The organism is Mesorhizobium sp. WSM4849 (assembly GCF_055811385.1).
In genome coordinates this window covers 1-53,591 of sequence record NZ_JBVVPW010000004.1, presented here as the reverse complement: position 1 = coordinate 53,591, position 53,591 = coordinate 1, and the positions used below count along the sequence as shown (strand labels likewise).

67 protein-coding genes (1 of these 67 running past the window's edge) are annotated in these 53,591 nt (G+C 62.6%); 36 read left to right on the top strand and 31 right to left on the bottom strand.

Annotated features, from left to right (window positions below):
- Positions 1–268, top strand: the 3' portion of a protein-coding gene (locus AC0L3L_RS05355; RefSeq protein ID WP_473636817.1) for a hypothetical protein. It extends 140 nt beyond the left edge of the window; only the last 268 of its 408 coding nucleotides appear in the window; its start codon lies off the left edge, out of view; the stop codon is at positions 266–268.
- A 147-nt stretch (positions 269–415) separates the two neighbouring features.
- On the opposite strand, the gene AC0L3L_RS05350 is transcribed toward AC0L3L_RS05355, so the two are convergent.
- The 4 genes from AC0L3L_RS05350 to AC0L3L_RS05335 form a co-directional block, all read right to left on the bottom strand.
- Entirely contained in the window at positions 416–1,288 is an 873-nt protein-coding gene (locus tag AC0L3L_RS05350; protein WP_473636816.1) for an MBL fold metallo-hydrolase, read from the bottom strand.
- Positions 1,289–1,438: 150 nt separating this feature from the next.
- The gene (locus tag AC0L3L_RS05345) at positions 1,439–2,098 is read right to left on the bottom strand and encodes a peroxiredoxin (RefSeq protein ID WP_473636815.1); all 660 of its coding nucleotides are present in this window, start codon (positions 2,096–2,098) and stop codon (positions 1,439–1,441) included.
- A 175-nt stretch (positions 2,099–2,273) separates the two neighbouring features.
- Complete coding sequence (locus tag AC0L3L_RS05340) at positions 2,274–2,639, bottom strand: cell division protein ZapA (protein ID WP_473636814.1); 366 nt, start codon at positions 2,637–2,639, stop codon at positions 2,274–2,276.
- A gap of 11 nt (positions 2,640–2,650) precedes the next feature.
- Positions 2,651–2,923: a DUF4164 domain-containing protein gene (locus tag AC0L3L_RS05335; protein ID WP_023797069.1), complete on the bottom strand. Its 273-nt coding sequence runs from the start codon at positions 2,921–2,923 to the stop codon at positions 2,651–2,653.
- A gap of 306 nt (positions 2,924–3,229) precedes the next feature.
- Here AC0L3L_RS05335 and tkt point away from each other — a divergent pair, with 306 nt between their 5' ends.
- From tkt to AC0L3L_RS05300, 7 genes are all read left to right on the top strand, one after another.
- Complete coding sequence (gene tkt, locus AC0L3L_RS05330; protein WP_473636813.1) at positions 3,230–5,221, top strand: transketolase; 1,992 nt, start codon at positions 3,230–3,232, stop codon at positions 5,219–5,221.
- A gap of 154 nt (positions 5,222–5,375) precedes the next feature.
- Positions 5,376–6,386, top strand: a complete 1,011-nt coding sequence (gene gap, locus AC0L3L_RS05325; RefSeq protein WP_473525617.1) for a type I glyceraldehyde-3-phosphate dehydrogenase — start codon at positions 5,376–5,378, stop codon at positions 6,384–6,386.
- 253 nt (positions 6,387–6,639) lie between these two features.
- Positions 6,640–8,529, top strand: a complete 1,890-nt coding sequence (locus AC0L3L_RS05320; RefSeq protein ID WP_473636812.1) for a potassium/proton antiporter — start codon at positions 6,640–6,642, stop codon at positions 8,527–8,529.
- Between the two features lie 109 nt (positions 8,530–8,638).
- Positions 8,639–9,835 carry a phosphoglycerate kinase gene (locus tag AC0L3L_RS05315; protein ID WP_473636811.1) on the top strand — a complete coding sequence of 399 codons (1,197 nt, stop codon included), beginning with the start codon at positions 8,639–8,641 and terminating at the stop codon, positions 9,833–9,835.
- A 129-nt stretch (positions 9,836–9,964) separates the two neighbouring features.
- The gene (locus tag AC0L3L_RS05310; protein ID WP_473636810.1) at positions 9,965–10,990 is read left to right on the top strand and encodes a class I fructose-bisphosphate aldolase; all 1,026 of its coding nucleotides are present in this window, start codon (positions 9,965–9,967) and stop codon (positions 10,988–10,990) included.
- Between the two features lie 129 nt (positions 10,991–11,119).
- Positions 11,120–11,860 (top strand): DUF899 domain-containing protein, encoded by a 741-nt coding sequence (locus AC0L3L_RS05305; RefSeq protein WP_473636809.1) that lies wholly within the window; start codon positions 11,120–11,122, stop codon positions 11,858–11,860.
- 99 nt (positions 11,861–11,959) lie between these two features.
- Positions 11,960–12,691, top strand: coding sequence for an SGNH/GDSL hydrolase family protein (locus tag AC0L3L_RS05300; protein ID WP_123150201.1), 732 nt, complete (start codon positions 11,960–11,962; stop codon positions 12,689–12,691).
- A 116-nt stretch (positions 12,692–12,807) separates the two neighbouring features.
- On the opposite strand, the gene AC0L3L_RS05295 is transcribed toward AC0L3L_RS05300, so the two are convergent.
- Positions 12,808–12,990 (bottom strand): hypothetical protein, encoded by a 183-nt coding sequence (locus tag AC0L3L_RS05295; RefSeq protein ID WP_165848714.1) that lies wholly within the window; start codon positions 12,988–12,990, stop codon positions 12,808–12,810.
- 45 nt (positions 12,991–13,035) lie between these two features.
- Positions 13,036–13,989 (bottom strand): ring-cleaving dioxygenase, encoded by a 954-nt coding sequence (locus tag AC0L3L_RS05290; RefSeq protein WP_473636808.1) that lies wholly within the window; start codon positions 13,987–13,989, stop codon positions 13,036–13,038.
- A 266-nt stretch (positions 13,990–14,255) separates the two neighbouring features.
- On the opposite strand from AC0L3L_RS05290, the gene AC0L3L_RS05285 reads away from it, so the two are divergent.
- From AC0L3L_RS05285 to AC0L3L_RS05265, 5 genes are all read left to right on the top strand, one after another.
- The gene (locus AC0L3L_RS05285) at positions 14,256–14,423 is read left to right on the top strand and encodes a hypothetical protein (RefSeq protein ID WP_095495301.1); all 168 of its coding nucleotides are present in this window, start codon (positions 14,256–14,258) and stop codon (positions 14,421–14,423) included.
- 84 nt (positions 14,424–14,507) lie between these two features.
- Entirely contained in the window at positions 14,508–15,110 is a 603-nt protein-coding gene (locus tag AC0L3L_RS05280; RefSeq protein WP_473486950.1) for a DJ-1/PfpI family protein, read from the top strand.
- A gap of 53 nt (positions 15,111–15,163) precedes the next feature.
- Complete coding sequence (locus AC0L3L_RS05275) at positions 15,164–15,529, top strand: VOC family protein (protein ID WP_123150198.1); 366 nt, start codon at positions 15,164–15,166, stop codon at positions 15,527–15,529.
- A 7-nt stretch (positions 15,530–15,536) separates the two neighbouring features.
- Positions 15,537–15,947 carry a hypothetical protein gene (locus AC0L3L_RS05270; RefSeq protein WP_473636807.1) on the top strand — a complete coding sequence of 137 codons (411 nt, stop codon included), beginning with the start codon at positions 15,537–15,539 and terminating at the stop codon, positions 15,945–15,947.
- A gap of 18 nt (positions 15,948–15,965) precedes the next feature.
- Positions 15,966–16,685 (top strand): helix-turn-helix transcriptional regulator, encoded by a 720-nt coding sequence (locus tag AC0L3L_RS05265; RefSeq protein ID WP_095487267.1) that lies wholly within the window; start codon positions 15,966–15,968, stop codon positions 16,683–16,685.
- A gap of 159 nt (positions 16,686–16,844) precedes the next feature.
- On the opposite strand, the gene AC0L3L_RS05260 is transcribed toward AC0L3L_RS05265, so the two are convergent.
- Positions 16,845–17,540 carry a DUF1013 domain-containing protein gene (locus tag AC0L3L_RS05260; RefSeq protein WP_473636806.1) on the bottom strand — a complete coding sequence of 232 codons (696 nt, stop codon included), beginning with the start codon at positions 17,538–17,540 and terminating at the stop codon, positions 16,845–16,847.
- Between the two features lie 439 nt (positions 17,541–17,979).
- Between AC0L3L_RS05260 and AC0L3L_RS05255 the strand changes: the two genes are divergently transcribed.
- Positions 17,980–18,528, top strand: a complete 549-nt coding sequence (locus AC0L3L_RS05255) for a LysE family transporter (protein WP_473636805.1) — start codon at positions 17,980–17,982, stop codon at positions 18,526–18,528.
- Between the two features lie 189 nt (positions 18,529–18,717).
- Here the strand turns inward: AC0L3L_RS05255 and AC0L3L_RS05250 are convergent, their stop codons facing one another.
- Both AC0L3L_RS05250 and AC0L3L_RS05245 read right to left on the bottom strand, forming a co-directional pair.
- On the bottom strand, positions 18,718–18,858 hold the full coding sequence (locus tag AC0L3L_RS05250) for a DUF1127 domain-containing protein (RefSeq protein WP_065011316.1): 141 nt from the start codon (positions 18,856–18,858) through the stop codon (positions 18,718–18,720).
- A gap of 132 nt (positions 18,859–18,990) precedes the next feature.
- The gene (locus tag AC0L3L_RS05245; RefSeq protein ID WP_473525625.1) at positions 18,991–20,004 is read right to left on the bottom strand and encodes an NAD(P)H-quinone oxidoreductase; all 1,014 of its coding nucleotides are present in this window, start codon (positions 20,002–20,004) and stop codon (positions 18,991–18,993) included.
- 187 nt (positions 20,005–20,191) lie between these two features.
- Between AC0L3L_RS05245 and AC0L3L_RS05240 the strand changes: the two genes are divergently transcribed.
- The 3 genes from AC0L3L_RS05240 to AC0L3L_RS05230 all read left to right on the top strand — a co-directional run bounded on the left by AC0L3L_RS05240 (position 20,192) and on the right by AC0L3L_RS05230 (position 22,040).
- Positions 20,192–20,386 (top strand): DUF1192 domain-containing protein, encoded by a 195-nt coding sequence (locus AC0L3L_RS05240; RefSeq protein ID WP_202365646.1) that lies wholly within the window; start codon positions 20,192–20,194, stop codon positions 20,384–20,386.
- A gap of 87 nt (positions 20,387–20,473) precedes the next feature.
- Positions 20,474–21,721, top strand: a complete 1,248-nt coding sequence (locus AC0L3L_RS05235; RefSeq protein ID WP_473636973.1) for an MFS transporter — start codon at positions 20,474–20,476, stop codon at positions 21,719–21,721.
- A gap of 31 nt (positions 21,722–21,752) precedes the next feature.
- On the top strand, positions 21,753–22,040 hold the full coding sequence (locus AC0L3L_RS05230; RefSeq protein WP_029348743.1) for an ArsR/SmtB family transcription factor: 288 nt from the start codon (positions 21,753–21,755) through the stop codon (positions 22,038–22,040).
- Between the two features lie 360 nt (positions 22,041–22,400).
- Here AC0L3L_RS05230 and AC0L3L_RS05225 read toward each other — a convergent pair whose 3' ends face one another.
- From AC0L3L_RS05225 to AC0L3L_RS05195, 7 genes are all read right to left on the bottom strand, one after another.
- On the bottom strand, positions 22,401–22,559 hold the full coding sequence (locus AC0L3L_RS05225; protein WP_473636804.1) for a nuclear transport factor 2 family protein: 159 nt from the start codon (positions 22,557–22,559) through the stop codon (positions 22,401–22,403).
- 75 nt (positions 22,560–22,634) lie between these two features.
- Complete coding sequence (locus AC0L3L_RS05220) at positions 22,635–23,243, bottom strand: glutathione S-transferase family protein (RefSeq protein ID WP_473636803.1); 609 nt, start codon at positions 23,241–23,243, stop codon at positions 22,635–22,637.
- Positions 23,244–23,287: 44 nt separating this feature from the next.
- Positions 23,288–23,530 (bottom strand): SRPBCC domain-containing protein, encoded by a 243-nt coding sequence (locus AC0L3L_RS05215; protein WP_473636802.1) that lies wholly within the window; start codon positions 23,528–23,530, stop codon positions 23,288–23,290.
- Positions 23,527–23,742 carry an SRPBCC domain-containing protein gene (locus tag AC0L3L_RS05210; RefSeq protein ID WP_473636801.1) on the bottom strand — a complete coding sequence of 72 codons (216 nt, stop codon included), beginning with the start codon at positions 23,740–23,742 and terminating at the stop codon, positions 23,527–23,529. Before AC0L3L_RS05210 ends, AC0L3L_RS05215 begins: the two co-directional genes overlap by 4 nt.
- Positions 23,743–23,752: 10 nt before the next feature.
- On the bottom strand, positions 23,753–24,097 hold the full coding sequence (locus AC0L3L_RS05205; protein WP_473636800.1) for an ArsR/SmtB family transcription factor: 345 nt from the start codon (positions 24,095–24,097) through the stop codon (positions 23,753–23,755).
- 5 nt (positions 24,098–24,102) lie between these two features.
- Positions 24,103–24,759: a glutathione S-transferase family protein gene (locus AC0L3L_RS05200; protein WP_473636799.1), complete on the bottom strand. Its 657-nt coding sequence runs from the start codon at positions 24,757–24,759 to the stop codon at positions 24,103–24,105.
- A 63-nt stretch (positions 24,760–24,822) separates the two neighbouring features.
- Positions 24,823–25,704: an alpha/beta fold hydrolase gene (locus tag AC0L3L_RS05195; protein ID WP_473636798.1), complete on the bottom strand. Its 882-nt coding sequence runs from the start codon at positions 25,702–25,704 to the stop codon at positions 24,823–24,825.
- Positions 25,705–25,801: 97 nt separating this feature from the next.
- Here AC0L3L_RS05195 and AC0L3L_RS05190 point away from each other — a divergent pair, with 97 nt between their 5' ends.
- Together AC0L3L_RS05190 and AC0L3L_RS05185 are read left to right on the top strand one after the other, a co-directional pair.
- Entirely contained in the window at positions 25,802–26,329 is a 528-nt protein-coding gene (locus AC0L3L_RS05190; protein ID WP_473636797.1) for a winged helix-turn-helix transcriptional regulator, read from the top strand.
- A gap of 80 nt (positions 26,330–26,409) precedes the next feature.
- Positions 26,410–26,640 (top strand): hypothetical protein, encoded by a 231-nt coding sequence (locus AC0L3L_RS05185; RefSeq protein ID WP_095495316.1) that lies wholly within the window; start codon positions 26,410–26,412, stop codon positions 26,638–26,640.
- A 133-nt stretch (positions 26,641–26,773) separates the two neighbouring features.
- Here AC0L3L_RS05185 and AC0L3L_RS05180 read toward each other — a convergent pair whose 3' ends face one another.
- From AC0L3L_RS05180 to AC0L3L_RS05170, 3 genes are all read right to left on the bottom strand, one after another.
- Complete coding sequence (locus tag AC0L3L_RS05180; protein ID WP_095495317.1) at positions 26,774–27,175, bottom strand: hypothetical protein; 402 nt, start codon at positions 27,173–27,175, stop codon at positions 26,774–26,776.
- A 244-nt stretch (positions 27,176–27,419) separates the two neighbouring features.
- Positions 27,420–27,602 carry a 50S ribosomal protein L32 gene (gene rpmF, locus AC0L3L_RS05175; RefSeq protein ID WP_029348751.1) on the bottom strand — a complete coding sequence of 61 codons (183 nt, stop codon included), beginning with the start codon at positions 27,600–27,602 and terminating at the stop codon, positions 27,420–27,422.
- Positions 27,603–27,740: 138 nt separating this feature from the next.
- Positions 27,741–28,511, bottom strand: coding sequence for a biosynthetic peptidoglycan transglycosylase (locus AC0L3L_RS05170; RefSeq protein ID WP_473636796.1), 771 nt, complete (start codon positions 28,509–28,511; stop codon positions 27,741–27,743).
- A gap of 79 nt (positions 28,512–28,590) precedes the next feature.
- Here AC0L3L_RS05170 and AC0L3L_RS05165 point away from each other — a divergent pair, with 79 nt between their 5' ends.
- The gene (locus AC0L3L_RS05165) at positions 28,591–29,508 is read left to right on the top strand and encodes a polyprenyl synthetase family protein (RefSeq protein WP_473486967.1); all 918 of its coding nucleotides are present in this window, start codon (positions 28,591–28,593) and stop codon (positions 29,506–29,508) included.
- A 27-nt stretch (positions 29,509–29,535) separates the two neighbouring features.
- On the opposite strand, the gene AC0L3L_RS05160 is transcribed toward AC0L3L_RS05165, so the two are convergent.
- The 6 genes from AC0L3L_RS05160 to AC0L3L_RS05135 form a co-directional block, all read right to left on the bottom strand.
- Entirely contained in the window at positions 29,536–30,444 is a 909-nt protein-coding gene (locus tag AC0L3L_RS05160; protein ID WP_473525634.1) for a LysR family transcriptional regulator, read from the bottom strand.
- A 273-nt stretch (positions 30,445–30,717) separates the two neighbouring features.
- Positions 30,718–31,104 (bottom strand): hypothetical protein, encoded by a 387-nt coding sequence (locus AC0L3L_RS05155; protein ID WP_473636795.1) that lies wholly within the window; start codon positions 31,102–31,104, stop codon positions 30,718–30,720.
- Between the two features lie 6 nt (positions 31,105–31,110).
- Positions 31,111–31,257, bottom strand: coding sequence for a hypothetical protein (locus AC0L3L_RS05150; RefSeq protein WP_473636794.1), 147 nt, complete (start codon positions 31,255–31,257; stop codon positions 31,111–31,113).
- Positions 31,258–31,531: 274 nt separating this feature from the next.
- The gene (locus AC0L3L_RS05145; RefSeq protein WP_473525636.1) at positions 31,532–32,404 is read right to left on the bottom strand and encodes a lytic transglycosylase domain-containing protein; all 873 of its coding nucleotides are present in this window, start codon (positions 32,402–32,404) and stop codon (positions 31,532–31,534) included.
- Positions 32,405–32,408: 4 nt separating this feature from the next.
- Positions 32,409–33,662, bottom strand: a complete 1,254-nt coding sequence (ispG, locus tag AC0L3L_RS05140) for a flavodoxin-dependent (E)-4-hydroxy-3-methylbut-2-enyl-diphosphate synthase (RefSeq protein ID WP_473486971.1) — start codon at positions 33,660–33,662, stop codon at positions 32,409–32,411.
- Positions 33,663–34,079: 417 nt separating this feature from the next.
- On the bottom strand, positions 34,080–34,259 hold the full coding sequence (locus tag AC0L3L_RS05135; protein ID WP_095495322.1) for a YdcH family protein: 180 nt from the start codon (positions 34,257–34,259) through the stop codon (positions 34,080–34,082).
- A 240-nt stretch (positions 34,260–34,499) separates the two neighbouring features.
- Between AC0L3L_RS05135 and AC0L3L_RS05130 the strand changes: the two genes are divergently transcribed.
- Entirely contained in the window at positions 34,500–34,703 is a 204-nt protein-coding gene (locus AC0L3L_RS05130; RefSeq protein ID WP_077380473.1) for a YdcH family protein, read from the top strand.
- A gap of 31 nt (positions 34,704–34,734) precedes the next feature.
- On the opposite strand, the gene AC0L3L_RS05125 is transcribed toward AC0L3L_RS05130, so the two are convergent.
- A complete protein-coding gene (locus tag AC0L3L_RS05125; protein ID WP_473636793.1) occupies positions 34,735–35,538 on the bottom strand; it encodes an IclR family transcriptional regulator in 804 nt (267 codons plus the stop codon).
- 123 nt (positions 35,539–35,661) lie between these two features.
- Between AC0L3L_RS05125 and AC0L3L_RS05120 the strand changes: the two genes are divergently transcribed.
- The 11 genes from AC0L3L_RS05120 (at position 35,662) to AC0L3L_RS05070 (ending at position 44,415) form a co-directional block, all read left to right on the top strand.
- Positions 35,662–36,543 carry a transporter substrate-binding domain-containing protein gene (locus tag AC0L3L_RS05120; protein ID WP_473525638.1) on the top strand — a complete coding sequence of 294 codons (882 nt, stop codon included), beginning with the start codon at positions 35,662–35,664 and terminating at the stop codon, positions 36,541–36,543.
- 70 nt (positions 36,544–36,613) lie between these two features.
- Entirely contained in the window at positions 36,614–37,279 is a 666-nt protein-coding gene (locus tag AC0L3L_RS05115; protein WP_123150181.1) for an amino acid ABC transporter permease, read from the top strand.
- A 1-nt stretch (position 37,280) separates the two neighbouring features.
- Positions 37,281–37,931, top strand: coding sequence for an amino acid ABC transporter permease (locus AC0L3L_RS05110; RefSeq protein ID WP_473525639.1), 651 nt, complete (start codon positions 37,281–37,283; stop codon positions 37,929–37,931).
- 4 nt (positions 37,932–37,935) lie between these two features.
- Positions 37,936–38,730 (top strand): amino acid ABC transporter ATP-binding protein, encoded by a 795-nt coding sequence (locus AC0L3L_RS05105; protein ID WP_473525640.1) that lies wholly within the window; start codon positions 37,936–37,938, stop codon positions 38,728–38,730.
- Between the two features lie 36 nt (positions 38,731–38,766).
- Positions 38,767–39,228, top strand: a complete 462-nt coding sequence (locus AC0L3L_RS05100; RefSeq protein ID WP_123150178.1) for a RidA family protein — start codon at positions 38,767–38,769, stop codon at positions 39,226–39,228.
- Positions 39,229–39,252: 24 nt separating this feature from the next.
- Entirely contained in the window at positions 39,253–40,458 is a 1,206-nt protein-coding gene (locus tag AC0L3L_RS05095) for an aminotransferase class V-fold PLP-dependent enzyme (protein WP_473525641.1), read from the top strand.
- Positions 40,459–40,561: 103 nt separating this feature from the next.
- A complete protein-coding gene (gene purE, locus AC0L3L_RS05090; protein WP_123150292.1) occupies positions 40,562–41,059 on the top strand; it encodes a 5-(carboxyamino)imidazole ribonucleotide mutase in 498 nt (165 codons plus the stop codon).
- The gene (locus tag AC0L3L_RS05085) at positions 41,056–42,132 is read left to right on the top strand and encodes a 5-(carboxyamino)imidazole ribonucleotide synthase (RefSeq protein ID WP_473636792.1); all 1,077 of its coding nucleotides are present in this window, start codon (positions 41,056–41,058) and stop codon (positions 42,130–42,132) included. Before purE ends, AC0L3L_RS05085 begins: the two co-directional genes overlap by 4 nt.
- A 200-nt stretch (positions 42,133–42,332) precedes the next feature.
- Entirely contained in the window at positions 42,333–42,458 is a 126-nt protein-coding gene (ykgO, locus tag AC0L3L_RS05080) for a type B 50S ribosomal protein L36 (RefSeq protein ID WP_006327841.1), read from the top strand.
- A gap of 217 nt (positions 42,459–42,675) precedes the next feature.
- The gene (locus tag AC0L3L_RS05075; RefSeq protein ID WP_473486981.1) at positions 42,676–43,260 is read left to right on the top strand and encodes a tetratricopeptide repeat protein; all 585 of its coding nucleotides are present in this window, start codon (positions 42,676–42,678) and stop codon (positions 43,258–43,260) included.
- 87 nt (positions 43,261–43,347) lie between these two features.
- Positions 43,348–44,415 carry an alpha/beta fold hydrolase gene (locus AC0L3L_RS05070; RefSeq protein WP_473525643.1) on the top strand — a complete coding sequence of 356 codons (1,068 nt, stop codon included), beginning with the start codon at positions 43,348–43,350 and terminating at the stop codon, positions 44,413–44,415.
- Positions 44,416–44,653: 238 nt separating this feature from the next.
- Here the strand turns inward: AC0L3L_RS05070 and pyk are convergent, their stop codons facing one another.
- Together pyk and AC0L3L_RS05060 are read right to left on the bottom strand one after the other, a co-directional pair.
- A complete protein-coding gene (pyk, locus tag AC0L3L_RS05065) occupies positions 44,654–46,090 on the bottom strand; it encodes a pyruvate kinase (protein ID WP_473636791.1) in 1,437 nt (478 codons plus the stop codon).
- On the bottom strand, positions 46,087–46,533 hold the full coding sequence (locus AC0L3L_RS05060) for a DUF1036 domain-containing protein (RefSeq protein ID WP_292187291.1): 447 nt from the start codon (positions 46,531–46,533) through the stop codon (positions 46,087–46,089). Before AC0L3L_RS05060 ends, pyk begins: the two co-directional genes overlap by 4 nt.
- 287 nt (positions 46,534–46,820) lie before the next feature.
- On the opposite strand from AC0L3L_RS05060, the gene AC0L3L_RS05055 reads away from it, so the two are divergent.
- The 3 genes from AC0L3L_RS05055 (at position 46,821) to AC0L3L_RS05045 (ending at position 49,333) form a co-directional block, all read left to right on the top strand.
- Complete coding sequence (locus AC0L3L_RS05055; RefSeq protein ID WP_473486984.1) at positions 46,821–47,618, top strand: N-formylglutamate amidohydrolase; 798 nt, start codon at positions 46,821–46,823, stop codon at positions 47,616–47,618.
- A gap of 10 nt (positions 47,619–47,628) precedes the next feature.
- Entirely contained in the window at positions 47,629–47,937 is a 309-nt protein-coding gene (locus AC0L3L_RS05050) for a DUF1244 domain-containing protein (RefSeq protein ID WP_192360898.1), read from the top strand.
- A 199-nt stretch (positions 47,938–48,136) separates the two neighbouring features.
- Positions 48,137–49,333, top strand: a complete 1,197-nt coding sequence (locus AC0L3L_RS05045) for an MFS transporter (RefSeq protein WP_473636790.1) — start codon at positions 48,137–48,139, stop codon at positions 49,331–49,333.
- Here AC0L3L_RS05045 and AC0L3L_RS05040 read toward each other — a convergent pair.
- Complete coding sequence (locus AC0L3L_RS05040) at positions 49,291–50,202, bottom strand: LysR family transcriptional regulator (RefSeq protein WP_473636789.1); 912 nt, start codon at positions 50,200–50,202, stop codon at positions 49,291–49,293. The genes AC0L3L_RS05045 and AC0L3L_RS05040 overlap by 43 nt on opposite strands.
- Before the next feature lie 94 nt (positions 50,203–50,296).
- On the opposite strand from AC0L3L_RS05040, the gene AC0L3L_RS05035 reads away from it, so the two are divergent.
- Positions 50,297–51,256 (top strand): NAD-dependent epimerase/dehydratase family protein, encoded by a 960-nt coding sequence (locus AC0L3L_RS05035; RefSeq protein WP_473636788.1) that lies wholly within the window; start codon positions 50,297–50,299, stop codon positions 51,254–51,256.
- 138 nt (positions 51,257–51,394) lie between these two features.
- On the opposite strand, the gene AC0L3L_RS05030 is transcribed toward AC0L3L_RS05035, so the two are convergent.
- Positions 51,395–51,553: a DUF3309 family protein gene (locus AC0L3L_RS05030; protein WP_036267059.1), complete on the bottom strand. Its 159-nt coding sequence runs from the start codon at positions 51,551–51,553 to the stop codon at positions 51,395–51,397.
- A gap of 119 nt (positions 51,554–51,672) precedes the next feature.
- Positions 51,673–53,591 (bottom strand): efflux RND transporter permease subunit (locus AC0L3L_RS05025; protein ID WP_473636787.1); only part of this gene is annotated, 1,919 nt, incomplete at its 5' end.

Sequence of the window (53,591 nt, the reverse complement as noted above, 5' to 3'; positions counted from 1 at the left end):
CACGACTTTGCGCATCTTCGATCCTGGGATCGATGGCTGGCACATCATATGGAACGACCCGCTCAACCGAGATCACTCGCGCCAGATCGGGCGGGCCGAGGGTAAGGACATTGTCCAACTCGGCACTGACTCGCGCGGTCTGAAAACTCGATGGCGTTTCACTGAGATCACTGCCAACAGCTTCCATTGGATCGGCGAGGAAAGATCGTCCGAGAGCGACCCTTGGCAAATCACGTATGAACATTTAGTCCGCCGAACAAAACCCTGAAGCTAGACTAGCTGGCGTCTGCGCTGCCCCTCATCCGGCTGCCGCCACCTTCTCCCCGTATAGTGACCGTATAGTGACGGGGAGAACAGGCAGATCGCACCGCGCGCTGACTTCCCGGAATGCGTAGTGCCGTCTGCCAACGACTCGTCAAAGGCAATCCAACGGAAACTTCAGATACCGCCGGCCGTTGGATTCCGGTTCCGGCAACCGCCCGCCATTCATGTTGACCTGCAGTGCGTGCAGGATCAGCCTAGGCATCGGCAGCGTCCTGTCGCGCGCCTCGCGCAATGCCACGAAATCGGCCTCTGTCCTGCAGGCGGCAGCATGGGTGTTCTTGGATTTCTGTTCCGCGACCGTGCTCTCCCACAAGGGTTCGCGTCCTCCCGTCTGGTAGTCATGACCGACGAACAGACGTGTCTCGTCCGGCAGCGCGAGGATATCCTGGATCGAGCGCCAGAGTTGCGCGGCACTGCCGCCGGGAAAGTCCGCTCTCGCCGTGCCGCTGTCCGGCATGAACAGCGTATCATGGATGAAAGCGGCGTCGCCGATCACATAGGTGATCGAGGCCAGCGTGTGGCCTGGCGAAAAAAGCACCTTTGCCGGAATGCCGCCGACCGAAAAGGTCTCGCCATCGGCAAACAGCCTGTTCCACTGGGACCCATCGGCAGGAAAATCCGGCCAGTTGTAGATCGCTTTCCACAATTTCTGGACGTCGATGATCTTGTCGCCGATCGCCGTAGGCGCTCGTGTCTTCTCCTTGAGATAATGCGCCGCCGAGAAATGGTCCGCATGCGGGTGCGTGTCGAGGATCCACTCGACCTCCAGCCCGTTCTCCCTGACGAAATCGAGCAGGGCGTCGGCATTCTTCGTCGCTGTTGCGCCGGACTTCTCGTCGAAATCGAGGACCGGATCGATGATTGCGCATCGTCGCGTCTGCGGGTCGGCGACGACATACTGGATGGACCCGCTCGGCTTGTCGTAAAAGCCTGCCACTTGCAGCTTGGCCGATGTCGCGTCCAATCTCGGCTCCCTCAACTCCCACCCGGCAGGAATGGTTTTCCCTGCCGGTGTAAAAGAAGAGCATGGTCATTCGCCAACGCCACGCCGTCAAGCACCGCATGCTTCGCCGAGGCAAAACGGCCGAAAATCCTTCCGTACCGCGCTAGCCGCTCAGGCGGAGGGCTGCTTGGTCTTCCGGAGATACGGCAGGATCGTCTCGTAGGCGCCGAAACGCTTGATCGCGTCCTCGTTGGAAACAGCGGCGGTGATGATGACGTCTTCGCCCTGCTTCCAGTTCGCTGGCGTCGCCACCTGGTGCTTGGCGGTCAACTGTATGGAATCGATCGCGCGCAGGATCTCATCGAAGTTGCGGCCGGTCGTCATCGGATAGGTGAGGACCAGCTTGATCTTCTTGTCGGGGCCGATGACGTAAACTGAACGCACCGTCGCGTTGTCGGCAGGCGTGCGCCCTTCCGAGGTTTCGCCGGCACCCGCCGGCAGCATTTCGTAAAGCTTGGCGACCTTGAGGTCCTTGTCGCCGATCAGCGGGTAGTTCACCGATTGGCCGGTCGCCTTCTTGATATCATCCTGCCATTTGCCATGGCTTTCGACCGGATCGACGGAAATGCCGATGATCTTGACGTTGCGCTTCTTGAACTCGCCTTCCAGCCCGGCCATCGTGCCGAGCTCGGTCGTGCAGACCGGCGTGAAATTCTTCGGATGGCTGAAAAGCACCGCCCAGCCGTCACCGATCCATTCGTGGAAGTTGATCGTACCTTGCGTGGTTTCGGCCGTGAAATCCGGCGCGGTATCGTTGATACGGAGGCTCATGACGTGTCCCTACCCTGTGAGTGCAGATTGCAGCCGGCATTGACCGGCGCTGCTTTTGCCTTTCTACCACTCCGGCGTCATCCTTCAAACGCCTGTTGCGCCGGCATCAAGGCCGGCTGCGAAAATATTTTCATTGCTTCTCGGCAAAGGCAGCAGGAATTTCCGCTGCGCTGGCTCAGGCCTTGTTCACCGCCAGCGTCGTCGCCAGATCTTCCATGCGCTGGGCGAGCGCGCCAAGCGCTTGGGTCAGCGCGGTATCGTTCTTATCGGCCTTGGTCAGCGCGTCGTCACGCGTCTTGCGCAGCGTCAGCACTTCGCTTTCCATGCCCTTGACGCGTTTTTGCAATTCCGAAAGCTCGTCCATGACCATGATGCCGGCCATCACCGTCAGCCGCTGGTCGCCGATCTCGCCGAACGAATCCTTCAGATGCGAGACATAGCGGTCGAAGCGCTCGGCAAGGTCGATCAGATGTTCTTCCTGGCCCTCGTCGCAAGCCATGCGATACTGCTTGCCGTCGATGGAAACCGTGACTTGTGCCATTGGGCCAGCCCCTATCTGTCCAACACGGCGCGGATGGTTTCCATGGCGGTCACCAGCCGACGCGACACTTCCTTGTTGGCGTCTTCCAGCCGTTCGGCGCGCGCTTCGGAATTGTCGAGTTCCTGCGCCAGCCGCGAGCGGTCGGCGTTCATGCGCTGCACCTCCGCCTCGGCTTCCGTATAGTCACGCTCATGCTCGAGCTTGGCCGCGACGGCATTTTCCAGCCCTTCGATGGCCTTACCCAGTCTGGCGATGACTTCCTTGAGTGTCGTTTCCCCGGTCATGGCTTTCGTCCTGCGCCCTGCCCATCACCGAATCATCCACGTTCAGAACGCGTTATGTCTGAAACATTACCCGCCGTGTGAAGCCAACGTCAACAAAGCTCTCGCGACTGTCCCCTGCTAACGCTAATGTAGAGCCTCCAAGACCCTTCTGGCGCCATCACAAGACCGGCAAAAGCGCCGGGTTATTGACTAACAAGATCGGCAAAAGCGCGCCGGTTTGTTGACTAAAAAGCCGCGCCTGCTATGTGTCGCGCACCCCCTTTCCCGGGCTCTCCCAAGGCCCCGAACCCCCACACTGGAGGAAGCATGACCTCGCGTGAACGACATGACCGGATGGCCAATGCGATCCGTTTTCTTTCCATGGACGCCGTCGAGAAGGCCCAGTCCGGCCACCCCGGCCTGCCCATGGGCTGCGCCGACATCGCCACCGTGCTGTTCACGCGTTTCCTGAAATACGATCCGAAGAGCCCGCATTGGCCCGATCGCGACCGTTTCATCCTGTCGGCCGGCCACGGTTCGATGCTGCTCTATTCGCTGCTTTATCTGACCGGCTACGAGGACATCACCCTCGACCAGATCAAGCATTTTCGGCAAGTGGGGTCGAGGACGGCAGGCCATCCCGAATTTGGCCATGCCGCCGGCATCGAGACGACGACCGGCCCGCTCGGCCAGGGCCTCGCCAATTCGGTCGGCTTCGCACTCGGCGAGCGCATCATGAATGCCGCCTTCGGCAACGACCTCGTCGACCACTACACCTATGTACTGGCCGGCGACGGCTGCCTGATGGAGGGTGTTTCCCAGGAGGCCATCGCACTTGCCGGGCATCTCAAGCTGAACAAGCTGATCGTCTTTTGGGACAACAACAACATCTCGATCGACGGCCCGGTGTCGCTGGCCGACAACACCGATCAGGTCGCTCGCTTCCAGGCATCCGGCTGGAACGCCAGCCACATTGACGGGCAGGATCCGGAGGCGATCGCCTATGCCATCGAGGCGGCCCGCCATTCCGACAAGCCGACGATGATCGCCTGCAAGACGACGATCGGCTTCGGCGCGCCGACCAAGGCCGGCACCAACAAGTCACACGGTTCGCCGCTCGGCGCTGAGGAAATCGCCGGCGCGAGAAAATTCTTCGGTTGGGATTATCCGCCTTTCGAGCTTCCTGCCGATATCCTCGATGCCTGGCGCGACGCCGGCAAGACGGGCATCAAGGCACGCACCGACTGGGAAGGCCGCCTTGCCAAGGCCGACGCCCAATTGCGCAGCGAATTCGAGCGTCGCATCAGTGGCGCGCTGCCGGCGAATTTCGACGCCGTCATCACTGATTACAAGAAGAAGCTCGCCGCTGACAAACCGAAGGTCGCCACCCGCAAATCGTCGGAAATGGCGCTCGAAATCATCAACGGCGCGGTGCCGGAAACCATCGGCGGCTCGGCCGACCTGACCGGCTCCAACAACACCAAGACGAGCCAGACCAAGAACATCACTGCCGACGACTATGGCCAGCGCTACGTTCACTACGGCGTCCGCGAGCACGGCATGGCTGCCGCGCTCAACGGACTGACGCTGCACGGTGGCATCATCGCCTATGGCGGCACGTTCATGTGCTTTTCCGACTACGCCCGTCCGTCGATGCGGCTTGCTTCGCTGATGGGCATCCGCTCGATCTTCGTCATGACCCATGATTCGATCGGTCTCGGCGAAGACGGCCCGACCCATCAGCCGGTCGAGCATCTGGCCGCACTGCGCGCCATTCCGAACCACAATGTCTTCCGCCCGGCGGACGCGGTCGAGACCGCCGAATGCTGGCAACTGGCCATCGAACAGGAAAAGACGCCTTCGACGCTGGCGCTGACCCGGCAGAACCTGCCGGCGGTGCGCAACGACTTCGTTGCGGAAAACCTCAGCCGCCAGGGCGCCTATGAGCTGGCCGCCGCCAGTGGCGATGCGGCGGTGACGATCTTCGCTTCGGGTTCCGAGGTCGAGATTGCGCTGGCGGCGCGCGAGGCATTGGAGAAGCACGACCATCCGACCCGCGTCGTCTCTGTCCCCTGCTTCGAATTGTTCGACAAGCAGAGCGCCGACTATCGCAACAAGACGATCGGCAACGCGCCGATCAAGATCGCCATCGAAGCCGGCATCCGTCAGGGCTGGGATCATTTCATCGGCACCGACGGCATCTTCATCGGCATGACCGGCTTCGGCGCGTCTGGCACGATCGAACAGCTCTATCCGCATTTCGGCATCACCGCGGAAGCGACGGTGAAGGCGGCCGAAGCCCGCCTGCACGGCGAGTAAAGCCAGACACCCGCGAGACCGCGCATAGCGGTTTTGCGGGCAGCCTCCGTCTGGTGGACTTAAATCCAACTCATCGACGGCTGGATTCTTTGACAGCCCGCCGTTATGAAGCTGCGGACTTGATCTTCGGCCTCCAACTCCCAGGGAGAGAAAAATGACCGTCAGAGTTGCCATCAATGGATTCGGCCGCATCGGCCGCAACATCCTGCGCGCCATCCACGAATCCGGCCGCAAGGACATCGACGTCGTCGCCGTCAACGACCTCGGCCCGGTCGAGACCAACGCGCATCTGCTGCGCTTCGACAGCGTGCATGGCCGCTTCCCGCATGAAGTGACGGTTGACGGTGACCAGATCACCGTCGGCACCGAAAAATTCAAGGTCACCGCGATCAAGGACCCGACGCAGTTGCCGTGGAAGGAGCTCGGCATCGACATCGCGCTCGAATGCACCGGCATCTTCACCGCCCGCGACAAGGCCGCGGCGCATCTGACCGCCGGCGCCAAGCGCGTCCTCGTCTCGGCGCCTGCGGAGGGCGCGGACCTCACCGTCGTCTATGGCATCAACCATGACAAGCTGACCAAGGACCACATCGTCATCTCGAACGCCTCCTGCACCACCAACTGCCTGGCGCCGCTGGCAGCCGTGCTGCATGAGGCCGTCGGCATCGAGAAGGGCATGATGACGACGATCCACTCCTACACCGGCGACCAGCCGACGCTGGACACCATGCATAAGGATCTCTACCGCGCCCGCGCCGCGGCCCTGTCGCAGATCCCGACCTCGACCGGCGCGGCCAAGGCGATCGGCCTGGTGCTGCCCGACCTCAAGGGCAAGCTCGACGGCATCTCTATCCGCGTACCGACGCCGAACGTCTCGGTCGTCGATTTCAAGTTCATCGCCAAGCGGCCGACGACCGTACAGGAGATCAACGAGGCAGTGATCGCCGCCTCCAACGGCAAGCTGAAAGGCATTCTCGCCGTCACCCGTCATCCGAACGTGTCGATCGACTTCAACCACGATCCGCATTCCTCGATCATGGCGCTCGACCAGACCAAGGTCATGGACGGCAACTTCGTTTCGGTGCTGTCCTGGTACGACAATGAATGGGGTTTTTCCAACCGCATGGCCGACACCGCCGTCGCGTTCGGCAAGACCATCGCCTGATCGCAGAACCATCTTATTGCGACTTGAAACGCCCGGCTCTGTCCGGGCGTTTTTCATGAGAGCGCCCAGCGCCCTTTTGGATGCGCAAACGGCGCTCTGACGGTTTGATTGGCAAGACCGCGCCTTGAGCGCCAAAACACTCAAAAATCAGCGGCATAGGGCAAAAAACCACCCTCCCGCCTTGCACCGGTCATGTCTTCGCCTCACTCTGCCGTAAAGCGAGAGGAACACGAATTCGAGGGGCAATTGGCGGATGGAGCATGCGATCTATCTCGTGACGCTGGTCGGCGCCGCACTGGTCGTTGCCGCCGCGTTTTCGAGCCTGATCGCCTTCCGCTTCGGCGCCCCTCTCTTGCTGCTGTTTCTCTGCATTGGCCTAGCCACGGGAACCGACGGCCTCGGCATCCAGTTCGACAATGCGCGGCTGGCTTATTTTGCCGGCTCGCTGGCCCTGGCGGTCATCCTGTTCGATTCCGGTTTCGGCACGCCGCTCAACGCTTTGCGGCAGGCGGCCGGACCGGCACTGTCGCTGGCGACTATCGGCGTCCTTTTGACCACTGGCCTGTTCGGCGTCGTCGCCCACTATCTGCTCGATCTCAGCTGGCTGGAATCCTTCCTGCTCGGGGCCGCTGTCGCGTCGACCGACGCGGCAGCCGTGTTCTTCCTGTTGCGCGCCGGCGAGATCAATTTGCGCGAACGCACGCGTTCCACGCTCGAGGTGGAATCCGGCACCAATGATCCGATCGCCATCTTCCTGACCATCAGCCTGGTCGAGATCATCGCCGCCAACGCCAATCCCGAGGCCAGGGTGCTGGTTACCGACCTCGTACTCGGCTTCCTTCTCAACATGGGGCTTGGCGCCATTGTCGGCATTTTCGGCGGCCTCGCCATCGTGCGGCTTGTCGACCGGCTCAATCTCGACCACGGGCTGCTGCCGATCTTCGTGCTGACGCTGTCGCTGATGGTGTTCGCCGCTGCCGGCGCCATTGGCGGCTCCGGGTTTCTGGCGGTCTATCTTGCCGGCCTCATTGCCGGCAATTCCGACATCCGCGCCGTCACCATCCTCAAGCGCTTCCAGGACGGCATGTCGTGGCTGGCACAGATCATCATGTTCCTGATCCTTGGCCTGTTCGCGACGCCCTCGCAATTTCCGGCGATCCTGCTGCCGGCGGTGCTGCTGGGCCTGTTCCTGATATTCGTGGCACGGCCGATCGCCGTCTGGCTTTGCCTGACGCCGTTCCGTCTGCCGCGCCCGGAAGTCGCCTTCGTCTCATGGGTGGGCCTGCGTGGCGCCGTGTCGATCCTGCTCGCCATCACGCCGCTGCTTGGCGGCCTTGAGAACGGCCGCCTCATCTTCAACACCGCCTTCATCGTCGTGCTGGTGTCGCTGGTCATCCAGGGATGGACTGTCGGACCGCTGGCGCGCCGCCTCGGCCTGATCGTGCCGGCCCGCCTGGGTCCGTTGGACAAGGTCGAACTCGAATTGCCGGGCTCCGCCCATCACGAACTGCTCGCCTACCGCGTAGCACCTGGCAGCCCGGTGGCGCGCGGTGAGCGCATTCCGCGCTGGGCGCGGCCGTCGCTGGTGCTGCGTGATGGACGCTCGATGCGCTTCCAGGACATGGGCAGGCTCGCCGCCGGCGACCATGTCTACATCTTCGTGCCGGATCGCTATCCAGCCCTGCTCGACAAGCTGTTCGCCAGCCGCGCCGTGGTCGATCCCGAGGATGCGGACTTCTTCGGCGCCTTCGCCGTCGATCCGGCGCGCTCCGCCGCGGAACTGGAAGCCGCTTACGCGCCGGGCCTGACCGAGGAGGAACGCAAGCTGACCGTCGGCGACCTTGTGACGGAGCGGCTCGGCGGCCATGCCGAATATGCCGACCGCGTGCTGATTGGTCCGATCGAGCTGATCGTCCGCGACGTCGACGACAAGGGCAAGATTACTGGTCTCGGTCTTTCCCTCGAGCCGACCGCGCCGGTGGCACGGGTGCCGGTGTTCCTGAGTGCCGGCGAAATCGCCGACCGCATCGTTGCCTTTGTGCGCAATTGGCGCAAGCGGATCAAAAAGCGGAATGCCGAGGCGCCGGCGGACGCGGAACCCGCTCCACAGCCGGTGGTGGAAAAGGCAACCGACGGGGGCTGACGGCTTCCGACACAAGCCGTGGTCATATTTTCCGCGTAGCACCATTGCAGGTCTTGCATCGTCGTTGATGCGGGTTAAGGTCCCGGCGTTTTTTGCGAAAGGGAACAGCATGGCCGGCTTTAAGACACTGGACGACATTGGCAATATCGATGGCAGGCGGGTGCTGGTGCGCGTCGACCTCAACGTTCCTGTCGCCGACGGCAAGGTCACCGACGCCACCCGCATCGAGCGCATCGCGCCGACCATCGCCGAGCTTTCCGGCAAGGGCGCCAAGGTCATCCTGCTTGCCCATTTCGGCCGGCCCAAGGATGGACCGTCGCCCGAATTCTCGCTTGAGCCGATCGCCAAGGCGACCGCGGAGGTGCTCGGCCGCCCTGTCGGCTTCGCGGCCGATTGCATCGGCGACGCAGCGGCGAGCGCCGTCGCCGCCATGAACAACGGCGACGTGCTGCTGCTCGAGAACACCCGCTTCTACAAGGGCGAGGAGAAGAACGACCCGGACTTCACCGAAAAGCTCGCCGCCAATGGCGACTTCTTCGTCAACGATGCCTTTTCCGCTGCCCACCGCGCCCATTCGTCGACGGAAGGGCTTGCGCACCTGCTGCCGGCTTTCGCCGGCCGTACCATGCAGGCCGAACTCGACGCCCTGGAAAAGGGCCTCGGCAATCCCGCGCGCCCTGTCGTCGCCATCGTTGGCGGCGCCAAAGTCTCGAGCAAGATCGACCTGCTGATGAATCTGGTGAAGAAGGTCGACGCGCTGGTCATCGGCGGCGGGATGGCCAACACCTTCCTGGCCGCGCGGGGGACCGATGTCGGAAAGTCGCTGTGCGAGCACGACCTCGCCAACACCGCCAAGCAGATCATGATCGAGGCGGCCGAAGCCGGCTGCGCCGTCATCCTGCCGATCGACGGTGTCGTCGCCAGGGAATTCAAGGCGGGCGCCGCCAGCGAAACCGTCGCCATATCAGAGGTGCCGGCCGACGCCATGATCCTCGATGTCGGCGAAAAGACGGTGAAGACCGTTGCCGACTGGATCGACCGCGCTGCGACGCTAGTCTGGAATGGTCCGCTCGGCGCCTTCGAGATCGAGCCGTTCGACCGGGCGACGGTGGCGGCAGCCAAGCACGCCGCGGCCCGCACCAAGGCCGGCAAATTGATCTCGGTCGCCGGCGGCGGCGACACGGTGGCAGCACTCAACCATGCCGGCGTGGCCGACGACTTCACCTACGTCTCGACCGCCGGCGGCGCCTTTCTGGAATGGATGGAGGGCAAGCCGCTGCCCGGTGTCGATGTGCTGAAGCGCTGAGGCGAGAGGCGAACGAGGGCGTTTGCGCGTTTCAATCGATTCGAGTTTTCCACTCGGAATGGTTCGACTTGAACCTGCCTTGCACTAGTGGTCTGCTAGTTTGGAACAACTGTTTCAGGAGGATGCACAATGAGCGAACGTCTCGAGGACATTGCCGCCGCGATGGTGGCCGACGGCAAGGGTCTTTTGGCCGCCGACGAAAGCTCCGGCACCATCAAGAAGCGCTTCGACGTGATCGGCGTCGAATCGACCGCCGACAGCCGCCGCGACTATCGCGAGATGATGTTCCGCGCCAAGGAGGCGATGACCAGATACATTTCCGGCGTCATCCTCTATGACGAGACCATCCGCCAGAAGGCCACGGACGGCACGCCGCTCGTCGACATCATCAAGGCGACTGGTGCCATCCCAGGCATCAAGGTCGATGCCGGCGCCAAGCCTCTGGCTGGGTACCCCGGCGATACGATCACCGAAGGCCTCGACGGCTTGCGCGAGCGGCTCGCCGACTATTACAAGCTAGGCGCCCGTTTCGCCAAATGGCGTGCGGTGATCGACATCGACGTCGCCAAAGGCGTGCCTTCCGCCACGTCGATCGGCTCGAACGCCCATGCGCTCGCCCGCTATGCGGCGCTTTGCCAGGAGGCCGGCATCGTGCCGATCGTCGAGCCGGAGGTGCTGATGGACGGCGCCCATGACATCGGCACCTGCTACGAGATCAGCAAGGCAACGCTGACAAAACTCTACACCGAGCTCTACGCGGCCCGCGTCGTCCTCGAAGGCACTATCCTGAAGCCGAACATGGTTCTCGCCGGCAAGAAGTCGGGCAAGACCAGCAGCCCCGAGGAAGTCGCCGAAAAGACCATAAAACTGTTCCGCGAAACGGTGCCAGCCGCGATTGGGGGCATCGCCTTTCTCTCCGGCGGGCAATCGGACGAGGAGGCGACCGCCAACCTCAATGCCATCAACGCCATCGGCCCGCATCCATGGAAGCTGACTTTCTCCTACGGCCGAGCCTTGCAGGCGGCGCCACAGAAGGCGTGGAGCGGCAAGGCGGCCAACGTCGTCGCTGCCCAGGCCGCCTTCGCCCACCGCGCCCACATGAACCATCTGGCCGCGCTTGGAAAATGGCAGCCGGAACTGGAACAGGCCGCCTGACCGGATTTTTTCTACCTCAGCCGAACCCGGGCCATCTGCCCGGGTTCCATATGCTCTCAAAAAAACGCGGCGGCCGTGTCGGCTCGCGTTGAGCCCAAACGTCCTTAGGGCTCAAAGAGGAGCGGGCTGATGCCAAACAACAAGATCGTTTCACGGGAAGACTGGTTCCAGGCACACAAGGCGCATCTGGCGCGCGAGAAGGAATTGACGCGATTTCGCGACCGCATCGCTGCCGAACGGCGGGAATTACCTTGGTTTAAGATCCGGAAGGACTATGTCTTCGAGACCGAACAAGGGCCGAAGAAACTGGCCGAACTATTCGCCGGCGCAAGCCAGCTGATCGTCTACCACTTCATGTTCGGGCCGGGCGCCGACTACCGTTGCGAAGGGTGTTCCTTCCTCGCCGACCACATCGACGGCGCCAATCAGCACCTCAAGCACCACGATGTGTCGCTGGTCGTGATCTCGCGGGCGCCGTTGGCCGAGTTCCTGCCCTACAAACAGCGCATGGGCTGGAAATTCGACTGGGTGTCGTCCTACGCCTCGGACTTCAACTTCGACATGCAGGTTTCCTTCACCGACGAGCAAATCGCATCCGGCGACACGATCTACAATTTCGAGCAGCGGGCGCTGAAATCGAAGGACCTTCCCGGCACCAGCGTGTTCTACAGGGATGAGAACGGCGACATCTTCCTGACCTTCATGTCGCGCTCCAGGGGCGGCGATCCGCTGATCGGCGCTTATCACTACCTCGACCTGACGCCGAAGGGCCGCAACGAGACCGGTCCCTATCACAGCCTGATGGACTGGGTGCGGCTGCACGACGAATATGCAGACAGGTCCGAAATGCAGGACGCCTGTTGTCATTGACGACCGGCAGCCGACGCAAGGTCTTTCGCCTTTGGCCCGATATGCGCTAAGTGCTGCTCGCTATGCCCTTAAACGGACTTGCCCCATTAACGGTTTGCGATGCAGCGCTTTCTAGCCCTCCTCACCTGGCTCGCCTTTCCGGTCTATGTCTGGCAGGGGCTCGGCGTGCGCCGCCGCACCACCCGCATGCTGCCGGCGCAAGGTCCGGTCATGCACGAGATATCAGGCCAGGCGCCGGCGGTCTCGCTTCTGATGCTTGGCGATTCTTCCGCCGCTTCGGTCGGCATCGGCAATTCCGAGTACGGGCTGGCCGCGCAACTGGCCGAGCTGATCTCGAAACGCACTGGCCGTGCGGTGCGCTGGCGGGCAGCCGGCTTCAACTCGGCGACCTCAGGCCAGATCCGCGACCATGTGCTGCCCAATCTGTCGGCCGATCCTTGGACGCATATCGTGCTCGCCATCGGCACCAACGACACCAAGAACTTTCACTCGGTGCCACGCTTCAAGAGCGATTTTGGCGGCCTGCTCTACGCGCTGCGCGCCAAATGGCCGGAGGCGCGCGTGGTGTGGTCGCCGGTGCTGGAATTCACCCGGGCACCGGCAATGCCGCCGCTGCTCGGAAAAATCCTGGAGATCCGCGCCGCCGAGATGAACCGGATGGGCGAGCGCCTCTGCCTCGAACGCGGCGCGGTGCCGGCGCCGCGCCTGCCGATCACTGATGCCGAAGCCGGTTTTGCCTCCGACGGATTTCATGCCTCGGAAGCCGGCTACCGAGCCTGGGCGGAACATCTCGTCGACTTGGTGCTGGCCAAGGAACCACGCCTCGCATAGCGGGCCGCCAGCCCTAATGCATGTCGCGCAAAAGTGTGCAGCGGTTTTGCGAAAACGACATGCATAAAACAACAACCTAAAGCGCGTCGCGTGAGGTCGGTCGAACGCGACGCGCTTTAGGTCCAATGCCCCAGCGCCGCTGTTATCGAAATCGCCGCCATCGCCAATACCGCCAACTTCCAGAAATCGCTGCGCCGCTTCAGCCCCGGCCAGCCGAGCGGCTTGATCAGCTGGATGACCATCATGGCAATGATAACGAGCGCGAGGAGTTTCGACATGCCGCCTTTGACCAGCATCACGGTCGGCTGTCAAAGCGCTCCTTTCGCTCGCTCACGAAAGCGTTGCTATGCCAGCGGCTTGAGGCCGGCCTCGATCGCAGCCCGGTTCGGTTCGAGGAACGGCGGCAAGGCCAGCCTTTCGCCCAGCGTTTCCAGCGGCTCGTCGGCCGTGAACCCGGGGCCGTCGGTGGCGATTTCGAACAATATGCCGTTTGGCTCGCGGAAATAGAGCGAGCGGAAGTAGTATCGTTCGACCTCGCCGCTCGACGGTAGGCGGAATTCGGCCAGCCGTGCGGTCCATTGATGCAAGGTCTCCTGGTCCCGCGCCCTGAATGCGACGTGGTGGACCGCACCGGCGCCTTGCCGTGCCGGCGCAAAGCCCGGCTGCACCGCGACATGAAGCTCCGCCGCCGGCCCGCCTTCTCCCATTTCGAAGACATGAACCTGACCCTCGCCGTCTGGCGAGGCATGGTCCCGCGCCTTGCGCATGTTCATCACCCTGGTCAGCACCGCTTCAGTGTTGGTGATATCGGGAACGCTGATGATGATAGGACCAAGCCCGCGTATCTGGTGCTCGACTGGGACCGGGCTTTGAGACCAGGCATGGCTGTCGCCCTTGCCGCCATCACTGACGAGGCGCAGGCGCTGGCCCTCGGGATCCTCAAAATCCAGCGACGGGTAACCGCCAATGTCGTCAATTTCTCCTGTCGCGACGGTCTCGCCGGACAAGTGTTCCTTCCACCAGGCAAGGCTTTCAGGGCTGGCGACCCTTAGGCTGGTCCGGACAATGCTGTTGGTGCCGCGCCGCTCGCGTCCGACCGGCCAGTCGAAGAAGGTGATGTCGGTACCGGGCGTCGCCTCCGCGTCGGCGTAGAAAAGGTGATAGGCTGACGTGTCGTCCTGATTGACCGTCTTCTTGACTAGCCGCAGCCCCAAAGTGCCAGTGTAGAAACGAAGGTTTCCCGGCGCGTTCGCGGTGATAGCGGTTAGATGGTGGGTTCCCGTCAGTTGCAGGCCCATGGTCGTCTCCCTGATCTCTGGAAAATTTTTCTCCTTCAATATCAGAACGCCGTCCCTATCGCAGAAGGATTGCGAATTCCGACAGTCCGTCGCTGCAAGCTGAACGACTTAACCCGCAGAGCGACGAAAAAGCCTGCTTCTCTCGCGCAGGCGGGATCGGAATCGACAAAACCTGGCACGCTCGCCAAAGACCTCTCAGCCTCCTGACAGACTGCTGTCAGGAGGGGTGTGCGATAGTGTCTCCATCGAAAGAGAGGAGACCAGCCATGAACGGTTTTACCATTCTGCGCAGTGTGCAGCACTATGTCGGCAAGATTCGGACGATGCGCAACGAGATCCGCACCCGGCGTTTCATGAATGGGTTGCCGCAGAGCATCCGCAAGGACATCGGTTGGCCGGATAATTACGAAGGCCGCCACGGCCGCGGCAATTGAGGTGCTTTTTTCGCGGCAACGGTTGGATGCCGACGCTGCAGCGCCCAGATAATAGGTCCGGCGCGCCGAAAGACGGAGCAGGAAATGTCCGAACAGAAGACCATCGGCGTCTTTTTCATCGATCGCTTCGCCGACTGGGAATACGGCTTGCTGGCGGCTTCGGCGGTCGAGTGGTTCGGTGCACGCGCGGTGTCGCTGACCCCGAACGGCAAGCCGGTGACCTCGGCATGCGGATTTGTGCTGACGCCCGACCGCTCCGCGGAGGTTGATGAAAACACCGATCTCGACGCCGTCGCGGTCATCGGCTCCGATCAGTGGGTCGATGCACCGCCTGATATCTCCGGACTGCTGACGGCAATTGCGGCGCGCCGTGGCGTGGTCGGCGGCATCTGCGCAGGCACGCTGGCACTGGCGCGCGCCGGCCTGTTCGAGAAGGCCAAACACACCAGCAATGGTCGTGACTGGATCAATGAAAAGGAACCGGGTTACCCCGGCGCCCAGAACTATCAGGACGTGCCCTATGCCGTCGCCGACGGTCGCATCGTGTCCGCGCCGGGTTCGGCGCCCGGCACTTTCGCTCTTGCCTATTTGAAGACGCTCTACCCCCAGAGAAGCGGCGACTTGGCGCAGATGCGCGCGCTGTTCGCCAAGGAGTATGCCGAAGGGGAATATGCTGAAGCCTCCTGACAGTATGGTGTCAGGAGCGGCGTGCAATAGTGCGACAGAATCAGGAGACAGACATGGCCTTCATCCCTGCAAAAGCGTCGGCATGGTTCGAGATTCCCGTCACCGACATGGATCGGGCGCGCGCCTTTTATGGGTCGGTGCTTCAGAACGATCTCATCCTGGAGGAGAGCGGCCCGAACCCGCTGGCCATGTTCGCAGCGCAGGACCGAATGGCATCCGGGCACGTCTACCCCGGAAAACCCGCAGCACCGGGAACCGGCCCGACCATCCATCTGTCGGTTGCCGCACCAATCGAGGACGCCATGGAACGGGTGAGGCAGAACGGCGGTCAGGTCGTCTCGCCGGCGATCTCCATTCCGGCCGGCACATTCGCCTATTGCCTCGACCCGGACGGCAACAGCTTTGGGCTCTTCGTCTAGGTGGCGCATGGTAAAGAGCTGGAGCGACAGGCTGAATACGCCGGGCACCAACGGCATAAAGCCGTCGCCGCGCACTGTTGGCGACGTCATCGAGGGCCGGCCGATGCTGGTGCCGGCGGCACGGCAGGTCGATGATTTCATCCGCTCCATCCCAAAGGGCGTGGACATGGACGTCCGCGCATTGCGCACCGCGCTCGCCACCGAGCACGGTGCCGAAGTGACATGTCCAGTCACTATCGGCTATCATCTGCGCACTGTCGCCGAGGCCGCCAACGAGGATCTGGAGCGCGGCATGACGCTGAGCGAGATCGCGCCGTTCTGGCGGGTGCTGGATGCAAAGACGCCGACAACAGGGAAATTGTCCTTCGGTGCGGCATTTGTCGCCGCGCAGCGCAAGCGCGAAGGGCTGGAATCATAAACACCGAGGGACCATACGATGCGCCGCGCCGACAGGCTCTTCCAGATCGTGCAGCATCTGCGCGGTGGCCGTTTGGTCACCGCCCAGAAGCTGGGCACGTGGCTCGAGGTTTCCGAGCGAACCATCTATCGCGACATCGCCGACCTGCAGTCGACTGGTGTGCCGATCGACGGCGAGGCCGGCGTCGGCTACATGATGAGGGAGGGGTTCGACCTTCCGCCGCTGATGTTCACGCGTGACGAGATCGTGGCGCTGGTCGCCGGCGCCCGCATGGTGCGCGCGTTTGGCGGCGCTGCGATGGCGCGGGCCGCCGACGAGGCGCTGGTCAAGATCGGCGCCGTGCTGCCCGATGCCGAAAAGGACCGCATCGCCCGCACGGAGATCCACACGCCGATGTGGGTGGTGAGCGACGCCGCCCGCGAAGCAATCGACCTGATCGAGCGCGCGGTGGAAAAACGCCAGGTGCTGACCATCGACTACTCCGACGAAGCAGGTCGCAGCACTGCGCGCGACATCAGGCCGTTGGGCCTGTGGTTCTGGGGCAAGGTGTGGACGCTGGTCGCCTGGTGCGAGATGCGCGACGATTTTCGCGCTTTCCGCATCGACCGCATCGCTTCGGTGGTCATCGCCGGCCGCGTCTTCAAGCCGGAGCGCGGCAAGCAGCTTGCCGATTTCTACCGTGCGGTGGAGCGCAGCGAGGACTACGGCATGGCGCCGGACCGGGCCGCACGAACTTGACGCTCTTACCTTCTCCCCTTGTGGGAGAAGGTGGATTGGCGCGCAGCGCCAAGACGGTTGAGGGGTGGTAGCTTGAGCGCTGTTGGTGCCAAGCTGGAACACCCTCATCCGCCCCTTCGGGGCACCTTCTCCCACAAGGGGAGAAGACAGGCGCCTCATCTATTTCTCGTCGTCCGCGTCCTCGTCCTTCGACTTCAACGCCGAAAGCTTGGCGAAGACGGCGTTGGCGTCGAGCTCCGCATCCTCGTCCTTCGGCTTCTCAGGCGCCGGCACCAGCCGCTCGGTCAATGCCGCCGGCAGCAGGGTGTCGCCAGCTGGTTGTGCCTGTTCGCGGCCACGCGAGGCGCGATTGACTTCCATGTCGAGGTCGATCTGCGAGGCGAGACCCAGCGTCACCGGATCCATCGGCTGCAGATTGGCCGAGTTCCAGTGCTTTCTGTCGCGGATCTGATCGATCGTCGACTTGGTTGTGCCGACGAGGCGCGCGATCTGCGCGTCCTTCAGCTCGGGATGGTTGCGCACCAGCCAGAGGATGGCGTTGGGCCGGTCCTGGCGCTTCGACAGCGGAGTGTAGCGCGGACCCTTGCGCTTGGATTCCGGCACCCGCACTTTGGGGTCCGAAAGCTTCAGCCGATGGTTCGGGTCCTTCTCGGCGCGTGCGATCTCGTCGCGGGTCAGCTGGCCGGTCATGATCGGGTCCATGCCCTTAATGCCTTGCGCCGACTCGCCATCGGCGATCGCCTTGACCTCGAGCGGATGCAGCCCGCAGAACTGCGCGATCTGCTCGAAGGACAGCGCGGTGTTGTCGACCAGCCAGACGGCGGTCGCCTTGGGCATCAGCAGCGTATTGGCCATTATGAGATATCCTTCTCGTTCGCCCGCGTTCCCGCACGGGCGGTGGTTTTAGAGCCACCAAAATGGGAAATTCGCTGCGTATATAACGACTCCGTTGCCGTTTCGCAACGGTTTTGGAAGCTACCGACACTGTTTTGGAAGCTACTCGCGAGATTGGCTGGAGAGATCTAAACCTTTCAAATCAGCCCTTTTGGCTTCAGCACCACGCTTTCGGTGAGCCGCTCAGCGGGCGCGGCCGATAATCCGGCAAAAAGAGGTCCTCATGTCGGCATTTGCCGACTGTTAGAAGGGACATGTTTCATACACATTTCGCCCTCGGTGGCAGCGGCTGCCTTCAGGAGAGCAGGCCGCCGCCGATGTGGGCTGATCGATGTTGGAAACCGGGCACGCTGTCGCGGCGGGGTTGTTTCCGTTCGCCATTTCCTATGCGCTGTTGGCAATGCTGCCGGGCGCCAATTTTGCTGTCGTCGCGCAGACCGGGCTAACCGCTTCGCGTGCCACAGCGCTTTCGGCAGCCGCTGGTATCGCCCTTGGCGCGAGTTCGTTGGCGGCGATCGTCGCGACGGGAGCCGGCGCGCTGCCGCCGGGGGGCATCGCACACCAGATGGCCGCCAGCCTATACGGCGCAGTGCTGGTCTTCATCGGCTGGAATTCGATGCGGCGGGCGCTGTCTATCAAGACCGGCATCAACGAGCCGAAGCCGGTTCCAATCGCTCGATACTTCCGGCTGGGCTTTGTCACGGCAGTGGCAAATCCTGCCACCGCGCTGTTTTTCGCATTCTCCACGCTGAATTTAAATGCTCGTGGGGCAACTCACCTGTCCGCGGTCGCACTGGTGTTTGCTATTGCGATCGCCTGGTTTGGTCTTCTCGGCCTTTCCATTTCCCAACCGGCCACACGACGATTTTACAGTCATTTCCGAAAGCATGCGGACATCGTGCTGGGAGGAGCCCTGGTGGCGCTCGGTTTTGCCGCACTTTGCTATTGAGACACACGCAACCGCCGCTGCTTGACGGACCTCAAAACGACAAAACCCGCCGGACAGGGTCCAGCGGGCTCGGAACCGGCGACGGGAAACCCGTCTGCTGCGGCTCTGGCTTCTAAAGCAGGATCTCGGACCGAAGCACCACTTCGCGAAAAAGCGGCTTGATGCTTTCGGGCGAGATCACGCTCGAGATCAAAGCGCCTTGCGGGCGATCCTCTCGATGTCACCACGGTTGATGCCGAGGTCGTTGAGCTGACGGGCGTTCAGGCGGTTCAGTTCGCGCACGGTTTCATTGTACATGCGCCAATTACGGAAAGCACGGATCGGGTTCATGGTAGTCCTCCATCGTTTCGATGCCGCTCAAATAGGCATCGTTGATGAAAAGTTGAACAGACGCTTTTGCATGGCCGCAATGCGTTTGTTGCATTGCACAATTATGGTTTTGTTCAGCTTGTTTACCGACCGTCAGCCGACATCGAGCACGATTTTGCCGATATGGTCGCCGTCCTCCATTCGCTCATGCGCCCGCCACGCTTCCTTGAGCGGGAAGATCATGTCCATGACGGGTGCTACCTTGCGGGTGCCAAGCAGCGGCCACACCTGCGCCTCCAGTGCTGCGGCGACTGCCGCCTTGAATTCGACGGTGCGCGGCCGCAGCATCGAGCCGGTGTGGGTGAGCCGCTTGGCCATCATCTTCGAGAAATCGGCGCTTGCCACCGCCCCGCTCTGCGTGGCGATCTGGACGATGCGGCCTTCCACAGCCGCGGCCTCGTAGTTTCGCGCCACATAGTCGCCGCCGACCATGTCGAGGATGACGTTGGCGCCCTTGCCGCCGGTCGCGTCCTTGACCGCCGCGACGAATTCCTCCTCGCGGTAGTTGATCGCCCGGTCGGCGCCAAGCTTCAGGCAGGCGTCGCACTTCTCCTGGCTGCCGGCGGTGGTGATGACATAGGCGCCGAAGGCCGAGGCGAGCTGGATCGCCGTGGTGCCGATCCCGGACGAGCCGCCATGGACGAGCAGCGTCTCGCCGCTCTTCAGGCCGCCGCGCTCGAAGACATTATGCCAGACGGTGAAGTAGTTTTCCGGTACCGCCGCCGCTTCTGTGTGGGTAAAGCCGGCGGGCAGCGGCAGCACGCTGCCGGCATGGACCTTGACGTATTCGGCATAGCCACCGCCGGGCGTCAGCGCGCAGACCCGGTCGCCGACACGCCAGCGCGATATCTCGTCGCCAAGGGCTGCAACTTCGCCGGACGCTTCGAGACCCGGCAGATCCGACGCACCGGGCGGCGGTGGATAGACGCCCTTGCGCTGCTGCACATCCGGCCGGTTGACACCGGCAGCGCGCACCCGGATCAGGATTTCGCCGGGACCGGGCACGGGCACGTCGCGCGTTTCCGGTTTCAGCACTCGCGGTCCGCCGGGTTCCGAGATCGCAATGGCCGTCATCTTCGCCGGAATCTTGTTCTGTCCACTCGCCATGAATTTTCCCGTCTCGCTTCGCCAGTTTCTTGCCAGCTGCCGGTTTTCTTGCCGACTATTTGCATCCATGCCCCTGCCCTATGTATGCTGATTGCCAAATCAGGCAAATGGCCACTGCAGCGTCGGGCGTTCGATTGGACGCGCAATGGTAGCAGTTTATTTTTTTGCGCATGAGCGAGGAGCGACTATGGCGATCTTCGACGACGAACCCAAAAAGAAAGCCCGCCCGCATGAGATCGGGCAGGATCTGTCGCTGCTTTCCGTCGACGAACTGTCCGAGCGGATCGGCATCTTGCGCGACGAGATCGCCCGGCTCGAAGCCGAGCTCAAGACCAAGAGCACCACCAAATCAGCGGCCGAGGCGCTGTTCCGCCGCGAATAGTTTCCAGAGCCGAATCGCCCGCCGCCGAAAAGCTCGAATGCGGCTGTCTTCAGATCCTCCCGAGATTCCAGCCGGATCAGCTAAATGATGTTTGCAAGCTACCGACCGATCCTCTCGCTGCTTCGCGGCACCGCTTTCCTGCTGGCGGCGACCGGGCTGCACGGGCTGCTGTTGCCGCTGCGCGGCCAGTTGGAAGGTTTCTCGACCGCGTCGCTCGGCCTGATGGGCACGGCCTGGGCCGGCGGCTTCGTCACCGGCTGCTTCTTTGCGCCGCGCCTCGTGCGCCGCGCCGGTCACGTACGCGCTTTCGGCGCCTTTGCGGCATCGGGAGCCATAGTCGCGCTGCTCACCGGCCTGATCATCGACGAATATGTCTGGATCCTGCTGCGCGCCTTCACCGGCTTCACCATGGCCGGCGCCTTCATGGTCATCGAAAGCTGGCTGAACGAGAAGTCCACCAATGAGAACCGCGGCACCGTCTTCGGCCTTTACATGATGGTCACCTATGCCTCGATCATGGGCGGCCAGATGATCGTTGCCGGCGGCGACGTGAAGTCGGCCTCGCTGTTCATGATCACCGGTATCCTGTTCTGCCTGTCGCTCATTCCGACCGCAGTGTCGACGGCTTCGCACCCCAAGCCGCTGCAGGACGTCTCGCTCGACGTCAAGGGGCTCTATGTCAATTCGCCGGTGTCGGCGATCGCCTGCGTTCTGATCGGCATCGCTAACGGCGCCTGGGGCACGCTTGGTGCCGTCTATGGCGCCCGTATCGGCATTTCCACGGCCGAGATCGCGCTGATGATGAGCCTGGTAGTCGTCGCCGGCGCCGCCATGCAACTTCCGGCCGGACGTCTCTCCGACAAGACCGACCGCCGCTTTGTGCTGGCGGGCCTGGCCTTCGGCGCGGCGCTGTTCGCCGTCGCGGTCTTCCTGTTCGAGCCGCGCTCCGGCGTCTTCGTCATCATCTGCACCGCCGCCTACGGCGCTTTTGCTTATACGCTGTATTCGATCGCCGTTGCCCATGCCAACGACCACGCCCGGGCGGAGGATTTCGTCAAGGTGTCGGGCGGCCTGCTGCTGCTCTATGGTTTCGGCACGATGGTCGGGCCGCTGCTGGCCGCCGGCCTGATGGGCTGGATGCGGCCGGAAGGCCTGTTCCTTGCGACGGCCTTCGCGCATCTTTGCCTGGCGGGCTATACGCTGCTGCGCATCAGCCGGCGCGCGCCGGTGCCGATCGAAAACCGCGACGCCTTCAAGACGCAACCGGCCGAGCGCTCGATCACGCCGGAAGCATTGCGGCTCGATCCGCGCAGAAAGCCTGAAACCAACGGTTGAGATTTAGAAAACTTTGCCCCACAAATAAGGCATGATGTTTTCTGACGCCTTCATGGCGATTGCCGATCCCAACCGGCGCCATCTTTTGGAAGAGCTCCGGCGCGGCCCGAAGACCGTCAACGAACTGGCCGCCGGGTTGCCAGTCTCGCGCCCGGCTGTTTCGCAGCATCTAAAGGTGCTGCTCGATGCCGGACTGGTCAACGCCAAGCCGGAAGGGACAAGGCGCGTCTATACGGTCAGCAATGCCGGCTTCCTGAAGCTCAACATCTGGCTCGACCAGTTCTGGGATGCAGAGCAGCTTGGCTCGCCCGGAAACTGAGATGCGCCGTCGCGTCTTTGCCAGTAGCGCACCAGGCGCGTCGAGCAGCTCGCCCGGGCCATGCTTTGCTTGCGGGTGCCGAGATCATCGTGGCTGTCGAGAAAGGCACACTGCTCCATCATACCTCCTCGGCAGGCCGATGAGCTAGGTCAATGGTTGTTGCGGGACGAAAACGCCGTCCTTGTAAGTAGCGCCGAAATAGACCTCAGCGCTGTGCAGCCTACCGTCCTGGAACGAATGCAATTCGGTGTTGCGGAAGACCTTGCCGTCGAGCGTTTCGCAGCGATAGAGAACGAAAGCACCGTTGCCGTCCTCGCAAATCCTCTCGACGGCGATCGACTTGAACAGCGTGCTGTTCGGTCAGCAGCGCGCGAAGTAGGTCGTGCGGTCGATGGCGTCGTCGTAGGGGCTGGTGAAGGTGAAATCGTCTGTCAGCACCGCCTCGATGACGCTGCGGTCGTTGGCTTGGTAGGCGGCGAAGTAACTGCGGATCAGATCCGATCTGCTTTTGACAGGCATGGCGAAAGCTCCTTAGGATTCAGGTGCTTGGCGTTGAGCCGCATATCGTCCCATTGAAACAGGTCGGGCATCGGCCTAAGCGTTCCAGCTTGGACGTTTCTGAACACGGTCGAGCCAATGATGGACATTGACGAGCGAGTCCGGGATGTCGGCTCCGAAGAAGGCGCCAAGCCACGCTGCGACGGCGGCGGTGATGTCGGCGACGGAGTACTGGTCGCCGGCGATGAACCGGCGGCCATCGGCGATCTCGCGGTCAAGCCACGCCCACTTTGCCGGAACGGCTTCGCGCTGCGTTTCGGCGAAAGCCGGGAACTGCACGAGCCGCTCCGCAAACATGGGATCGGAATGCTGGGCAATGCTGCCAATCGTTCCGAAGATCTCGATCTCGGCGCGGCGGTTCCACATCTCAACCTGGCCTTGGCTGACCGCGTCTGAGCCGAACAGTGCCGGCGTTGGATGAAGCGCCTCCAGATAGCGGCAGATGGCGATGCTTTCGGTGATCACCGTCCCGTCATCGAGCACGAGCACGGGAATCTGGCCTAGTGAGTTGAGCTCAAGGAATTGCGGCGCCTTGTGCTCGCCTTTTGTCAGGTCGACTTCAACCCGCGGAACGTCGATGCCTTTCTCAGCCATGAAGATGCGAACGCGGTAGGAATTCGGGCCAATGCCGCAATAGAGTTTCATACTGTCCTCCCGATTCTGCTGGTCTTTGGCTCAGGCTGCGGCGCTCACGCGCATTCCACCCGCAGGTTGTCGAGCATCTGGCTCCAGCCAGCCTGATGGTTTTCGGGCTGATCATGGCCGTCAAGAAAGGCGCCTTGCTCGGTCATCACCAGCCGGCAGCCTGTGCCTTCTGGACTGAATTCAACCGCCAGCAGGCCGACAAAAAATCGCTGGCCGCTGCTGGTCATGCCACCAGCCGAGACGATACACTGGTCGCGCACGATGTCGAGGTAGCGCGTCTCGTTCACATAACTCTCGCCACCCTTGGGTCCGAAACGGCTGAGCGCAATGCCGTCCACCTGGAACTCGAAGCAGTCAATGCTGCTTTCCCACCCCTCGCCGGGCGAGCCCAGCGCTGCAATGCGGCGGGATCGGACCAGGCGGCGAACACCCGCGCCGGCGAAGCGTCGTAGCTGCGTTCGAGCATTATGGTCGAATGGACGACGGAGCGTTCACTCATGTTGGCCTCCTCAGTTTCCTTCAGTTTCGTCCTTGGTTTCCGCGAGAAAGGCGCCGAGTCGATCGAGCCGCTGTTCCCAGGCCAGGCGCCGTTCGTTGATCCAGTGTTCGGCGGTCCTCAGCGCCTTCGGCTCGATCTGGCAGGTGCGCACCCGGCCGAGCTTTTCGGTGCAGACGAGACCGCTCGCCTCGAGCACGTTCAGGTGCTGGACGACCGCCGACAGCGACATCGCCAGCGGCTCGGCCAACTGGCTTACCGAGGCGGGGCCGCACGACAGCCGCTCCACCATGTGCCGCCGCGCCGGGTCGGCGAGTGCCTGGAACATCAGGTCGAGTTGGGCGGTATCCTGCAGCATCGGGCTTAGCCGTTGTTGTAGGGGAAGAGCTTGAAATAGGGCTGCGCTTCCTCGATCACGCGGGCGACAGACGGGCGTTGCAGCAACCGGTCGTGATAGCGTCTCACCGCCGGATATTTGTCGCCGAACGGCTCGACCTTGTTGGCGTAGAACAATGCCGGGGCGGCGGCGAAATCGGCCATCGTGAAGGCCTCGCCCATCGCCCATGTCCTCGACTGCATGTCCTGTTCGATGATGGCGTAGGCGCTGCGCAGCTGGGCGCGCGCCTCCTCGACGCCGAACGGATCAGTCTTGCCTTCCGGCCGCAGGCGGTCGCCGACGATCTTCTGCATCGGGTGCTGCACGTAAAAGTCATAGAAGCGGTCGGCGAGGCGGGTCTGGCGGGCGAGATCGATATCGGCAGGGATCAGCTCGACCGGTCCGGGATAATACGCGTTGAGATATTCGATGACGATCGTCGATTCCGGCACCGTCCGGTCCAGCGCTTCATCGCGCAGCACCGGCATCTTGCCCGCCGGCGACAATTTCAGGAACGCCGCGCGCGACTGTTCATTGCCGAGATCGACGACGACCGACGTGAACGGCGTGCCGTTCTCATAGAGCGCGATCAGCGGCTTCCAGCAGAAGGAGGCCAGCGGATGGAGATGCATCGTCAAGGACATCGTTTTGCTCGTTCCCTTGGTGGTTCGCCGCTGCATGGTTTACAGAGCTCAACACTGAAGCGACTACTTAACTATTGCCGATGGTGTGTCAAGGTCCGGCTCCGCGCTTATCTGGCCTTGGCTATGGGCGACGATGGCATCAACGATCGTGGTCCAATCGTCGGGATGGAGTTCGTGGCCGCCGCCTTCGATACGGACAAGCCTCGCGCCGGCAACCGCTTCGGCGAGAGCGGCGCCATGCTCGACCGGAAAGATCGGATCGTCGGTGCCGTGGATAACGAGGAGCGGCGCCGTCATTTGACCCAGCCGCCCCTTCCAGTCCTCCCCGCCCTTGAGCATGAAATGATTGGTCGCGCTTAGAAAACCGCCGGACCGGTCGTAGTCCCGTTCGACGAAGGCCCTCGTTCGCTTCTCGTCGAAGGGATGCGCGGTGCCTGCGATCGCGTGCGCGTCCTTGACGATGAAGTCGATCACCTGGGCTCGGTCAGACCAGTCGACCTTCGCGCCTTCGGCCGAATGCTTCATATAAGCCTCGGTCGTGCCAGGCAGATGCGACGTGTCGATTCCTACAGGAGAAGTGCTGATCGCCGTGAGCGAGACGACCCGCGACGGATATTTCAGCGCCACAAGCTGCGCGATCATGCCGCCCATCGACATGCCGACCACATGCGCTTTCGCGACGCCATGGCCGTCGAGAACGCGGATGGCGTCGTCCGCCATGTCGTCGAATGTGTACGGCGGCTCGCCCGGCGCATATTTGATCGAACGGCCGGTATCTCGATTGTCATAGCGGATCACGAACAGACCCTTGCCGGCCAGTGTCCGGCAGAACGCCTCCGGCCACCAGAGCATAGAAGCCATGGCGCCCATGATCAGCAGCACCGATGGGTGCGCGGGGTCGCCAAATGTCTGGGACGCGATTTCGGGTTCCGCAGCCTTCATCATGATCGCAGTCTCCTCCTTATAAACTGATTGCATTTTGCAATCAGTTGCACGATAATAAAACTGATATGATAATGCAACCGGTTTCTTGGAGAATCGCATGAGCATCGATCGCCGGTCTGGGTGCCCGATCAACCTGTCGCTTGAAGTGTTTGGCGACCGGTGGAGCCTGATCATTCTTCGCGACATGATTTTCGGCGGCAAACGCCACTTTCGCGACCTGCTCAACGGATCGCTGGAACGCATCGCTTCCAACATTCTCGCCGATCGGCTGAAGCGGCTGATGGATCTCGGCATGCTGACCAGGGCCGACGATCCCACCCACAAGCAGAAGGCGATCTACAGCCTGACCGAAATGGCGATAACGCTGGTGCCGATCCTGGCGCATCTCGGCGCCTGGGGTCGCGTCTGGCTGCCGGTCAGCGAGGAACTCTCGATCCGCGCCGAGCTTCTGGAAAAGGGCGGCCCGCCGATGTGGGAAAAGTTCATGGACGAACTGCGCCATGAACATCTGGGCACGCCTTCCAACACGCCGCCGGATGCCACCGTGCGTGCTAGTTTGCAGGCTGGATACGAGGCGGTTGTCGCCCGAAATGCGCCGGGCGCCGGGTGCGATCCTGACGCCTGACAAACTTATTTTCCCCATCGCAGACCGGCTCTGCTATTAAAGGGATTGAAAGCTATAATTTGCGGGATTGGAAAAAGCCCTTGGTTGAGAACTCTAAGGATACTGCCCGCGCGCGGGCCGATTTGCGTTTCAAGAAGCAGGAAGAGGCAGCCACGGTTCGTCAGAAGGCGATGGCGGAATATGTCGCCGAGAGCGACGCCCGCCAGATAAAGACCAACAAACTGAGGGCGCTGCGCCTCGCCAAGGAAGCGGAAGACCTCGCCAATGCGCCTGCTGCTCCGGCAAAGAAGCCGCGCGCCAAGAAAAAATAGAGCTGGTTCCTTGCGCATGACGCTGGAAGCCGGAATCGGTTTCCGGAAAAGATCATGCGCTGATCCAAAGCAGCCGCCACCGCGGGCATCAAGACGGCTGGCTTCACCGCCGATCCAGGCTAAGGCCGGGCCTCTAGTTCACGTTTATGTCACGAGTGGCCGCCCGCATCGACACCGAGAAACCGGCCAGGACGTCGACCAGTGCGATGACCATCAGCGTGAAGAAGACCGAGTGCGCCGCACCCTTCACCAGCAGGAACTCGACCAGGAACGCCACGAAGACGAAGGTCGACAACAGGTGGTCCATGACCGACGCGTTTGACGTGCGCGTCGATTTCACGATTTCGATGAAGAAGAGGATCAGCCCGATCAGCACGATCAGATCGCCGAGCGTCATCGAGAACACCCCGCCCGACATCATGCGGATCGAGAACATTTCGCTTGCCCAGGGATCGTCGCCGCCACCGAATATTCCCAGAAGCCCGAGATTATAGAGGACGAAGGGCACGATCAGCAGCGGGATGGCACCGAACATCAGGCGGCTCCGGTTGGACAGCCTTCTCTAGTATGCGCTCGGCGTTCGCCGTCAAGAAATTTCGCACATGACCGCGAACACGGACAAAGACCGTGCGAAATAACAGTGCCAGCCGGCCCGGCCGCCATCCGGCATGGCCGCTGGGCTGTTCGAAGATGATCCGGTGGGCGATCATCTGCGCACAATGCAAAAAGACCGGCGCAATGGCCGGTCCTTCGATAGTCACAAACCGTCGAAAGCTGTTTCAGCTTTCCTTCGGTTCCAGAACCTGGCGACCGCGATACATGCCGGTCTTCATGTCGATATGATGCGGGCGGCGCATCTCGCCGGAATTCTTGTCCTCGACATAAGTCGGGGCCTTCAAGGCGTCGGCCGAACGGCGCATGCCGCGCTTCGACGGAGAGGTTTTTCGTTTCGGTACGGCCATGGATATGCTCCACTACATGGTCAAAATGCCCCGGCTGCCCTCGTGAAAGGGCCGCGTCAGGGGCCGGAATCTGAGAAAGTCGGGTGCCTATACACGCCCTGCGCAGTTTTGGCCAGCGCCGTCGCGAAATTTTTTAAGCTATCGCAGACAGCCGACATAGGCGCCGGACCGACCCGCGCGCCGCTCGATCAGCGCGGCCAGCCGTCTCAGTCCCGGTCCGGGTTTCGCCGGGTTGCGTGCGATCGGGTTCGGCAAGGTGACGGCAAGCAGTGCCGCCTGGCGACGCGACAATCGTTTTGCCGAAACTCCGAAATGGTGCTGGGCGGCGGCCTCGATGCCATAGATGCCCGGCCCCCATTCGGCGATATTGAGATAGATTTCCATGATGCGCCGTTTCGACATCACCATGTCGACATAGACGGCCAGCGGCAGCTCGACGACTTTCCGGACCGAGCCCAGCGGCCGCGACCACAGATAAAGGTTCTTCACCGTCTGCATGGTAATGGTGGATGCGCCGCGCGTCATCTCCCCGGCCAAGGCATCGTCGACGACGCCCCTCAACTCGCCAAGGTCGATGCCGTGATGGAAACAGAACTGCCCGTCCTCCGACATGATGACCGAATTCGCAAGCGCCGGCGCCACATCGTCGATCGAGACCCAGCGCCGGTCATAGCCGGAAAACGCCGCCAGATCCTTCAGCATCAGTGTCGATACCGGATGCACGAACGGCGGCAGATAGAGAAAGGTCAACACCACCGGCATCAGCGCCAGCACGACGGCGACGGTGATACCGCGCCGGACCCAGTGCCGGGGCCAACGTTTGAGACCGATGCGGTTGCCGCGTTTCGGCCTCACCATGTCCAGCCCTTCGGTTTCGTGATCGACGATCGGTTCCGCCAAGCCGCTCAATCCATGCTGCTCCCTGCCCCGGCATAATGGCGCTTGGCTTCTTGCGCAACGTCTGAGTGTCGGCTACCCCGTCCCCGGCATGACGAAAGACGATCAAATACCGTTCGAGGCAGCGCTTGTCGCACGCACAGGGCCGATCGAGGCGCTGCTCAGGCAGCTGCTCGGCGACCGCCCGCTTTCAGGCGAGATCGCGCGGCCGCAGCGTCTGATGGAGGCGATGCGCCACGGCGTGCTGAACGGCGGCAAGCGCCTGCGCCCTTTCCTGGTCATGGAAAGCGCCGCGCTGTTTTCCGCCGACGGCGAGGCGGCGCTGCGCGTGGCGGCCGCGCTCGAATGCGTGCATTGCTATTCGCTGATCCATGACGATCTGCCGGCCATGGACGACGACGATTTGCGCCGCGGCCAGCCGACCGTGCACAAGGCCTTCGACGAGGCGACCGCCATCCTCGCCGGCGACGCCTTGCTGGCGCTCGCCTTCGACATCATTGCCGACGAAGCGACGATGCTGCCGGCCGAGCGACGGGCGGCGCTGGTGCTGGCGCTGGCCCGCGCCGCCGGAGCCGGCGGCATGGTCGGCGGCCAGATGCTCGATCTTGAAGCCGAGCGTATCAGGCCGGACGAAGCCGGCATCATCCGGCTTCAGGCGATGAAGACCGGTGCGTTGATCCGCTTCGCCTGCGAGGCGGGCGCAATCCTTGCCGGCGCGCCAGCGGCCGACCGTGAAAGACTGGCGGAATTCGGCTCGGCGATCGGGCTTGCTTTTCAACTTGCCGACGACCTGCTCGATCTGACGGCGGATGCGCACCAGATGGGCAAGGCGACCGGCAAGGATGCCGCCGCCGGCAAGGCGACGCTGGTGGCACTGCACGGCGCGAACTGGGCGCGGGACCAACTTCAAGGCCTCGTCGACCAGGCCCACGCCTTGCTTCATCCCTATGGCGAAGACGCCGTGGTTCTGAAGCAGGCAGCGAAATTCGTGGCGGCCCGCAACAGCTGACGCTGTTCCAACTGTACTCCCGACGTCTTACGGCGCGCCATGTAGCCAAGGGGGGTTGGTGAACTGTTCGGCCAGAAAATCCACGAACACGCGCACACGCGGCGACAGAATTCGACCAGGCGGATAAACAGCGCAGATTGGCGGTCCGTCATGATGATTGTATCCGGTGAGCAATGCGGTCAGCCTGCCTGCCCTGATGTCCGGCCCGACCAATATCTCCGACATGCGGATGATGCCGACGCCGGCGAGCGCCAGCCGGCGCAGGGCTTCGGTGCTGTTGGCCTCTATCGGGCTGCGGATACGCATGCTTTGCGGACCGTCCGGGCCGTCGAATTCCCAGATGTTGAGGCCGCCGCGTGATGTGATGCCGAGACATGTATGATGTTGAAGGTCGCCTGGCGTCATCGGTGTGCCGTGTTTTTCGAGATACCGAGCTGACGCGCAAATGACACGGTGATTGGGCGCCAGCCGCCGCATCACCAGCCTGGAATCGCTCTGGGCGGCAACACGCACGGCGACATCCGTCTCCTCAGCCAACAGGTCAATGATCGCATCTGTAAACATCAGCTCGAGCTCAATGGCCGGGTAGCGATCGATGAAAGCCGGCAACAACGGCACGATCAAACGATGGCCGAAGGCGCTCGGAAGACTGACGCGCAGCCGGCCGCGCGGTTCTGCGCCGGGTTGAATCGCGATTTCAGCCTCTTTGATGTCGCTCAGGATACGGCGGGCGCTGTCGGCATAGGTGCTGCCTTCCGCCGTCAAGCTGATGCGCCGCGTCGAGCGCTGCAGCAAGCGCACGCCAAGGCGGGATTCCAGGCGACCTACGATTTTGCTGACGGCCGAGGGGGTCATCCGCAGCCGGCGCGCCGCCGCCGAGAAGTCGCCTTCCTCGACAACCGACAGGAACACACCCATCGTTTCTTGCCGGTCCATGTCATCTATTCCATTTCGTCACAGGTAAACGGAATTTATCACCGATTATCGGCGCACGCACTAAATAATATGATTTCCTCCTCAGCATCCAAAAATACTGGCGAGGAGGTGCGATGCGTTCAGAACAGCCAAACCTGCGCGATGCTCACGAACTGCATCGGTGGGCACGTCGCCAGCGCAGCGCCGCAATTGGCCGGTTATGCCTTCAGATTGTCCGCGTGCTGATTCGGTCAAGGCAAAAGATGAGGAACCGCTCAAAGAGCAACGTCCGGGCTAGCGCAGCCGGCCGATCGGAATGATTTCGGGCGATGTCGGAGCGTATGGCTCGCCACGCCAACTGCCGAGCCATTCTTCGACGACCAGCCCGGTCTGGTCCAGCATCTGCGCAAGGCTTTCCTTTGTCGGGACGGCGATTTTCGATTCGGCGCTGAGCACCCGTCCGCTGTCGGGAATTTCGTAATGGGTGGAGTAAGTGACGACACCGCTAGCGGGATCGTGGCGGAAATCGTTCCACGCTCTTACCGTGCCCAATCCGGGATGACTCAGTTCCCGTTGCGACCGTTCCGGCGTCCACTCGAGCCATTCCTCCGTGGCTGGTTTTCGCGTGTCGAAGATGAAGCGCCCATCGGGAGCCAGATGAGCAGCGATCGTGCGAAGCACCGCCTGTCAATCTTCTGGCGTGAGGAACACCTGGAAGGCGCGCCCGGTCAAAAGCACCAGATCGAAGCGTCGTCCGAGCCGGACGTTTCGCGCATCGGCCTCGACCCAGTCGACCCTCTGCCCGCCGGCTCTGCGGCGGGCGATATCGAGCATCGCCGGCGCCGGTCACCCTGCGCCGGTCGGCGAGCGCGGCGGCCAATTGTCCGGTGCCGCAGCCGAAGTCGAGAACGCAGCCCGCATACTGGCAAAGCCGACGCAATAGTAGAAGTCCACGCCGCCTTCGTTCTCGATATCGTAGAACTGGACGAGATCGGGATCGCCTAGAGACGGTCGATCATCGTGGGCCTATCGCTCGAGCCATGGATCAGCAGAATTCATGAAATGAAAGCACAGCTTCGGCGGTTTGGCGGCCAATCAGTCGGTAACCCTACCGATTCCGCACCACAATGCATGCACCGCCGACGCTTTGCAGTTTCTGGCAGATGTTGTCGGCCTTGGCTTTGGAGTCGGCGCCGATCCGGACCGCATAGATGCCGCGCCTGCCGATCGGCGAGCGCACCCGGCTGACCACCGGATTATGCCCGCCAAGCAAAGCCGGAAACCGGCGCTTCACACCAGTCCATTGATTGAGCGCGGCGGCGCGGCGGAAATTGCCGGCCACCTGCACGCCCCACGGCTTGATGTTGATCGACGCCATGGCCACGGTTTGGGACTTGATGACCGGCAGCTTGCGGCAGGCGACCGCGAAGCTCGCTTTCTTGTCGAGCGGCTGGATGGTGCCGGTATAGGCGGTGTCGGTGAACCTGTCGGCCGGCTCGCCCATGATGTCCAGAACGTAGTCTTCGGTCTCCATCGGCAGGAAGCCACCGGAACTCAGCCAGCGCGATACCCGGCTTTCACCGGCATTGTAGGCGGCGGCGGCCAGGCCCAGATTGCCGAAGCCGGTCTTCATTTCGGCGAGATATTTTGCCGAGGCGGGGATGGCCTGCTCGATATCGAAGGAGTTGGCGAGACCGCGTATCTTGGCGGTGCCCGGCATGAACTGGGCTATGCCTTCGGCGCCGACCGGACTGACCGCATTGGGATCGAAGCGGCTTTCCTTCCAGATCAGCCGGGCAAAGAAATCCTTGGGCAGGCCGTTTTGATCCGCATGGGCCTCGATCAAGTTGCAAACACGGTCGAGCAGCCGCTGCTTGGCGGGGCGCGGCGGATCGGCGTGGGCGGCTGTCGCCCAGCCCAGCCCACCAAGCAAAACCAATCCACCAAGCAAAATCGGCGTCGCCCAGCGGAAGCGCCGCATCGACCTACTCCGCCGCAGCCTTGCCAGGTTGCCCAAACCGCTGCTCGATATAATCGGCGACCATTTTTTCGAAGTCGGCGGCAATCGAAGGGCCGCGCAGCGTCGCCGCCTTGCTGCCGTCGACGAACACTGGCGCCGTCGGCGTCTCGCCGGTGCCGGGCAGCGAAATGCCGATATCGGCATGCTTGGATTCACCCGGACCGTTGACGATGCAACCCATCACCGCGACCTTGAGGTTCTCGACGCCGGGGTATTTTTCACGCCACACCGGCATGTTCTTGCGCAGATCCGCCTGGATATTCTGGGCGAGTTCCTGGAACACGGTAGAGGTCGTGCGGCCACAGCCGGGGCAGGCGGCGACGATCGGCACGAACTGCCGGAACCCCATGGTCTGCAGGAGTTCTTGCGACACCTGCACCTCGCGCGTGCGGTCGCCGTTCGGCTCCGGTGTCAGCGAGATGCGGATCGTGTCGCCAATGCCTTGCTGGAGCAGGATGCCCATCGCCGCGGACGAGGCGACGATGCCTTTCGAACCCATGCCGGCCTCGGTGAGGCCGAGATGCAGCGCGTGGTTGGAGCGGGTGGCAAGCTCGGTGTAGACCGCGATCAGATCCTGCACGCCGCTGACCTTGGCCGACAGGATGATCTTCTCGCGGCCAAGGCCGATCTCCTCGGCCATTTCGGCCGATAGGATCGCCGACTGCACGATCGCCTCGCGCGTCACTTCCTGCGCGGTCAGCGGAAAGCCCTGCCGCTGGTTGTCGTCCATCAACCGGGTCAGAAGCTCCTGGTCGAGCGACCCCCAGTTGACGCCGATGCGCACCGGCTTGTCGTACCGGATCGCCATCTCGACGATCGCCGCGAACTGCCGGTCCTTCTTGTCCTTGAAGCCGACATTGCCGGGATTGATGCGGTATTTGGCCAGCGCCTCGGCGCAAGCCGGATGGTCGGCAAGCAGCTTGTGGCCGATATAGTGGAAATCGCCGACCAGCGGCACGTTGATGCCGAGCCGTCCGAGCCGCTCGCGGATGGCGGGCACGGCGGCAGCACTCTTGTCGCGGTCGACGGTGATGCGCACGATCTCGGAGCCGGCGCGATGTAGCGCCGCAACTTGAGCAACTGTCTGGTCGACATCGGCGGTGTCGGTGTTGGTCATCGACTGAACGACGACAGGGGCACCCCCGCCGACCATCACGCCGCCGACATCGACACCGACCGAGGTGCGTCGCGGGAAGGGAGAGGAAAAATATCCGGTCATGGCCGGCTGCCCTTTGTTAGCTCCGAATTCCGGAATCGGTTTCCGGAAACAATCATGCGCAAAAATCAAAATACAGCGTCGTTTGCGGGTCCGAAAGGACGCGCGGCACTGTAGAAGGTCCGGGCATGAGGTGGAGGAGCAAAGATGGCTTGTCAATGGCGACAGGCAGGCAGACCTGCCGAATCGATAACAGGAAGACGGCCGGCAAGCCATCTTTCCTGTCCACGTCGCCGGAACAAAACAAGGGAACGCTCCGACGGCATGGCTGCCACCGGAAAGGTCGCGCCGAAAGCGGCGCAGCTATCCCCGCGCATGATTTCGAAAATCGGAATCGATTTTCGCGGGGATCATGCGCCAAATCAGAAGGGCTACAGCGTCCTTTGCGCGCCCAAAGGACGCCGGCGCTGTAGAAGAGCGTCAGTGCTTGGTCGGTTTCGCCTTCAGTTTTTCAATCTCGTCCTTGAGTGCCAGCTTGCGCCGCTTGAGATTCACGATTTCGAGGTCGTCGACCGATGGATGGTTCATCGCATCATCGATTTCGCGTTCGATGTCGCCGTGTTTCCGCTGCAGCTCATCAAGATGGGATGCAAGAGACATGATTGGTTCTCCCTTTCATGGTTTCCTCGATTGCAGCCGTCCAAGGCGCGTCCACCGCAAGTTCGCTTCTGTGACGGCATAATGACAGTGTGCCACTATCGGGCATCGATGTCGAATGCTGCGTGGTAGCATTCCACGACAATACGAAATGTGGTATTGGCTGCGCGCCGGTGCAAGATACCTCCGGCCTCGCCCAATCAGGCCCATTTTTGGGCGCCGCAGACGTGCAGACGGTAGATAATGTCCGAACAGGAACAGGCTGATATCCGCCTCGAATATTCTCGGCTGAAGCAGGAGCACGCCGATTTCGACGCGGCCATCAACGCGATGATCGCCATGAACTGCGACCCTCTGCAGATCCAGCGCATGAAGAAGAAGAAACTTTTCCTGAAAGACCGGCTGATGGCGCTGGAAGACCGGATCATCCCCGACATCATCGCGTGAGCGAATCCCACTTACGGTCGACAAATTCTGCTCATCCCGTGATCGAAAGCCTCGCGGCGCGTTCGCGCAGCAGGGCGATAAGATCGCCGGTCTTCTCCTCGGAAGTGTCGATTGGAACCACCAGGCATATCGTCGCCTCGACCTTGCCGGCAGCTGAAAAGACCGGCGCGGCAAGGCATTTTGTATAGGCGTCGACAAGACCTGAGGTTACACAGTAGCCGGCAGCCCCAGCCGTAGCGATATCGGCCATGAAGTCGTCCAGCAGCAATCTGCGGCCGTCTGGCAGGACGAGATCATCTTCGGACACCATGTCTTCGATCACCGCCCTTTCGAAACCGGCGAGAAGCAACCGCCCGGAAGCGGTCCACGGAAGCGGGATCTGCAGACCTGTGGCCGAACTGATCCGGAACGGCCTGGTGCCTGGACTGGAATGGACAATCGTGTAGCGGCCGCTTTGCAGCATGCACAATTCGGAGGTCTCGCCTGTCTCGCGCGACAGGTTGTCGACTTCCTGACGCCCTCGCCTGAGTAGGTCGTTGCCGCGCACATAGTCCATTCCGTAGAGATAAAGCTTCTTCCCGAAATAGACCCGATTACCGTCGCCGGCCATTTCCAGCAGGCCCGCATCCACGAGCGAGCGCACGAGCGTGTAGATCGTTGAGCGCGGCGCATTCACTCCCTTGGCGAGATCACCAATCCCGATCGCACGCTGGTTCGCGTGAAGAAACTCCAGGATATGGAGCACCCGGTTGAGACCCTTCTCGCGAGAGCCCGAATTCCTGTCTTCGTCCGGACCAGCGTCCGGCCGAACTGCCAAGGCATTGCCATCTTGCATTACTTGTTCCTGATGTTAGTATCTGTCTTGTACAGGATACATGTGTCTTTTGTAAGAGACAATCCAGCAGATCACTGATGCATGTATCGGCAAAGGGGAACACAACACGAAAAGGAGGTCGCCGTGAACGACACATCCAAAAGACGTGAATTTCTGAAACTGGGAATGGCCGGGCTCGCAACGGCCGGAGTGGTGGGCGCAGCAGCAACGGTCGATGTTCAGAAGGCGGCGGCGCAAGCGGCACCGGACAGCCTGCTGCGCACCGTTCTCGAGCGCGGCAAAGTGATCGTCGGCACCGGCAGCACCAACGCGCCATGGCACTTCGAAAACGATGCCGGCGAACTGGTTGGCATGGACATCACCATGGGGCGCATTCTTGCCAAGGGGCTTTTCGACGATCCGACCAAGGTCGAATTTGTCATGCAGGATCCGGCCCAGCGCATTCCGAACGTGACCACCAACAAGGTCGACATCTCGATCCAGTTCATGACCATGACCGCCCAGCGCTCGCAGCTGATCCACTTCTCCCGGCCCTATTACGTGGAAGGCATCGCCTTGCTGACCCTTCCGAACGCCGAAAACAAGACCTTCGACAAGCTGGTTGCCGCCGGTTCGGCGACACGGATTTCCATCCTGCAAAACGTCGATGCCGAGGCAAATGTGCACATCGTCCTGCCGGAGGCGCAGGTGATGCAGATTGACACGCAGGCCAACGTGCTGCAGGCACTGGAATCGAAGCGCGTCGACGCCGCCGCCGTCGATCTGTCGACGGTCCGCTGGCTCGCCTCACGTAATCCGGACAAATACTTCGATGCTGGCAAGAGCTGGTTCTCGATGCTTTACGGCGCCGCACTTCGGCAAGGCGACCCCGACTGGCTGACCTTCGTCAACACGACCTTCACCACCGCCATGTTCGGCCATGAGACGGCGCTCTATGACGCTGCATTCAAGGACTATTTCGGACAGGAGCCGCCGGCGCGCCATCCCGGCTTCCCGGTCATCTGATGCAAGCCGGCGGAAGGGCCGCGCCCTTCCGCCTCCTTCTCGTCGACAGCCCTCGATATGACAGGGAAACATGGGCTATACCCTAAACTTCAACCTGATCTGGCGGCATTTCGACAAGCTCTGGGGCGGGCTGCTGCTCAGCCTCGAGCTGGCAGTAATCTCCATCGCGATTGGCATCGTCATCGGGCTGCTTCTGGCGGTCTGGTACGTATCGGCCGGGCGGCTGGTCCGGACCGCCATCGCCGCCTATGTCGAATTCATCCGCAACGTACCGCTGATCCTGCTCGTCTATCTCGTCTTCTACGGCCTGCCGACGGTGGTCGACATAGCCTACAGCGCGCAGACCTCATTCATTGCCACGCTGTCGCTCTATAGCGGCGCGTATCTGGTCGAGGTGTTCCGCTCGGGGCTCGAAGCGGTTCCGCGCGGGCAGCTCGACGCCGGCAAGGCGATTGGCCTGACGCCATGGCAAAGGCTGCTCCATGTGCGCCTGCCGACGATGCTGCGCATAACGCTGCCCGCGCTTTCCAACACGTTCCTATCGCTGTTCAAGGACACGTCCGTTGCTTCGGTCATTTCGGTGCCCGAGCTCACCTACGGCGCCCAGTGGATCAACTTCAACACCTTCCGAATCGTCGAGGTCTACCTTTTGGTGACGGCGATGTACCTCTTGACGGGCTACGCGCTTCTTTATGCGCTTCGGCTTGTCGAGCGCCGGTTCAGGGCGGCGCACTAGGATGCTTGGCCAGATCGCCTATGCCTTGCCCTTCCTGGCCCAGGGTTTTGCCGTGACACTGTGGGTGTCGCTGCTGGTCGTGGTCTTGTCGCTCATCGCCGGTGTGATGATGGGCGTCGGCCTTGTCTATGGACCGGCTCCGCTGCGCTGGGCAGTGCGCATTTTCAGCGACACCATTCGCGGCATTCCGATCCTGGTGCTCATCTTCTTCGTCTATTACGGCCTGCCTGCCGTCGGCATGCATCTGGAATCCTTCTGGGCAGCCGTGCTGGCGCTCACCCTGTTCAAGACGGCACAGGTCATCGAGTATCTGCGCGGTGCGGTTGGTTCCATACCAAAGGGGCAGTCCGAAGCGGCGATGGCGATCGGGCTGACCTTTCGCCAGCGACTGGCTTACGTCATCTTCCCGCAAGCGTTCAGGCGCTTCCTGCCGCCTTGGATCAATGGCGTCACCGATGCGGTGAAGGGCAGCGCGCTGGTCTCGCTGCTCGGCATCACCGACCTGATGCACGCCATCAACCAGGTCATCGGCCGCACCTACGAAGCGATGCCGCTCTACATACTCGGTGCGGTCATCTATTTCGTCGTCAATTACGCCCTCTCCCTGGCCAGCCGACGGTTGGAGCGGCGTTTCTCCTTCATCCGGGAATAGCAAGATGTCCATCTCCCCGCCCGCCAATCCGGCGCTTCTCGACGTCTCCGACGTGTCCAAATCCTTTGGATCCGTCGAGGTCCTGCGCTCCGTCAGCCTGCAGGTGACACGCGGCGAAGTGGTGACTGTCATCGGACCTTCCGGCAGCGGCAAGACCACGCTGCTGCGCTGCGTCAACTTCCTGGAGAGCTACGACAGCGGCTCTATCCGCATCGACGGCAAGGAGGTCGGCTTCCGCGACACGGGAACACGCCAGCGCCGCAGCGAGCGCGACCTGGCGAAGATGCGCGCCGAGACCGGAATGGTGTTCCAGAGTTTCAACCTGTTTCCGCATCTAACGGCGGCCGGCAACATCATGCTTGGCCTGCGCAAGGTGCGCGGCAAGAGCAGTACCGAAGCCCGTGCCATTGCCGAGCACTGGCTGGGCCGGGTCGGACTTGCCCACAAGGCCGACAGCCTGCCCGCCGAGCTTTCCGGTGGCCAGCAGCAGCGCGTCGGCATCGCCCGGGCGGTGGCGATGGAGCCGAAAATTCTGCTGCTCGACGAGATAACGTCCGCGCTCGACCCGGAACTCGTCGGCGAGGTGCTCGAGGTCGTGCGCAGCCTGGCCGAGGACGGCATGACGATGGTGATGGTCACGCACGAGATGGCCTTTGCGCGCGACGCGTCGAGCCGCATTGTCTTCATGGCGGATGGCGGTGTCAGCGCCGCGGGCCCGCCTGCCGAGATTCTGGGCACCGAGATCGACAATGAGCGTCTTCGCAGCTTCCTGGCGCGGTTTCGTGCCTCGCATTTCTGACACCGGGCGGCGAAAGCTGTCGCAAGGAGCCTTTTCATGACGCCTTACATCCGGCTCGCCGAATTGGGCCTGACGCTGCCCGAGCCGCCGACGCCGATCGCCAATTTCGTCACCCACGCCGAAAGCGGGCGGCTGATCTTCCTCTCCGGCCAAGGGCCGCTGCGCGCCGATGGCACGCTTTGCACCGGCAAGGTGGGCGAGGACGTCACGGTTGAAGAGGCCTATAAGCATGCCCGTCTCACCGGCCTGAACCTGCTCGCCGTCATGCACGCCGCGGCAGGCGACCTCGGCCGTATCGTGCGCGTCGTCAAGCTGCTTGGCTTCGTCAACGCCATCCCGACCTTCAGCGACCATCCGCAGGTGGTGAATGGCTGTTCCGATCTTTTCGCCGAAGTCTTCGATAGTATCGGCGGGCACGCCCGCTCGGCGATCGGTGTCGGTTCCTTGCCGGGAAACATTACGGTCGAAATCGAGGCGGTCGTCGAGATCGCTGCCTGACATCTACCAATGGGATCTCTCGAGATGAAAAACTATTCCGCAAACGGCTCCAACACGACAATCCGCGAACGGCTCGGCCTTCGCCCGATCATCAATGTTTCCGGCACGATGACGGCGCTCGGCGCCTCGATCATCGTCCCGGAAGCGATCGCCGCGATGTCGGAGATCGCTTCGCAATGGGTGGAAATGGACGATCTGCAACGCGCCGCAAGCACGGTCGTCGCGCGCCTCACAGGAGGCGAGGCCGGCTTCATCACGGCTTGCTGCGCCAGCGGCATCACCATGGCGATTGCGGGCACGATGACCGGCACCAACCTTCTCGCGATCGAGCGGCTGCCGGACGACACCGAGGGCCTCAAGTCGGAGGTCATCGTCCAGCTCGGCCACATCGTCAATTACGGCGCGCCGATCGACCAGTCGATCCGGCTTGCCGGGGCCAGGACCATACCGGCCGGCACGGTCAGCGTGACGCAGGATTATCATGTGCGCGACGCGATCCGCGACCGCACCGCGGCCGGCCTCTACGTCGTTGCGCATCACACGGTGCAATACGGCATGCTTTCGCTCGAGGAATTCTGCGAAATCTGCCACGCCAGGGGTGTCCCGGTGATCGTCGACGCCGCCTCCGAATACGACCTGCGCGGCTTTCTCGCACGCGGCGCCGACATCGTCGTCTATAGTGGGCACAAATTCCTCAGCGGACCGACAAGCGGCATCGTGACGGGGCGCAAGGATCTGGTGCGGGCCGCCTATCTGCAGAATCGTGGCGTTGCGCGGGCGATGAAGGTCGGCAAGGAAAGCATCGCCGGAACCATGGCCGCGCTGGAAGCCTGGGAGCGGCGCGACCATGCCGGCATCCGCAAGCGGGAAGAAGCCGCTCTGCATCTGTGGAAGGACGCATTGCAGGGCCCGCCCGGTATCGCTGCGCATATCATTCCCGATCCGACCGGCAATCCGCTCGACCGCCTGCAGGTGTTTGTTACGCCCGAAAGCAGGTTCACCGCCGCCGGCCTTGCCTCGGCGCTGGCGGCCGGTTCGCCCCCTATTATCGTCCGCAACCACGAGGTCGAGCGCGGTCACTTCTTCCTCGACCCGTGCAATCTTCATCCTGGCGAGGCGGAGATCGTCGCCGAACGCCTGCGGGCCGTGTTGAGCGCGGCCGAGCGTCCGGCGGATGCGATGAAGTCCGCCCGCAAGGATAGCGCCGGCGCCTTGCGCTGGCCGGATTAGGTAATGATGGTGCCTCGCGCCCGAATGCTGCGCGGAGGCACCACATCCTTGCCGTCGATCCCGAATTCCGCTAATGCGCGCCTTTGCCGCCGGGAGCAGAAGCTTGGACGATCACCGCGCCGACGTCGCCGTCATCATGGGCAGCCAGTCCGACTGGGCGACGATGCGCCACGCCGCCGAAACGCTGGAGGCACTGGGCATTCCGCACAAGCGGCTGATCGTCTCGGCTCATCGCACTCCCGACCGGCTCTATGATTTTGCCAAGGGCGCCAAGGCCGCCGGTTTTCGGGTGATCATCGCCGGCGCCGGCGGTGCGGCGCACCTGCCCGGCATGACGGCGGCGATGACGCCGCTCCCGGTTTTTGGCGTGCCGGTAGAATCGAAGGCGCTTTCCGGACAGGACTCGCTGCTCTCCATCGTGCAGATGCCGGCCGGTATTCCGGTCGGCACGCTGGCCATCGGCAAGGCGGGCGCCACCAATGCCGCCCTTCTGGCCGCGGCGGTGCTGGCGCTGACCGACGAAAAGCTCGCTGCCCGGCTCGATGCCTGGCGCGCCGCCCAGACCGCCAGGGTCGCTGCCGAGCCCACGGACACGCCATGAGCCTGCCCGCGGGATCGACCATCGGCATCGTCGGCGGCGGCCAGCTCGGCCGCATGCTGGCCATGGCCGCGGCCCGCCTCGGCTACCGCATAGTCGTGCTGGAACCGCAGCCGGATTGCCCGGCGGCACAGGTCGCAAACCGGCAGATCACCGCCGCCTACGACGACACGGCTGCGCTCGCCGAACTGGCTGCAGTCAGCGCCGTCGTCACCTACGAGTTCGAGAACGTGCCGGTGATGGCTGCCAGCGCGCTTGCCGTCACGGTCCCGGTCTATCCGCCGGCGCGCGCGCTGGAAGTGGCGCAGGACCGGGTGGCGGAGAAGAAATTCCTCAACGGCATCGGCGTTCCCACTGCGGATTTTTGTCCCGTCGACAATGACGACGAATTGACGGCGGCGCTGAAAAAGTTCGACGGCAGCGGCATATTGAAGACGCGGCGCATGGGCTATGACGGCAAGGGTCAGCGCGTCTTCCGCAACATGGAAACAGGCGGCTTTGCCGGCACCTGCGAGGCGATGGGCAACGTGCCGCTGATCCTCGAATCCTTCGTCGCCTTCGAACGCGAGATTTCGGTGATCGCGGCGCGCGGCATGGACGGTTCGCTCGCCGCCTACGATCCGGCAGAAAACGTCCACCGCAACGGCATCCTGCACAGCTCGACCCTGCCGGCCAGGATAGAGTCCGAAACCGCCGCTGCAGCGCAGGCGGCGGCGGCAAAGATACTTGCGGCGCTCGATTATGTCGGCGTCATCGGTATCGAGTTCTTTGTCCTTACCGACGGCGCGCTGCTGGCCAATGAGATCGCGCCGCGCGTCCACAATTCCGGCCACTGGACTGAGGCCGCCTGCATCGTCTCGCAGTTCGAGCAGCACATTCGCGCCGTCGCCGGCCTGCCCTTGGGAAATCCCGGCCGCCATTTCGACTGTGTCATGGAAAACCTGATCGGCGACGATATCCTGCGTGTTCCAGCCCTGCTCGCCGAGCCCGATCTGATGCTGCATCTCTACGGCAAGGCCGAAGCGCGCCCCGGCCGCAAGATGGGCCATTTTACGCGAATGAGCCGTCACCGTTGAGGCTATAGGACGGCACCGCTCTAACGCCGTCGGTCGAGCAGGAAACCAAACTCCGCCACGCTGGCTTCATCTATGAAGCACGCTTGCGGTTGACACGGACAAGGCTCCTCGTTTATGAGCCACGCACAAGTTGAGAGGCGCGCTTTCCGAGCGCGCCTTAATAATTCGGCCCAAGCGGGCCCAGACCGACGGGCAAGACCATGAAGATCAAGAATTCGCTCAAGGCGCTCAAGGCGCGTCACCGCGACAACCAGCTGGTTCGCCGCAAGGGCCGCGTGTACATCATCAACAAGACCGCTCCGCGCTACAAGGCGCGTCAGGGTTGAGTCTTTCGCGTGGAGGCGCCTGCCTCCGCGCCTGCATGATGTACCGCATCGACCCAAAATCGGAATCGATTTTCGGAAAGTACGATGCGAGGAATTCAGAATGTTAGAGCGTCCTTTACGCGTCCAAAAGGACGCGTGGCGCTCTAATACCGGCCTGCCGGCCCTTTCACGCTAAATTCAGTTTGACGATCTGCTGTCCGGGGTTAGATTCTCGGCCATGCGGATTCTTTTTGCATTCTTCGCGGCGCTTTTTCTTTTCGGTTCCGCCTCGCTTCCAACCCAAGCGGACGATGCGGTCGCCCCTCCGGTTGCCACGACTAGGGAGGCAAGGCTCGACCAGCTGTTCGTCGACCTGAAGCGCCAGCGCAATGAAAAGGCCGCTGAGCGCATCGCCGCGCGCATCTCGCACGAGTGGTCGCAATCCGGCAGCGCCTCGATCGACCTGATGATGCAATGGTCGCAAAAGGCGATCGAAGACAAGAAATTCGACGTGGCACTCGATTTTCTCGATCAAGTGGTGACCTTGCAACCGGCCTATGCGGAGGGCTGGAACCGGCGCGCCACCGTACATTTCATGATGAATAACTTTGGAAAATCGATGTCTGACATCGACCGCACGTTGCAGCTCGAGCCGCGCCATTTTGGCGCACTGTCCGGCCTGGCGCAGATCATGGCCGTAACCGGCCACAAGCAGTCGGCGCTGGAAGCCTGGCAGCGCGTGCTCGGCATCTATCCGATGATGCGCAGCGCCCAGGATCAAGTCGGCACGCTTTCGGAAGAACTTGCCGGCGAAGGAATTTGATTTCCCGGTTGGCGGACAATTCCACTTGAGTGAAAGTCGCTTTAGCTAGACTGTGAACTAATTTCGCTCCGGTCCGTATCTCTCCCCATGAACCTGATCTTCGCCGCGCTCGTCTTCCTCATGGCGCTTGTGTTCACCCTTGCAGGTGTCACCCTCGCCGGTTCATGGCTGATCGAGCGCCGCAATCCGCCGATCGGCGACTTCGCGGATATAAACGGTGCCCGCATCCACTACGTTCACGTTCCGGCGCGGAAAAACGCCGAACTGCCGCCGATCGTCTTCATCCACGGCGCCAGCGCCAATCTCAGAGATCAGATGCTGCCGCTGAGGCCCTTGCTGGAAGGCCGTGCCGAGATGCTGTTCTTGGACCGCCCGGGTGCAGGCTGGTCGGGGCGCGGCCCCGGAAACAACGAGACCCCATCGGCACAGGCCAGCACCATCGCAGCTCTGATGGACCACCTCGGCATCGGGAAAGCCATTATCGCCGGCCATTCCTTCGGCGGCTCGGTGACCACCGCCTTCGGCCGCGAGCATCCCGACAAGACGCTCGGCCTAGTGTTCGTGGCGCCCGCCACCCATCCCTGGCCGGGCGGCGCGACCGCCTGGTACTACAATTTGACGACCATTCCGATCGTCGGCCGGCTGTTTTCCGAAACGCTGGCCTATCCGTCGGGAGCGCTGCAGATGAATACCGCCACCGCCTGCGTCTTTGCCCCCAACAAGGTGCCGGACGGCTATGTCGCCGAGGTCTCGATCCCGCTGGTGCTTCGGCCGAACGCCTTTCGTGCCAACGCCACCGATGTCGCCGGGCTCTATCGCTACACGCTCGATGCCGCGCCGCACTACCGCGATATCAAGGCGCCGACTGTGGTCATCTCGGGCGACCGCGACAAGGTGGTCTATGCAACGATCCATTCGGTCGGCCTCGTCCGCGACATTGCCGGCGCCGAGCTGGTCTGGGTCCACAATCTCGGCCACAAGCCGGACTGGATCGCGCCCGATCTCGTCGTCGGCGCGATCGAAAAGGTCGCCGGCAAGGAGGTGGACCTTCAGGCAATGGCGAAGGCCGTGGAGGTCAGGGTCGCCAACGACACTAACGGCGCCGGCAAATGCGCCGACATCAAAGCGCCGGAAGCCGAACTCGCGCCGATTTAGAGTCCTCGCCGAAGCGCGTCAAAATTCGTGGATGACGCCCGTCATCTCTGCCGGCGGCAGCCAGGCGACGAGCGCGGTCGGATCCGTGAAGGCCGCGTAGGGGGTCTTCGGGCTGGACTTCGATGACCCTCGTCGTGCGGGCCCAGACGCCCGCATGGTCTTTGCTCATGTGGCTCCAATGGTCGCGACACGGAGAACAGGACCTCTCGCTGCCGCGAATCCGCCCAGTGTCAGCGGCCTAGCGGCGGGCCTGCACCTCCGACCCGACATAGGCGATGCGCAGCATGTTGGTGGAGCCCGGCGTCCTCAGCGGCACGCCGGCGGTGATGATGACCCGGTCGCCCGGCTTGCCGAACCCCTCGTCCAAAGCGATGCGGCAGGCGCGGTCGACCATGTCGTCGAGGTCGATGGCGTCGGGCGAGACGACGCAATGCGTGCCCCACAAAAGCGACAGCCGCCGCGCCGTGTTGACGATCGGCGACAGTGCGACGATCGGAACCTGCGGCCGCTCGCGCGCGGCGCGCAGGCCGGTCGTGCCGGACGCCGTATAGCTGATGATCGCCGACAGTTTCAGCGTCTCGGCAATTTCGCGGGCGGCAAGCGAGATGGCGTCGGCGCCGGTCGCTTCCGGCTCCGAACGCTGCGCGTTGATGATGCCGGCGTAGGTCGGGTCGGTTTCGACCTTGCTGGCGATGCGGTTCATCATCGCCACCGCCTCGACCGGGTAGGCGCCGGCCGCGGACTCCGCCGAGAGCATGATGGCGTCGGCGCCTTCGAACACGGCGATCGAAACGTCCGACACCTCGGCGCGGGTCGGCACCGGCGCGGTGATCATCGATTCCAGCATCTGCGTGGCGATCACCACCGGCTTGCCGGCGCGGCGCGCGGCGCGGGTGATCTGCTTCTGGATACCGGGCACGGCTTCGAGCGGCATTTCGACGCCGAGATCGCCGCGGGCAACCATCAGTGCGTCCGAAAGTTCGATGATCTCGGCCAGCCGGGCGACGGCCTGCGGCTTTTCGATCTTGGCCATGATGAGCGCCCGGCCGCGCGCGATCTTGCGCGCTTCCGCCAGATCCTCCGGCCGCTGGACAAACGAGAGCGCCACCCAGTCGACGCCGGTGGCCAGCACCGCATCGAGATCCCTGCGGTCCTTTTCGGTCAGCGCGCCGACCGGCAGGTCGGTGTCGGGCAGGCTGACGCCCTTCTTGTCGGAGATGCTGGTGCCGGCGACGACGGTGCAGACGATCGCCTTGCCGTCGCTCTTCACCGCCTTCAGCTCGAGCTTGCCGTCGTCGATCAAAAGGCGGTCACCGGCCTCGACCGATCTCAGGATTTCGGGGTGGGGCAAATAGACCCTGGTCGAATTGCCGGGCTCGGGATTGTCGTCGAGCGTGAAAGTCTGGCCGAGTGTCAGCGCCTCCTTGCCGCGGGCGAATTTGCCAACGCGTAGCTTGGGCCCCTGCAAGTCGGCGAGAATACCGATCGGCCGGCCGACTGCTTTCTCGACAGCGCGGATGCGACCGACAAGTGTGTGCATCAATTCATGATCGGTGTGGCTCATATTGATGCGAAACACGTCGGCGCCGGCTTCGAAGAGCTTCTTCAGCATGTCCTCGGAGGAGGAGGCCGGCCCGATGGTGGCGAGTATCTTGACCTTGCGGCTGCGTCTCATTGACTGTTTGTTCCCGGGGCGGCTGGAACGCCCCCCGTTGCGGGGTCATCGGTCAGCTGGACCATCCAGCTTGCCTGCTCGCCCGTGTCATATTCCTGGAATCCGGCGCGCTGGAAGCCCCGGGCGACGCAATCGCTAACGCCGGCGATCTTGAACTCTTTTTCAGCCACGCACATGTTGATCGGGCCATCCCAGCGCCCGCCGCGCTCGGCGTCTTCTGCATAAAGATAGTAAAATCTTGATGACAGCGGCCCTTCGATCAACGTCTTGCAGCTCGATCCTTCGATGTGCCACCAGCCTTCGGTGATCCAGCCTGCCTTGGCGCGATAGCCGATGCCGACGCCCACCAGGTTCTGCGTGGCGTTGCAGACACGGAAATCGGCGCGCGCCGGCGAGGCAGCAAGCATCGCGGCGAGGCCCACAGCAAGGGTCAGGAGCGGCATGGCGAAGGCATAGCGCACGCGCGGCCTGCCGGCGGAACCCATCCTGAAATCCCTCAAGAACCACATTTGCATCTCTCAATGCCCCTTTTCGGAAAAGTCCGGGCGCATGTCAACGCGCCCTTTTGCCCAATTCCAATCGATTTAGAAAGGCTTCGGCGCACGGTCTGTCGCCTTCTGCCAGATTTCCGCAGAAACCGTGGCCAAACGACGGCATTGCGTAATCGTCCCCTTCGTGGAAAGACGATACCATCCTCCCTGGAAGCCAGCGAACAGACCATTTCCCGCCGATGACCCGATCCACAGTTTTCGCGCCTTTCGACGTCGTCGAAGGCGACCGCAAGCGAGGCATGGTGCTTTTGGCCGATCACGCCCGTCGCGACCTGCCGGAAGAGTATGGCAGCCTCGGCTTGCCGGCGGCGGAATTCGACCGCCATATCGCCTACGACATCGGTGTCGAGACGGCGACGCGCGAATTGGCGGCTTTGCTCGGCGTGCCGGCAGTACTCGCCAATTTTTCGCGGCTTCTGATCGATCCCAATCGCGGCGAAGACGATCCGACGCTGATCCGCCAGCTCTATGACGGTACCGTCATTTCGGGAAATTATCCACTTGCCTTGAAAGAACGTGAAAGGCGGCTTGACCGCTTCTATCGGCCCTATCACGATGCCGTCGGCGCCATGATCGCCTCGGTGGCGCAGGCTTCCGCAAGCGCCCCCTTCATCCTGTCGATACATTCTTTCACCCCTTTCATGCAGGGATTCGTGCGCCCTTGGCATGTTGGTGTCTTGTGGGATCGCGACGACCGGGTGGCGCGACCGCTGATCGACATGATCGCCGAGGACAAAAGCCTTATCGTTGGCGACAACGAGCCCTATGACGGCGCATTGCGCGGCGACACCATGTTCAGGCATGCCATCGTCAACGGCTTTGCCCATGCGCTGATCGAAATCCGTCAGGACCTGATCGCCGATCGGCAGGATGCGGTCGCCTGGGCCGAACGGCTGGCGCCGGTCGTTGACGCGATCAACCACCGTCCCGATATACATCAGGTCAAACGATTCGGCTCGCGCACCGGGCCGTTGTAAGGAGGTTTCGATGACCGAACTCAGCGACGAGCAAAAACGCGATTTCGAAGCCGCCGCCTTCCGCCGGCTGGTTGCGCATCTGCGCGAACGCACGGACGTGCAGAACATCGACCTGATGAACCTCGCCGGCTTCTGCCGCAACTGCCTCTCCAACTGGTATCGCGACGCCGCGGAGGCCGAGGGCGTCGATCTCAGCAAGGACCAGTCGCGCGAGATCATCTATGGCATGCCTTATGCCGAATGGCAGGCGCTCAACCAGACCGAGGCCTCCGATGCCAAGAAGGCGGAGTTCGAGGCAAGACGCCCCAGGGATCATTAAGACCACGATCCCGAAAAGTGGAATCCGGTTTTCGGACAAGATCATGGTCGAACAAAAAACCCTGTCCCGATCGGCTCTCATCAACCTCGGATTCAAGCGAGCCGCTTGGCCCAAGCACTTCCAAGAGCGAGCGCTTGACTGAAGATTGAATCGATCTAATTTGCCGCGCGAAGTTATTTTCGCACCGGACTCCTACACGATGGACACGCTAAAAATCATGCAGACCGCCATTCGCGGACGATGGGCCGTGGCGGCCATCTTCCTGGCCAATGGTTTTCTGACCGGCGCCTGGGCGCCGCAGATCCCGGTGGTCCTGACCCGGCTGGATATCAGCAAGTTTACGCTCGGCCTGCTGATCCTGCTGTTCGGCGCCGGCGCGGTCACGGCCATGACCTGGTGCGGCCACCTGCTCTCCAGGCATGGTTCGCGCAGCGTGCTGCGCTGGTTCGGTCTCATCGGCAGTTTCGGCCTGCTGGTTGTGGCGCTTGCCCCCAACGTGCCGCTGGCGGCCATCGCCATGTTCATCTTCGGCGCTTCGATCGGCGGCATGGATGTCGCCATGAACGCCAATGCGGTCACGGTGGAACGGCGGTTGTCCCGCGCCATCATGTCGTCCTCGCACGGCTTCTGGAGCCTTGGCGGTTTCGCCGGTGGCGCTCTCGGCGGCTTCGCCATCCAGAATTACGGCCATCTCGCCCATGCGGCGGTGGTGACGGCTCTTGCCTTTGCCGTGATCGCTGTGGCAGTTCGCTACCTGATCGCCGAGGGCAAGCCGCCCCAAGGATCATCGGGGATTACCGGACATCGCAAATTCGCGCTGCCTGGAAATCCGCTGGTCTATCTCGTCGGGCTGATGGCGCTGATGACGATGATCTCCGAGGGTGCGGTGCTCGACTGGGCGGCGCTTTACCTGCAACAGGAACTCGGCACCGACCTCGCCGTAGCTGGTTTGGCATACGCCGCTTTTTCCGGCGTCATGGCCGTCATGCGCTTCGTTGGTGACGGGGTCCGCAACCGTTTCGGTGCCGTAACGACGTTGCGCGTCTCGGCCCTTGTCGCCGCCGCCGGCATGCTGGTGGCGGGGCTAGCGCCTTCGCCCTGGCTCGCCATCTCAGCTTTTGCCCTTTGCGGCTTCGGCATCGCCAATATGGTGCCGATCCTGTTTTCGGCCGGCGGCAACCAGGAAGGCATGTCGTCCGGCACCGGTATGAGCGTCGTCACCACGATGGGCTATTCCGGCATTCTGGTGGCGCCGTCGGCGATCGGCTTCATCGCCGAGCACTTGAGCTTCAGTCCGATCTTCGTCGCTTTGTCGGGGCTGCTGGTCGTCGTATTTTTGATGGCCGGGCTCGCTCACCGCGCCGAATTCGCGCCCGACGCAGCACCGGCCGAATAGCGCTTCAACTCCTCATAGAGGAAATCCGCGACACGGCGGATGCGCACGCTGGTGCGCACGTCGCGGTGCATGGCCAGCCATACCGGCAGCGTCGGCAGCGCGAGGCCCGGCAGCACTGTCTCCACCAGCGGATCGCGATCGGCCAGCGGCTCCTGGCCGAAGCCGATGCCGTTTCCCGCCCGCACCGCCTCCCAAAGCACGATTTGGTTGTCGGTCCTGAAGCGGAAGGCATCGCGGGTGAGCGGGACGCCGAACTGGGCAAAGCCGCGAATGATCTCATCGCTGCGGTCGAAGCCGATCAGGTCGTGGCCGGCAAGATCGCCGGGCTCGCGCGGACGGCCACGCCGGTCGAGATAGGATTTTGCCGCGCAGGCGCGGAGCGGAATGTCGGTCACCTTGCGCGCCACCAATTCGTTCTGCGCCGGCTTGACCATGCGGATGGCGATGTCGGCATCACGGCGCAAAAGGTTCTCGACCTGATTCGACGCGACGATCTCGACCTCGATGCCGGGTTCCTCAGCGGCCAGCCGCGCCGTCATCTCGGGCAGGACATAGGCAGCCACCACCTCGCTGGCGGCAATGCGCACCGTGCCCTCGATCGCCTCGACCGATCCCAGCGCCAATAGCGAAAAGGCGCTTGCCTGCTCGCTCACCGCCCGGCCGCGTTCGTAGAGCGTGCTGCCGGCTTCCGTCAGCGCGTAGCCGCGCCGCCCGCGCCGGAATAGGGTGACGCCGAGCGCCTGCTCCAGCTCGACGATATGGCGGCCGAGCGTCGGCTGGCTTGCAGCCAGCTTGCGCGCGGCAGCGGACAGGCTGCCGGTTTCCGCCACGGTGACGAAACTCTTGATCAGGTTCCAGTCGATTTCCATTCAAAACTGAATATCACATCGCCAAATTCAGTCAATTTCCATTCGTTTGCGGGCGGATCATATTGTGACCGTAACGCAAACACGGAGACGAAACATGACCAAGATCGCAATTCTGGGTGCCAATGGCCGGCTCGGCCGCGTGGTTTCCAAGGCCTTCATCGACGCCGGCTATGATGTCCGCGCCATCACCCGCAGCGGCAAGATACCGGTAGAACTCACCGGCGCCACAGCCGTCGCCGGCGACGGGCTCGATCGCGAAGCGCTTATCCGCGCCACCGAAGGCGTCGACATCATCTTCAACGGCCTCAACCCGCTCTACACCGACTGGGGCAAGTGCCTGCCGATGGCCGAGAACGTCATGGCCGCGTGCCGGGCGAACCACGCATTGCACCTCGCTCCCGGCAGCGTTTACAATTACGGCTCGCCGATGCCGGCGGTCATTACCGAAGACACGCCATTCCACCCGACGACAGAAAAGGGCCGCATCCGCGTCGCCATGGAAGACCTCTTTCGCCGCGAGGCCGAAGCAGGCCGAGTAAGCACCATTCTGCTGCGGGCCGGCGATTTCTTCGGCGGCACCGGCACCGGATCGTGGTTCGATCTGATCGTGGCCGCCAAGATAGACAAGGGCGTCTATACCGCCCCCGGGCCGGCCGATCTCGTGCATGAATGGGCCTATCTGCCTGATATGGCCAAGGCTTTCGTCGGACTGACTGAGAATCTCGCCAAGCTCGGCGCCTACGAGGCGCTGAACTTTCCCGGCCACGCCGTTACCGATCTGGAGATCAAGGCGGCCGCGGAGAAGGCGCTCGGGCGCACGCTGAAACTGACCTCGATGCCGTGGTGGGTGCTGCGCGCCGGCAGTCCGTTCGTGGCGATGTGGCGCGAACTCGTCTCGATGTCCTATCTCCGCTTCGAGCCACACCAGTTGGTCTCGGCAAGGCTGGAAGGCATCATCGGCACGATCCCGCATACGCCGTTGGGTAGGGCGGTGGCAGCGGCTCTCGATGATATCGGTGTCGCCACGATTGATGGCGTTTCGAAAGCTGCCTGAAACGGAAAGCGGCCATTACCCAACGCATGGATCCGAACCGAAGGCTCGGAAAGGACCATGCGCAAAATCAAATGCTACAGCGCTGTGAGTCCAAAAGGACGCGCAGCGCTGAAGCATTCGTGCACACCAATCTCCGGGTCAAATCCTGCCCATCAGCAGCAACACCAGCAGTACGATCAGGATGACGCCAACAATGCCGGATGGACCATAACCCCAGGAACGCGAATGAGGCCATGCCGGCACCGCGCCGATCAGAATGAGGATCAGAATGATGACGAGAATGGTGCTGAGCGTCATGAGAAACTCCCCGCTTTGAGGTGTCGCATGACAGGACAATGCAAAAGGCCGCTGGGTTGTTCCCGGCGGCCTTTTCTTTGCGCGACCAAAATACGCGCGGCACTCCAAGCAAAGTTGGCCTATTCGGCGGCCTTCGGGAAGGCGAACGCCGGCTCGTCAAGCGAGCCCGGTCTTGCGGAGGTCTCGACAGTCGCACCGACTGTCTTGCCGCGCCGGAACACCCGACGGAAGAATGCATAGAAGCGGCTGTTCTTACTACGCGTGAACACCATCAGCATCGACGGTGTCACCACCAGCGTCAGCAAGGTGGCGAAGGACAGGCCGAAGACGATCGCCGACGACAGTGAAATCCACCATTGCGTCGACGGCGCGTTGATCGTCGTCTCGTGATGGAAGATTTCGAGACCGAGGCCGAAAGCGATCGGCAGCACGCCGAGAATCGCCGACACCGCCGTCAGCACGACCGGGCGGGCGCGTTCGCGGCAGGTCTGCAGCACCGCGTCCATCTTGTCCCAGCCTTCTTCGCGCAGCCGGTCATAGGTGTCGATCAGCACGATGTTGTTGTTCACCACCACACCGGCCAGCGCGATGACGCCGATGCCCGACATGACGATGCCGAACGCCTCTCCAGTCAACAGCAATCCCAAGAACACGCCGACCGTCGCCATGACCACGCAGGACAGCACCAGCCAGACGCTGGTGAACTTGTTGAACTGCATCAGAAGCACCAGGAAGATCAGGAAGATCGCCGCACCGAAGGCCTTGCTAAGGAAGGCGCTGGCCTCGGCGCTGTCCTCGTTCGAGCCGGCGAGCTTCCAGCGTATGCCGCTGCCGAGCTCCATATCGGCGACCGCCTGGCTGACCTGCTGCTGGACAAAAGCGACCTGCTCGCCGGCGGCGACATTGGCCTGGACGACCACCGTGCGCGCGCCGTCGATGCGGTTGAGGATACCAACGGTCGGCTCGGGCTTGCGCACGACGAAATTCGAGATCGGCACCGACCCTTGCGAAGTCTGCACCCTGAGGTCATCGAGTGTCGACAGCGTGCGCCGGTCCTCGGGCAGACGCAGCCTGATGTCGACGGCGTCGTCAGCACCGGCTGGCCGGTATTCACTGAGCTTCAGCCCGTTCGTCACCAGTTGCACCACCGTTCCGACCGAGGTCGGGCTGATGCCGTATTGTGCCGCTTTGGCGCGATCGACGTCGAGCGCCCAGTCGACGCCGGGCGGCGGCAGGCCGTCGGAAATATCGATGACGCCGGGCACCTTGGCAATGCGCGCGGCGACGGCGCGCGCATTGTCGTCGAGGCCTTCCGGGTCGACGGCCGAAAGCCTGATCTGGATCGGCTTGCCGGTGGGCGGGCCGGCCTCGGGCACGCGAACCTCGACGTCGACGCCGGGAATGCCGGCCATGACGCCGCGCAATTCGTCCAGGATCGCGTTCGCCGATTTGCGCTCGCGCCAGTCGACGAACTCGTACTGGATCACGCCGACCACGTCTTCCGGAATATCCTGGCCGCCGCCTTGCGTCTTGCCGACACGGGTATAGACCGATTTCACGCCCGGCCAGCCGAGAAGCCGGTTTTCCGCGGTCGTTGTGGCGGCATCCATTTCTGCGAGCGAAAGGTTGCCGCGGGCGTGCACATAGAGCAGGCCGTAGTCAGGCTCGACATTCGGGAAGAACTCGACGCCGGCGCCATATTTCGAATAGGCAAAACCGACACCGAACAAAAGGCCGACGGTCAGTAGAAGCACGGTGATGGGAAAGCGCACCGCCTGCTTGACCACAGCCATGTACCAGCCGTCGCGATTGTCATTCTCGTGATGCGGCGGCGCCTTGGCGAACAAGGCGCCCAGCGCCGGCGCAAAGACCAGCGCATAGAGCATCGAGGCCGAGAGCGTGACGATCAGCGTGATCGGCATGTATTTCATGAAATCGCCGATGATGCCTGGCCAGAACAACAGCGGCGAAAAGGCGGCGATGCGCGTCATCGTCGCGGCGATGACCGGACCGGCCATGCGCTTGGCGGCAAGCGCGA

Coding starts and splice junctions, on each gene's coding strand:
- AC0L3L_RS05345 (WP_473636815.1), bottom strand. CDS start 2,098: ATGAGCCTCCGTATCAACGATACCGCGCCGGATTTCACGGCCGAAACC.
- AC0L3L_RS05340 (WP_473636814.1), bottom strand. CDS start 2,639: ATGGCACAAGTCACGGTTTCCATCGACGGCAAGCAGTATCGCATGGCT.
- AC0L3L_RS05335 (WP_023797069.1), bottom strand. CDS start 2,923: ATGACCGGGGAAACGACACTCAAGGAAGTCATCGCCAGACTGGGTAAG.
- tkt (WP_473636813.1), top strand. CDS start 3,230: ATGACCTCGCGTGAACGACATGACCGGATGGCCAATGCGATCCGTTTT.
- gap (WP_473525617.1), top strand. CDS start 5,376: ATGACCGTCAGAGTTGCCATCAATGGATTCGGCCGCATCGGCCGCAAC.
- AC0L3L_RS05320 (WP_473636812.1), top strand. CDS start 6,640: ATGGAGCATGCGATCTATCTCGTGACGCTGGTCGGCGCCGCACTGGTC.
- AC0L3L_RS05315 (WP_473636811.1), top strand. CDS start 8,639: ATGGCCGGCTTTAAGACACTGGACGACATTGGCAATATCGATGGCAGG.
- AC0L3L_RS05310 (WP_473636810.1), top strand. CDS start 9,965: ATGAGCGAACGTCTCGAGGACATTGCCGCCGCGATGGTGGCCGACGGC.
- AC0L3L_RS05305 (WP_473636809.1), top strand. CDS start 11,120: ATGCCAAACAACAAGATCGTTTCACGGGAAGACTGGTTCCAGGCACAC.
- AC0L3L_RS05300 (WP_123150201.1), top strand. CDS start 11,960: ATGCAGCGCTTTCTAGCCCTCCTCACCTGGCTCGCCTTTCCGGTCTAT.
- AC0L3L_RS05290 (WP_473636808.1), bottom strand. CDS start 13,989: ATGGGCCTGCAACTGACGGGAACCCACCATCTAACCGCTATCACCGCG.
- AC0L3L_RS05285 (WP_095495301.1), top strand. CDS start 14,256: ATGAACGGTTTTACCATTCTGCGCAGTGTGCAGCACTATGTCGGCAAG.
- AC0L3L_RS05280 (WP_473486950.1), top strand. CDS start 14,508: ATGTCCGAACAGAAGACCATCGGCGTCTTTTTCATCGATCGCTTCGCC.
- AC0L3L_RS05275 (WP_123150198.1), top strand. CDS start 15,164: ATGGCCTTCATCCCTGCAAAAGCGTCGGCATGGTTCGAGATTCCCGTC.
- AC0L3L_RS05270 (WP_473636807.1), top strand. CDS start 15,537: ATGGTAAAGAGCTGGAGCGACAGGCTGAATACGCCGGGCACCAACGGC.
- AC0L3L_RS05265 (WP_095487267.1), top strand. CDS start 15,966: ATGCGCCGCGCCGACAGGCTCTTCCAGATCGTGCAGCATCTGCGCGGT.
- AC0L3L_RS05260 (WP_473636806.1), bottom strand. CDS start 17,540: ATGGCCAATACGCTGCTGATGCCCAAGGCGACCGCCGTCTGGCTGGTC.
- AC0L3L_RS05255 (WP_473636805.1), top strand. CDS start 17,980: ATGCTGCCGGGCGCCAATTTTGCTGTCGTCGCGCAGACCGGGCTAACC.
- AC0L3L_RS05250 (WP_065011316.1), bottom strand. CDS start 18,858: ATGAACCCGATCCGTGCTTTCCGTAATTGGCGCATGTACAATGAAACC.
- AC0L3L_RS05245 (WP_473525625.1), bottom strand. CDS start 20,004: ATGGCGAGTGGACAGAACAAGATTCCGGCGAAGATGACGGCCATTGCG.
- AC0L3L_RS05240 (WP_202365646.1), top strand. CDS start 20,192: ATGGCGATCTTCGACGACGAACCCAAAAAGAAAGCCCGCCCGCATGAG.
- AC0L3L_RS05235 (WP_473636973.1), top strand. CDS start 20,474: ATGTTTGCAAGCTACCGACCGATCCTCTCGCTGCTTCGCGGCACCGCT.
- AC0L3L_RS05230 (WP_029348743.1), top strand. CDS start 21,753: ATGATGTTTTCTGACGCCTTCATGGCGATTGCCGATCCCAACCGGCGC.
- AC0L3L_RS05225 (WP_473636804.1), bottom strand. CDS start 22,559: ATGCCTGTCAAAAGCAGATCGGATCTGATCCGCAGTTACTTCGCCGCC.
- AC0L3L_RS05220 (WP_473636803.1), bottom strand. CDS start 23,243: ATGAAACTCTATTGCGGCATTGGCCCGAATTCCTACCGCGTTCGCATC.
- AC0L3L_RS05210 (WP_473636801.1), bottom strand. CDS start 23,742: ATGAGTGAACGCTCCGTCGTCCATTCGACCATAATGCTCGAACGCAGC.
- AC0L3L_RS05205 (WP_473636800.1), bottom strand. CDS start 24,097: ATGCTGCAGGATACCGCCCAACTCGACCTGATGTTCCAGGCACTCGCC.
- AC0L3L_RS05200 (WP_473636799.1), bottom strand. CDS start 24,759: ATGTCCTTGACGATGCATCTCCATCCGCTGGCCTCCTTCTGCTGGAAG.
- AC0L3L_RS05195 (WP_473636798.1), bottom strand. CDS start 25,704: ATGATGAAGGCTGCGGAACCCGAAATCGCGTCCCAGACATTTGGCGAC.
- AC0L3L_RS05190 (WP_473636797.1), top strand. CDS start 25,802: ATGAGCATCGATCGCCGGTCTGGGTGCCCGATCAACCTGTCGCTTGAA.
- AC0L3L_RS05180 (WP_095495317.1), bottom strand. CDS start 27,175: ATGTTCGGTGCCATCCCGCTGCTGATCGTGCCCTTCGTCCTCTATAAT.
- rpmF (WP_029348751.1), bottom strand. CDS start 27,602: ATGGCCGTACCGAAACGAAAAACCTCTCCGTCGAAGCGCGGCATGCGC.
- AC0L3L_RS05165 (WP_473486967.1), top strand. CDS start 28,591: ATGACGAAAGACGATCAAATACCGTTCGAGGCAGCGCTTGTCGCACGC.
- AC0L3L_RS05160 (WP_473525634.1), bottom strand. CDS start 30,444: ATGGACCGGCAAGAAACGATGGGTGTGTTCCTGTCGGTTGTCGAGGAA.
- AC0L3L_RS05150 (WP_473636794.1), bottom strand. CDS start 31,257: ATGCTCGATATCGCCCGCCGCAGAGCCGGCGGGCAGAGGGTCGACTGG.
- AC0L3L_RS05145 (WP_473525636.1), bottom strand. CDS start 32,404: ATGCGGCGCTTCCGCTGGGCGACGCCGATTTTGCTTGGTGGATTGGTT.
- ispG (WP_473486971.1), bottom strand. CDS start 33,662: ATGACCGGATATTTTTCCTCTCCCTTCCCGCGACGCACCTCGGTCGGT.
- AC0L3L_RS05135 (WP_095495322.1), bottom strand. CDS start 34,259: ATGTCTCTTGCATCCCATCTTGATGAGCTGCAGCGGAAACACGGCGAC.
- AC0L3L_RS05130 (WP_077380473.1), top strand. CDS start 34,500: ATGTCCGAACAGGAACAGGCTGATATCCGCCTCGAATATTCTCGGCTG.
- AC0L3L_RS05125 (WP_473636793.1), bottom strand. CDS start 35,538: ATGCAAGATGGCAATGCCTTGGCAGTTCGGCCGGACGCTGGTCCGGAC.
- AC0L3L_RS05115 (WP_123150181.1), top strand. CDS start 36,614: ATGGGCTATACCCTAAACTTCAACCTGATCTGGCGGCATTTCGACAAG.
- AC0L3L_RS05110 (WP_473525639.1), top strand. CDS start 37,281: ATGCTTGGCCAGATCGCCTATGCCTTGCCCTTCCTGGCCCAGGGTTTT.
- AC0L3L_RS05105 (WP_473525640.1), top strand. CDS start 37,936: ATGTCCATCTCCCCGCCCGCCAATCCGGCGCTTCTCGACGTCTCCGAC.
- AC0L3L_RS05100 (WP_123150178.1), top strand. CDS start 38,767: ATGACGCCTTACATCCGGCTCGCCGAATTGGGCCTGACGCTGCCCGAG.
- AC0L3L_RS05095 (WP_473525641.1), top strand. CDS start 39,253: ATGAAAAACTATTCCGCAAACGGCTCCAACACGACAATCCGCGAACGG.
- AC0L3L_RS05085 (WP_473636792.1), top strand. CDS start 41,056: ATGAGCCTGCCCGCGGGATCGACCATCGGCATCGTCGGCGGCGGCCAG.
- ykgO (WP_006327841.1), top strand. CDS start 42,333: ATGAAGATCAAGAATTCGCTCAAGGCGCTCAAGGCGCGTCACCGCGAC.
- AC0L3L_RS05075 (WP_473486981.1), top strand. CDS start 42,676: ATGCGGATTCTTTTTGCATTCTTCGCGGCGCTTTTTCTTTTCGGTTCC.
- AC0L3L_RS05070 (WP_473525643.1), top strand. CDS start 43,348: ATGAACCTGATCTTCGCCGCGCTCGTCTTCCTCATGGCGCTTGTGTTC.
- pyk (WP_473636791.1), bottom strand. CDS start 46,090: ATGAGACGCAGCCGCAAGGTCAAGATACTCGCCACCATCGGGCCGGCC.
- AC0L3L_RS05060 (WP_292187291.1), bottom strand. CDS start 46,533: ATGCCGCTCCTGACCCTTGCTGTGGGCCTCGCCGCGATGCTTGCTGCC.
- AC0L3L_RS05055 (WP_473486984.1), top strand. CDS start 46,821: ATGACCCGATCCACAGTTTTCGCGCCTTTCGACGTCGTCGAAGGCGAC.
- AC0L3L_RS05050 (WP_192360898.1), top strand. CDS start 47,629: ATGACCGAACTCAGCGACGAGCAAAAACGCGATTTCGAAGCCGCCGCC.
- AC0L3L_RS05045 (WP_473636790.1), top strand. CDS start 48,137: ATGGACACGCTAAAAATCATGCAGACCGCCATTCGCGGACGATGGGCC.
- AC0L3L_RS05040 (WP_473636789.1), bottom strand. CDS start 50,202: ATGGAAATCGACTGGAACCTGATCAAGAGTTTCGTCACCGTGGCGGAA.
- AC0L3L_RS05035 (WP_473636788.1), top strand. CDS start 50,297: ATGACCAAGATCGCAATTCTGGGTGCCAATGGCCGGCTCGGCCGCGTG.
- AC0L3L_RS05030 (WP_036267059.1), bottom strand. CDS start 51,553: ATGACGCTCAGCACCATTCTCGTCATCATTCTGATCCTCATTCTGATC.